The sequence below is a fragment of the Lonsdalea quercina genome, from assembly GCF_900107885.1.
GTDB classification, from domain to species: Bacteria; Pseudomonadota; Gammaproteobacteria; order Enterobacterales; family Enterobacteriaceae; genus Lonsdalea; species Lonsdalea quercina.
This window is the reverse complement of record NZ_FNQS01000007.1, coordinates 173015-230564: the sequence shown is the minus strand read 5'-3', so window position 1 is coordinate 230564 and position 57550 is coordinate 173015. Positions and strand designations below refer to the sequence as shown.

53 protein-coding genes and 5 tRNA genes (2 of these 58 cut by a window edge) are annotated in these 57550 nt (G+C 54.6%); 40 read left to right on the top strand and 18 right to left on the bottom strand.

Annotation, left to right across the window (positions count from 1 at the left end):
* Positions 1–178, top strand: the end of a protein-coding gene (locus BLU64_RS11620; RefSeq protein ID WP_026742082.1) for a DNA-binding protein. Its footprint begins 218 nt before the window's first position; the window shows 178 of its 396 coding nt (coding positions 219–396); the start codon falls outside the window, past its left edge; its stop codon occupies positions 176–178.
* On the opposite strand, the gene ispB is transcribed toward BLU64_RS11620, so the two are convergent.
* Positions 163–1134 carry an octaprenyl diphosphate synthase gene (ispB, locus tag BLU64_RS11615; RefSeq protein WP_074728790.1) on the bottom strand — a complete coding sequence of 324 codons (972 nt, stop codon included), beginning with the start codon at positions 1132–1134 and terminating at the stop codon, positions 163–165. The two genes, BLU64_RS11620 and ispB, sit on opposite strands and share 16 nt — an antisense overlap.
* A gap of 257 nt (positions 1135–1391) precedes the next feature.
* Here ispB and rplU point away from each other — a divergent pair, with 257 nt between their 5' ends.
* From rplU to cgtA, 4 genes are all read left to right on the top strand, one after another.
* Positions 1392–1703 carry a 50S ribosomal protein L21 gene (gene rplU / locus BLU64_RS11610; protein ID WP_026739627.1) on the top strand — a complete coding sequence of 104 codons (312 nt, stop codon included), beginning with the start codon at positions 1392–1394 and terminating at the stop codon, positions 1701–1703.
* 18 nt (positions 1704–1721) lie between these two features.
* On the top strand, positions 1722–1979 hold the full coding sequence (gene rpmA / locus BLU64_RS11605) for a 50S ribosomal protein L27 (protein ID WP_026739628.1): 258 nt from the start codon (positions 1722–1724) through the stop codon (positions 1977–1979).
* Positions 1980–2072: 93 nt separating this feature from the next.
* Entirely contained in the window at positions 2073–3038 is a 966-nt protein-coding gene (locus BLU64_RS11600) for a DMT family transporter (protein WP_026742084.1), read from the top strand.
* 243 nt (positions 3039–3281) lie between these two features.
* Entirely contained in the window at positions 3282–4457 is a 1176-nt protein-coding gene (cgtA, locus tag BLU64_RS11595; RefSeq protein WP_074728789.1) for an Obg family GTPase CgtA, read from the top strand.
* Between the two features lie 101 nt (positions 4458–4558).
* Here cgtA and dacB read toward each other — a convergent pair whose 3' ends face one another.
* Entirely contained in the window at positions 4559–5992 is a 1434-nt protein-coding gene (gene dacB, locus BLU64_RS11590) for a serine-type D-Ala-D-Ala carboxypeptidase (protein ID WP_074728787.1), read from the bottom strand.
* A 268-nt stretch (positions 5993–6260) separates the two neighbouring features.
* Here dacB and greA point away from each other — a divergent pair, with 268 nt between their 5' ends.
* Positions 6261–6737, top strand: a complete 477-nt coding sequence (gene greA, locus BLU64_RS11585; RefSeq protein ID WP_026739632.1) for a transcription elongation factor GreA — start codon at positions 6261–6263, stop codon at positions 6735–6737.
* A 117-nt stretch (positions 6738–6854) separates the two neighbouring features.
* Here the strand turns inward: greA and yhbY are convergent, their stop codons facing one another.
* Complete coding sequence (gene yhbY, locus BLU64_RS11580; protein ID WP_026742088.1) at positions 6855–7148, bottom strand: ribosome assembly RNA-binding protein YhbY; 294 nt, start codon at positions 7146–7148, stop codon at positions 6855–6857.
* A 143-nt stretch (positions 7149–7291) separates the two neighbouring features.
* Between yhbY and rlmE the strand changes: the two genes are divergently transcribed.
* The 17 genes from rlmE to BLU64_RS11500 all read left to right on the top strand — a co-directional run bounded on the left by rlmE (position 7292) and on the right by BLU64_RS11500 (position 25275).
* Positions 7292–7921 carry a 23S rRNA (uridine(2552)-2'-O)-methyltransferase RlmE gene (gene rlmE, locus BLU64_RS11575; protein WP_026739634.1) on the top strand — a complete coding sequence of 210 codons (630 nt, stop codon included), beginning with the start codon at positions 7292–7294 and terminating at the stop codon, positions 7919–7921.
* 47 nt (positions 7922–7968) lie between these two features.
* Positions 7969–9915, top strand: coding sequence for an ATP-dependent zinc metalloprotease FtsH (gene ftsH, locus BLU64_RS11570; RefSeq protein WP_071999749.1), 1947 nt, complete (start codon positions 7969–7971; stop codon positions 9913–9915).
* 126 nt (positions 9916–10041) lie between these two features.
* Entirely contained in the window at positions 10042–10875 is an 834-nt protein-coding gene (folP, locus tag BLU64_RS11565) for a dihydropteroate synthase (RefSeq protein WP_074728785.1), read from the top strand.
* A 3-nt stretch (positions 10876–10878) separates the two neighbouring features.
* Positions 10879–12219, top strand: a complete 1341-nt coding sequence (glmM, locus tag BLU64_RS11560; RefSeq protein ID WP_026742091.1) for a phosphoglucosamine mutase — start codon at positions 10879–10881, stop codon at positions 12217–12219.
* A gap of 300 nt (positions 12220–12519) precedes the next feature.
* Complete coding sequence (secG, locus tag BLU64_RS11555; protein ID WP_026742092.1) at positions 12520–12852, top strand: preprotein translocase subunit SecG; 333 nt, start codon at positions 12520–12522, stop codon at positions 12850–12852.
* A 53-nt stretch (positions 12853–12905) separates the two neighbouring features.
* A tRNA-Leu gene (locus BLU64_RS11550) sits at positions 12906–12993 on the top strand.
* 59 nt (positions 12994–13052) lie between these two features.
* Positions 13053–13129, top strand: a tRNA-Met gene (locus BLU64_RS11545).
* Between the two features lie 214 nt (positions 13130–13343).
* Positions 13344–13796, top strand: a complete 453-nt coding sequence (gene rimP, locus BLU64_RS11540; protein ID WP_026739639.1) for a ribosome maturation factor RimP — start codon at positions 13344–13346, stop codon at positions 13794–13796.
* Between the two features lie 21 nt (positions 13797–13817).
* Positions 13818–15308: a transcription termination factor NusA gene (nusA, locus tag BLU64_RS11535; RefSeq protein ID WP_026742093.1), complete on the top strand. Its 1491-nt coding sequence runs from the start codon at positions 13818–13820 to the stop codon at positions 15306–15308.
* A gap of 25 nt (positions 15309–15333) precedes the next feature.
* Positions 15334–18039: a translation initiation factor IF-2 gene (gene infB / locus BLU64_RS11530; RefSeq protein ID WP_026742094.1), complete on the top strand. Its 2706-nt coding sequence runs from the start codon at positions 15334–15336 to the stop codon at positions 18037–18039.
* Positions 18040–18114: 75 nt separating this feature from the next.
* Positions 18115–18519 (top strand): 30S ribosome-binding factor RbfA, encoded by a 405-nt coding sequence (gene rbfA / locus BLU64_RS11525; RefSeq protein WP_026739642.1) that lies wholly within the window; start codon positions 18115–18117, stop codon positions 18517–18519.
* Positions 18519–19475 carry a tRNA pseudouridine(55) synthase TruB gene (gene truB, locus BLU64_RS11520; protein WP_026742095.1) on the top strand — a complete coding sequence of 319 codons (957 nt, stop codon included), beginning with the start codon at positions 18519–18521 and terminating at the stop codon, positions 19473–19475. Before rbfA ends, truB begins: the two co-directional genes overlap by 1 nt.
* Positions 19476–19587: 112 nt before the next feature.
* Positions 19588–19857: a 30S ribosomal protein S15 gene (rpsO, locus tag BLU64_RS11515; RefSeq protein ID WP_026739644.1), complete on the top strand. Its 270-nt coding sequence runs from the start codon at positions 19588–19590 to the stop codon at positions 19855–19857.
* 263 nt (positions 19858–20120) lie between these two features.
* A complete protein-coding gene (gene pnp / locus BLU64_RS11510; RefSeq protein ID WP_026742096.1) occupies positions 20121–22241 on the top strand; it encodes a polyribonucleotide nucleotidyltransferase in 2121 nt (706 codons plus the stop codon).
* A 127-nt stretch (positions 22242–22368) separates the two neighbouring features.
* Entirely contained in the window at positions 22369–23253 is an 885-nt protein-coding gene (nlpI, locus tag BLU64_RS11505) for a lipoprotein NlpI (RefSeq protein WP_026742097.1), read from the top strand.
* 107 nt (positions 23254–23360) lie between these two features.
* Positions 23361–23435, top strand: coding sequence for a protein YrbN (gene yrbN / locus BLU64_RS17880; RefSeq protein WP_099049240.1), 75 nt, complete (start codon positions 23361–23363; stop codon positions 23433–23435).
* Positions 23428–25275 (top strand): DEAD/DEAH family ATP-dependent RNA helicase, encoded by a 1848-nt coding sequence (locus BLU64_RS11500; RefSeq protein ID WP_074728781.1) that lies wholly within the window; start codon positions 23428–23430, stop codon positions 25273–25275. The genes yrbN and BLU64_RS11500 overlap by 8 nt, the downstream gene beginning before the upstream one ends.
* A gap of 58 nt (positions 25276–25333) precedes the next feature.
* Here BLU64_RS11500 and BLU64_RS11495 read toward each other — a convergent pair whose 3' ends face one another.
* The 3 genes from BLU64_RS11495 to ubiU form a co-directional block, all read right to left on the bottom strand.
* The gene (locus tag BLU64_RS11495; RefSeq protein ID WP_026742099.1) at positions 25334–26356 is read right to left on the bottom strand and encodes a luciferase-like monooxygenase; all 1023 of its coding nucleotides are present in this window, start codon (positions 26354–26356) and stop codon (positions 25334–25336) included.
* A gap of 142 nt (positions 26357–26498) precedes the next feature.
* Positions 26499–27377: a U32 family peptidase gene (locus tag BLU64_RS11490; protein ID WP_074728779.1), complete on the bottom strand. Its 879-nt coding sequence runs from the start codon at positions 27375–27377 to the stop codon at positions 26499–26501.
* 13 nt (positions 27378–27390) lie between these two features.
* Positions 27391–28386 carry a ubiquinone anaerobic biosynthesis protein UbiU gene (ubiU, locus tag BLU64_RS11485; protein WP_026742101.1) on the bottom strand — a complete coding sequence of 332 codons (996 nt, stop codon included), beginning with the start codon at positions 28384–28386 and terminating at the stop codon, positions 27391–27393.
* A 318-nt stretch (positions 28387–28704) separates the two neighbouring features.
* Between ubiU and ubiT the strand changes: the two genes are divergently transcribed.
* The gene (ubiT, locus tag BLU64_RS11480; RefSeq protein WP_026739651.1) at positions 28705–29229 is read left to right on the top strand and encodes a ubiquinone anaerobic biosynthesis accessory factor UbiT; all 525 of its coding nucleotides are present in this window, start codon (positions 28705–28707) and stop codon (positions 29227–29229) included.
* Positions 29223–29726: a GNAT family N-acetyltransferase gene (locus tag BLU64_RS11475; protein WP_026742102.1), complete on the top strand. Its 504-nt coding sequence runs from the start codon at positions 29223–29225 to the stop codon at positions 29724–29726. The genes ubiT and BLU64_RS11475 overlap by 7 nt, the downstream gene beginning before the upstream one ends.
* On the opposite strand, the gene BLU64_RS11470 is transcribed toward BLU64_RS11475, so the two are convergent.
* On the bottom strand, positions 29713–30018 hold the full coding sequence (locus tag BLU64_RS11470; RefSeq protein ID WP_074728810.1) for a GIY-YIG nuclease family protein: 306 nt from the start codon (positions 30016–30018) through the stop codon (positions 29713–29715). The genes BLU64_RS11475 and BLU64_RS11470 overlap by 14 nt on opposite strands.
* A 1149-nt stretch (positions 30019–31167) precedes the next feature.
* On the opposite strand from BLU64_RS11470, the gene deoC reads away from it, so the two are divergent.
* The 4 genes from deoC (at position 31168) to deoD (ending at position 35402) form a co-directional block, all read left to right on the top strand.
* Complete coding sequence (gene deoC, locus BLU64_RS11460) at positions 31168–31947, top strand: deoxyribose-phosphate aldolase (RefSeq protein ID WP_074728777.1); 780 nt, start codon at positions 31168–31170, stop codon at positions 31945–31947.
* Positions 31948–32015: 68 nt separating this feature from the next.
* Entirely contained in the window at positions 32016–33359 is a 1344-nt protein-coding gene (gene deoA, locus BLU64_RS11455) for a thymidine phosphorylase (protein WP_026742106.1), read from the top strand.
* 43 nt (positions 33360–33402) lie between these two features.
* The gene (gene deoB / locus BLU64_RS11450; RefSeq protein WP_026742107.1) at positions 33403–34626 is read left to right on the top strand and encodes a phosphopentomutase; all 1224 of its coding nucleotides are present in this window, start codon (positions 33403–33405) and stop codon (positions 34624–34626) included.
* 56 nt (positions 34627–34682) lie between these two features.
* Entirely contained in the window at positions 34683–35402 is a 720-nt protein-coding gene (deoD, locus tag BLU64_RS11445; RefSeq protein WP_026742108.1) for a purine-nucleoside phosphorylase, read from the top strand.
* Between the two features lie 133 nt (positions 35403–35535).
* On the opposite strand, the gene BLU64_RS11440 is transcribed toward deoD, so the two are convergent.
* The 7 genes from BLU64_RS11440 to BLU64_RS11410 all read right to left on the bottom strand — a co-directional run bounded on the left by BLU64_RS11440 (position 35536) and on the right by BLU64_RS11410 (position 43455).
* Positions 35536–36456: a DMT family transporter gene (locus tag BLU64_RS11440; RefSeq protein ID WP_139171506.1), complete on the bottom strand. Its 921-nt coding sequence runs from the start codon at positions 36454–36456 to the stop codon at positions 35536–35538.
* Between the two features lie 249 nt (positions 36457–36705).
* Positions 36706–38379: an ABC transporter ATP-binding protein/permease gene (locus BLU64_RS11435; RefSeq protein ID WP_074728774.1), complete on the bottom strand. Its 1674-nt coding sequence runs from the start codon at positions 38377–38379 to the stop codon at positions 36706–36708.
* Positions 38380–38415: 36 nt separating this feature from the next.
* Positions 38416–40842 (bottom strand): TonB-dependent siderophore receptor, encoded by a 2427-nt coding sequence (locus BLU64_RS11430; RefSeq protein WP_074728772.1) that lies wholly within the window; start codon positions 40840–40842, stop codon positions 38416–38418.
* A 98-nt stretch (positions 40843–40940) separates the two neighbouring features.
* On the bottom strand, positions 40941–41930 hold the full coding sequence (locus BLU64_RS11425; RefSeq protein WP_074728770.1) for a FecR domain-containing protein: 990 nt from the start codon (positions 41928–41930) through the stop codon (positions 40941–40943).
* Positions 41931–41950: 20 nt separating this feature from the next.
* Positions 41951–42493: a sigma-70 family RNA polymerase sigma factor gene (locus BLU64_RS11420; RefSeq protein WP_074728768.1), complete on the bottom strand. Its 543-nt coding sequence runs from the start codon at positions 42491–42493 to the stop codon at positions 41951–41953.
* A gap of 136 nt (positions 42494–42629) precedes the next feature.
* Positions 42630–43073, bottom strand: a complete 444-nt coding sequence (rimI, locus tag BLU64_RS11415) for a ribosomal protein S18-alanine N-acetyltransferase (RefSeq protein ID WP_026742113.1) — start codon at positions 43071–43073, stop codon at positions 42630–42632.
* Positions 43018–43455, bottom strand: coding sequence for a DNA polymerase III subunit psi (locus tag BLU64_RS11410; RefSeq protein WP_074728766.1), 438 nt, complete (start codon positions 43453–43455; stop codon positions 43018–43020). Before BLU64_RS11410 ends, rimI begins: the two co-directional genes overlap by 56 nt.
* 112 nt (positions 43456–43567) lie before the next feature.
* Here BLU64_RS11410 and rsmC point away from each other — a divergent pair, with 112 nt between their 5' ends.
* The gene (gene rsmC / locus BLU64_RS11405; protein WP_074728764.1) at positions 43568–44608 is read left to right on the top strand and encodes a 16S rRNA (guanine(1207)-N(2))-methyltransferase RsmC; all 1041 of its coding nucleotides are present in this window, start codon (positions 43568–43570) and stop codon (positions 44606–44608) included.
* Between the two features lie 50 nt (positions 44609–44658).
* Here rsmC and BLU64_RS11400 read toward each other — a convergent pair whose 3' ends face one another.
* A complete protein-coding gene (locus tag BLU64_RS11400; RefSeq protein WP_074728762.1) occupies positions 44659–45654 on the bottom strand; it encodes an aldo/keto reductase in 996 nt (331 codons plus the stop codon).
* 116 nt (positions 45655–45770) lie between these two features.
* Between BLU64_RS11400 and BLU64_RS11395 the strand changes: the two genes are divergently transcribed.
* The 4 genes from BLU64_RS11395 to BLU64_RS11380 all read left to right on the top strand — a co-directional run bounded on the left by BLU64_RS11395 (position 45771) and on the right by BLU64_RS11380 (position 47147).
* The gene (locus tag BLU64_RS11395) at positions 45771–46673 is read left to right on the top strand and encodes a LysR family transcriptional regulator (RefSeq protein WP_026742117.1); all 903 of its coding nucleotides are present in this window, start codon (positions 45771–45773) and stop codon (positions 46671–46673) included.
* Positions 46674–46788: 115 nt separating this feature from the next.
* Positions 46789–46875, top strand: a tRNA-Leu gene (locus BLU64_RS11390).
* A 49-nt stretch (positions 46876–46924) separates the two neighbouring features.
* Positions 46925–47011, top strand: a tRNA-Leu gene (locus BLU64_RS11385).
* Positions 47012–47060: 49 nt separating this feature from the next.
* Positions 47061–47147 (top strand) — tRNA-Leu (locus BLU64_RS11380).
* Between the two features lie 78 nt (positions 47148–47225).
* On the opposite strand, the gene BLU64_RS11375 is transcribed toward BLU64_RS11380, so the two are convergent.
* Positions 47226–47510, bottom strand: a complete 285-nt coding sequence (locus BLU64_RS11375; RefSeq protein ID WP_026742118.1) for a DUF1435 domain-containing protein — start codon at positions 47508–47510, stop codon at positions 47226–47228.
* Between the two features lie 528 nt (positions 47511–48038).
* The gene (locus tag BLU64_RS11370; protein WP_074728760.1) at positions 48039–48932 is read right to left on the bottom strand and encodes a LysR family transcriptional regulator; all 894 of its coding nucleotides are present in this window, start codon (positions 48930–48932) and stop codon (positions 48039–48041) included.
* Between the two features lie 147 nt (positions 48933–49079).
* Here BLU64_RS11370 and budA point away from each other — a divergent pair, with 147 nt between their 5' ends.
* The 5 genes from budA to gcvP all read left to right on the top strand — a co-directional run bounded on the left by budA (position 49080) and on the right by gcvP (position 56609).
* Positions 49080–49832 carry an acetolactate decarboxylase gene (budA, locus tag BLU64_RS11365; protein ID WP_410409711.1) on the top strand — a complete coding sequence of 251 codons (753 nt, stop codon included), beginning with the start codon at positions 49080–49082 and terminating at the stop codon, positions 49830–49832.
* Between the two features lie 51 nt (positions 49833–49883).
* Positions 49884–51563 (top strand): acetolactate synthase AlsS, encoded by a 1680-nt coding sequence (gene alsS, locus BLU64_RS11360; protein WP_074728756.1) that lies wholly within the window; start codon positions 49884–49886, stop codon positions 51561–51563.
* Between the two features lie 558 nt (positions 51564–52121).
* The gene (gene gcvT, locus BLU64_RS11355; RefSeq protein ID WP_074728755.1) at positions 52122–53222 is read left to right on the top strand and encodes a glycine cleavage system aminomethyltransferase GcvT; all 1101 of its coding nucleotides are present in this window, start codon (positions 52122–52124) and stop codon (positions 53220–53222) included.
* Between the two features lie 28 nt (positions 53223–53250).
* Positions 53251–53652, top strand: coding sequence for a glycine cleavage system protein GcvH (gene gcvH, locus BLU64_RS11350; protein ID WP_026742123.1), 402 nt, complete (start codon positions 53251–53253; stop codon positions 53650–53652).
* A gap of 83 nt (positions 53653–53735) precedes the next feature.
* Positions 53736–56609, top strand: a complete 2874-nt coding sequence (gcvP, locus tag BLU64_RS11345) for an aminomethyl-transferring glycine dehydrogenase (RefSeq protein WP_074728753.1) — start codon at positions 53736–53738, stop codon at positions 56607–56609.
* A 97-nt stretch (positions 56610–56706) separates the two neighbouring features.
* On the opposite strand, the gene BLU64_RS11340 is transcribed toward gcvP, so the two are convergent.
* On the bottom strand, positions 56707–57420 hold the full coding sequence (locus tag BLU64_RS11340) for a GntR family transcriptional regulator (protein ID WP_081825689.1): 714 nt from the start codon (positions 57418–57420) through the stop codon (positions 56707–56709).
* A 92-nt stretch (positions 57421–57512) separates the two neighbouring features.
* Here BLU64_RS11340 and BLU64_RS11335 point away from each other — a divergent pair, with 92 nt between their 5' ends.
* Positions 57513–57550, top strand: partial view of a DUF2848 domain-containing protein gene (locus BLU64_RS11335; protein WP_074728751.1) — the 5' portion only. Its footprint extends 652 nt past the window's final position; 38 of the gene's 690 nt are visible here — the first part of the coding sequence; it begins with the start codon at positions 57513–57515; the stop codon falls past the right edge of the window.

Here is a 57550-nt window from a genome sequence, read left to right as displayed (position 1 = left end):
GCCGGCAGAGACTGAGTTATTGTCGACGTGGATTCAGGTTTATCACCAATTAACAGGAAGCGAACGCACACAACTGATAAATCACATTCTGCATGAAGGTGCTCTGGCGATGTTGTCTCGACTGGGCGGCTCGCCGCAAGCGAGCGACACCCAAGGGGACGTTCAGAACTCTCGCTGAACGGCCATGTGCGCCAACCCTTCTAAGGCTAGGCGATAAGGGGTTTCTGGCAGACATTGCAGTGCGCTGATGGCTTTGTCTGCTTCTTCTTCCGCTCGCTGGCGTGTATAGCCGAGCGAACCGCACTCCTGCATCGCCGTCAGCACCGGGGCCAGTAAATGACGACCATTGCCTTGTTCAATCGCCTCGCGGATCATAGCGCTTTGCTGTGGGTTACCATGACGCATGGCATGCAGCAGCGGTAGGGTAGGCTTGCCTTCATTCAGGTCGTCGCCGGTGTTTTTGCCCAGAGTTTCGCCGTCAGCGCTGTAATCAAGCAAGTCGTCAATCAGCTGAAATGCGGTTCCCAAATAACGTCCGTAGTCTTTCAACGCTTTCTCTTGCTCTGCGGTCGCGCCAGCCAAAATAGCGGAAGACCGAGAGGCGGCTTCGAATAAGCGTGCCGTTTTGCTGTAGATCACGCGCATATAGCTGTCTTCGGTGATGTTAGGATCGTTACAGTTCATCAGCTGCAGTACCTCGCCTTCCGCGATGACGTTAACCGCATCGGACATCACCGTAAGAACCTGCAACGAACCAAGCCCTGTCATCATCTGAAAAGCGCGTGTATAGATAAAGTCGCCGACTAAGACGCTGGCAGCGTTGCCAAAGGCGGCATTTGCGGTTGCTTTTCCCCGACGCATGTCGGATTCATCGACCACGTCGTCATGCAGGAGGGTAGCGGTGTGGATGAATTCGATTAATGCCGCAACGGTAACGTGCTTGTCGCCCTGGTAGGCTAAAGCTCTGGCAGCCAGAACAGCAATCATCGGCCGAATGCGTTTCCCACCGCCGCTGACAATGTAATGGCCCAACTGATTGATAAGCGCGACATCGGAGGACAGATGTTCCAGGATAATCTTATTAACGGCGGACATATCCTTGGAGCTCAACGCTGTAATTTGTTCTAGATTCATTGTATCTGCCAGCTGATTTCTTCAACGCTATCGCCGTACTGATGTTCTTGATCGGCGTTAAATAAGAAAAGGTTGTGTTGATTGTACTTGAAAAATGACGCAGATAAACGGCAGTTAATGGCTTGTATCCTTTTTCTTCATGTTGCTCGATTCTGCACTTGTCATGCTTCGGATTTTTGCGTAGAATTCGCGCCCTATTGTGAATATTTATAGCGCACTTCCAAAGTCAATAGGGTGCGCGGAAAGCGGAGTTTTATATGTACGCAGTTTTCCAAAGTGGTGGTAAACAACACCGAGTAAGCGAAGGTCAAACCGTTCGCTTGGAAAAGCTGGATATCGCAACTGGTGAAGCCGTTGAGTTTGACCAGGTTCTGATGATCGCTAATGGTGAAGACATCAAAATCGGCGTTCCTTATGTCGATGGCGGTAAAATCAAGGCTGAAGTTGTTGCTCACGGTCGTGGCGAGAAAGTTAAAATCGTTAAGTTCCGTCGCCGTAAACACTACCGTAAACAAGCTGGTCACCGTCAGTGGTTCACTGAGGTGAAAATCACCGGCATCAGCGCTTAAGTTTTAGGAGAGCGAATAATGGCACATAAAAAAGCTGGCGGTTCCACTCGTAACGGCCGTGACTCAGAAAGTAAACGCCTGGGCGTAAAACGTTTCGGCGGTGAATCCGTTCTGGCAGGCAGCATCATCGTCCGTCAGCGTGGTACCAAGTTCCATGCTGGTACTAACGTTGGTTGTGGTAAAGACCACACGCTGTTTGCACTGTCCAACGGTAAAGTTCAGTTCGAAATCAAAGGTCCTAAAAACCGTAAATTTATCAGCATCGTTGCTGAATAATTACAGTTTCTAAGCCTTTTAAAAGCCCTGCACATGTTGCAGGGCTTTTTTCGTTTGGCGATACTGTAAATATCATCCGCTGCGGATAACACTATGAAACAGAATGCTGGCTTGGGGCTCTGCCTGGCTTTAACCACGGCTGTTTGCTGGGGCGCTTTGCCCATCGCCATGAAGCAAGTTTTAAGTGTTATGGATCCATATACCGTTGTTTGGTATCGATTTCTGATGGCTTCGTTCGGGCTTTTTATCCTTCTCTACTTAAGAGGAACGATGCCCCGACTTCGTTTGCTACGGCGTCGGCGTTGGTGGGTATTGCTGCTTATCGCAACGTGCGGGCTGCTGGGCAACTTTGTCCTATTCAGCTCGTCATTAAAGTATCTTAGCCCCACGGCTTCTCAAGTTATCGGCCAACTCTCCCCAGTTGGGATGATGTTTGCCAGCGTTCTCATTCTGAAAGAAAAAATGCGTGTGACTCAGGTGATTGGCGCGATTACGCTATTGAGCGGTTTGTTGATGTTTTTCAACACCAGCCTAATTGAGATTTTTACCCGTCTGAGTGATTACACGTTGGGCGTCCTATTAGGTGTGGGGGCCGCGGCGGTTTGGGTCACTTATGGCGTCGCTCAAAAAGTCCTTCTACGACGACTGTCATCCCAACAGCTCCTGTTTCTGCTCTACGTACTGTGCGTGATTTTTATCACGCCGATAGCAAAACCTGACGTCGTGTTTCAACTGAGTCGTTGGCAACTGGCGTGCCTGGTCTTTTGCGGCGTAAACACAGTTGTAGGATATGGTGCGCTGGCAGAGGCAATGGCACGTTGGCAGGCGGCTCAGGTCAGCGCCATTATTACTCTAACCCCTCTGTTTACATTGATGTTTTCCGATTTATTGGCATTAGGGTGGCCTTTAGTCTTTACACCTCTCTCGCTAAATTTTATCGGTTACATCGGTGCGTTCGTGGTCGTGGCTGGGGCGATGTTTTCAGCGATTGGGCATCGTTTTTTTCCGATAAAACAGCAGTTAAGCGAAGTCCCGGGCATCAATTCAGACGGTAAATGATTCGGCTTGTCGGTCAATCCTCACGGGCCGTGATGACTGTTTATTTTTAATACAGGTGAAATCTTCGCGCTAAGCAGGTACAATCAGCGCCCATTTTACCGTGATGGTTCTGACTGCGTCGTTTTCAGTGACGGATGGCTTCAAAAGCTGCCCTTAATAAAATCAAAGAGTTACGCCAAAGAGAACCAATAACAGTCAAAAAAAGTCAATTATTCTCTATTGGTTTTTTTGCGGAGAGAGTTCATGAAGTTTGTAGATGAAGCCAACATTCTGGTGGTGGCTGGCGATGGTGGTAATGGTTGTGTTAGCTTCCGTCGTGAAAAATATATCCCTAACGGCGGCCCGGATGGTGGGGACGGTGGCGATGGTGGCGACGTTTATCTCGTTGCCGATGAAAACCTGAACACCCTGATCGACTATCGCTTCGAAAAATCGTTTCGCGCAGAACGTGGTCAGAATGGTCAAAGCCGCGACTGTACCGGCAAACGGGGTAAGGATATCACCATCAAAGTTCCTGTCGGGACCCGTATTAAAGATACTGGCACAGGGGAAATTTTGGGGGATATGACCCGTCATCAGCAACGCCTGATGGTAGCGAAAGGGGGATGGCACGGTCTGGGCAACACCCGCTTTAAATCCTCAGTTAACCGGGCGCCTCGTCAAAAAACGAACGGCACGCCGGGTGAAGAACGCGAACTGCTGATGGAGCTGCTGCTGTTGGCCGATGTAGGGATGTTGGGTTTGCCGAACGCGGGTAAATCAACGTTTATTCGTGCTGTGTCTGCGGCTAAACCTAAAGTGGCAGACTATCCGTTTACAACATTGGTTCCGAGCCTGGGTGTTGTGCGTATGGATAGCGAACAAAGCTTCGTCGTCGCTGATATCCCAGGCCTGATTGAAGGGGCCTCCGAAGGCGCAGGTCTGGGTATCCGGTTCCTGAAACATTTGGAACGTTGCCGCGTGCTGCTTCACCTGATTGATCTGGCGCCGATAGACGAGTCCGATCCGATCGAAAACGCGAAAGTCATCATCAACGAACTTCATCAGTACAGTGAAACTCTGGCTGAGAAGCCGCGCTGGCTGGTCTTTAACAAAAGCGATTTGCTGGACAAAGACGAAGCTGAAAAACGCGCACGTGATATCGCGGCCGCGTTGGCGTGGGAAGGTCATTATTATCTGATTTCCGCCGCGAGTCGTGATGGCGTCAATGCGCTCTGTTGGGATGTGATGAGTTTCCTCAAAACTCAGCCGAAAATGCAGGCGGAAGACGAGAAATCGACACCAGAGAAAGTGGAGTTCATGTGGGATGACTATCATCGTGAACAGCTGGAAACGGTGAAAGACGAAGCAGAAGAAGAGTGGGACGATGACTGGGACGAAGAAGACGATGATGGCGTGGAGATTATCTACCAGCATTAAGCCTGACGTTGTTCACGAATAATAAAAGTTTGCTTGTTGTATCAATTACCCTTATCTGCTTATGCAGATAAGGGTGTTTTTTATCTAGGCTTCCACGCGCTTTAATTGTTCTGATAAATATCTTTGTAGAGTCTGCTCTCAAAGCGAACCAGAGGAACACGACGCGTTTTCTCGTCATCTGCGGAGTACCCAGAGAGATACTGTACGAAGGCCATTCTCTGACCGCTGGACGTCGTGATAAAGCCAGCCAGATTGTACACGCCCTGCAATGCTCCCGTTTTTGCTGAAACCTTGCCGTCTACGCCTGCTTCATGTAATCCGCCTCGATAGCGAAGCGTGCCGTCATATCCCGCCAACGGCAGCATCTTGATGTAGTTCAACTCATTATCGTGCTGAGCGATATATTGCAGCACCTGCATCATGGTAGCGGGCGCAAGGAGGTTGTGGCGCGACAAGCCGGAACCATCCACGATGACGCTGTTGCCAAGATCGACGCCTGCTTTCTGCCGTAAGATCTGACGCACCGCATCCGAGCCTGCACGCCAGGTGCCGGGCACATTGAATCGTTCATGCCCGATGGTGCGAAAAACGGTGTCCGCAATCATGTTGTCTGATTTTTTCAGCATGATGGTCAGGAGTTCATGCAGTGAGGCGGACTGCGTCTGTGCCAAAACTGTTCCCGTTATTCCCGGCCGGGTTTGCCTGCGCAGGCTGCCGCCAATACGGACATCCGCTTCCAGCAATTCATCTTTTACGATTGCGCCGGCATAACTGCCGCCATCCTGAATGGCAAATGCCAGGGGGAGGGGGTCTGAACGCTGCGTTAAGCAGCCGGTAAGGGTAAAGCGATTGAGTTCTCCCGGAACAACATCAAGTTCACAATATTGCGCGTCGGGTGAGCCTTTCGCGAGCGTTCTGACTTCGCTAAACATCTGAACGGGGTAATAAGAGGCTACGCGAATGAAAGCATTCTCACCGGCGTTGGGAGCGCTGTAGAGCGATACCGAGAAGCAGTTTCTATCGACGATGGCAGCGGCAGGGGGCGCGCTAAAACACTGTGTCATATCGTTCCACGGCCAGCCGGGTGCTTTGTCATGACTGGCGAATACGGAGGTATCGATTAGCACATCGCCGGTAATTTCGTGGATACCATTTTTTTTCAATCCCTGTACCATGGAACGAATCTGCTGGCGTTTCAACGTTGGATCGCCGCTGAAACGCACAATCAGATTTCCACGCAAAACGCCGTTACTGACGGAGCCTGCGCTTTCCATTGTGGTCGTAAACCGAAAGTCAGGACCGAGCTGGAGCAATGCCGCCAATGCAGTAATGACTTTTTGCGTGCTGGCCGGGAGCGCCATTTGTTGGCTGTGATAATCAAGCGCGGGAGATGGCGCCCCGACTTTCTGCACCACTAACGCCAGATTGGCGCCGTGAGGCAGGTATTGTATATAGTCCTCTACCGGGGCGGCAGCCGAGGCAGTATGCAGAATACAGGTGCAGAGAAGGCCGGTAACAATAGATAAAAAACGCATAATCTCGGTTTAGCACAGGGTAACGTGTGGCAATACTACGGCCCTAAGTAGGCTAAAGTAAACGATGATCCCCATGGAACTCTGGGGTAAAATACGTATCAAAATGCAAAACCGAGCCTGCCCTGGAAAAATTATTTCCGGGCTGGGCCGCTTTTGTTTGAATTGCCAGGGGTACGCTGCAGAAAAAAGACACCCCGTCGCACGTTAATTCTATCGCGTCAGGAAGACGGTGATTTAAGTCCTATGGATTTTTAGAGGTATAGACAATATGAAACAGTTTCCGATGACGTTACGTGGTGCTGAAAAGTTACGCGAAGAACTTGAGTATTTGAAAATGGTTCGCCGACCAGAAATCATTTCGGCGATTGCTGACGCGCGCGAACATGGTGACCTGAAGGAGAATGCGGAATACCACGCAGCCCGTGAGCAGCAGGGGTTCTGCGAAGGCCGCATTCAGGAAATTGAAGCGAAGCTTTCAAACGCTCAGGTGATCGACGTCACTAAAATGGCCGCTAACGGTCGTGTTATTTTCGGCTCCACTGTTACAGTGATGAATGTCGATACAGAAGAAGAACAGACCTATCGCATCGTTGGCGATGATGAGGCTGACTTCAAACAAAACCTTATCTCGGTTAACTCGCCCATCGCGCGCGGCTTAATCGGCAAAGAAGAAGACGATATCGTCGCCATCAACACCCCAGGGGGGCTGGTGGAATATGAGATTTTGAAGGTCGAGTACCTTTGATTGCTCGTGATATCGACAGTATTTGTAAAGAAAAGAAAAAGGCCGCATGCGGCCTTTTCTCTTACCAGAGGTCATGGCACTTTGCAGTCAATGCAAAGTAACCTGAGGTAAAAAATGTTATCGTGGCAATACAATTTTCCGTTCTTTAGCGGCACGATAGAGCACCAAGGTGTGGCCAATGACCTGGACTTTGACGGCTTTGGCTTCGCGCAGGATCGCATCGACGATTAACCCTTTGGTTTCACGATCCTCAGCAGCGATTTTTACTTTGATCAGTTCGTGATGTTCTAAAGCCTGCTCGATCTCAGCCAGTACACCCTCGGTAAGGCCGTTGTTGCCTAACAGGACAACCGGTTTCAACGGATGTGCCAGGCCTTTCAGGTGCTGTTTTTGTTTGTTACTCAGATTCATGGTCTTTTTTGCTTAGGTTGGGATTGAAAACGGGTCATTCTACCGCCATCTCATCATTATCACCATTGTAGAGTGGTTGGTTGGCACCCAATGAGACGTTCGGTACGACAAAAGCGCCTTAATTAAGAATAGTTGGAAAATAGATGGCTAACAAAAAGCGTTCTGCGAGTTCCAGTCGTTGGTTGCAGGAACACTTTAGCGATAAATATGTGCAGCAAGCGCAGAAAAAAGGGCTTCGCTCACGCGCTTGGTTTAAACTTGATGCTATACAACAGAGCGACAAACTGTTTAAACCCGGTATGACCGTGGTGGACCTGGGGGCCGCTCCAGGCGGTTGGTCGCAGTATGTCGTCAGCCAAATCGGCGGCAAAGGTCGGATTATTGCCTGCGATCTTTTACCGATGGATCCTATCGTGGGCGTCGACTTTCTTCAGGGCGACTTTCGCGATGAAATGGTACTGAAAGCGTTGCTCGAAAGGGTTGGCGATCAGAAAGTTCAGGTGGTGATGTCCGACATGGCCCCTAACATGAGCGGTACTCCGGCAGTCGATATTCCGCGTTCCATGTATCTGGTGGAACTTGCGTTGGAGATGTGTCGAGATATCTTGGCTCCGGGCGGCAGTTTCGTCGTTAAAGTATTTCAGGGAGAAGGCTTTGACGAGTATTTGCGTGAAGTACGATCCCTGTTTACGACGGTGAAGACGCGTAAGCCTGAATCCTCCCGGGCCAGGTCCCGCGAGGTGTACATTGTAGCGACAGGGCGTAAACTGTAGTACCCTTACGCTATTTTTTAACACAGTTGTAATATGAGGTTAATCCCTTGAGTGACATGGCGAAAAACCTGATTCTCTGGTTAGTCATCGCAGTCGTGCTGATGTCTGTATTCCAGAGCTTTGGGCCCAGCGAGTCGAATGGCCGTAGGGTGGATTATTCAACCTTTTTAACTGAAGTGAATCAGGATCAGGTCCGTGAAGCACGAATCAATGGGCGTGAGATCACTGTGGTCAAAAAAGACAGCAACCGATACACGACCTATATTCCTGTCAACGATCCCAAGTTGCTGGATAACCTTCTGACTAAAAACGTAAAAGTAGTCGGCGAACCGCCAGAAGAACCGAGCCTGTTGGCTTCGATCTTTATCTCATGGTTCCCGATGCTTCTTTTGATCGGCGTCTGGATTTTCTTCATGCGTCAAATGCAGGGCGGTGGTGGCAAAGGCGCCATGTCGTTCGGCAAAAGCAAAGCACGCATGCTCACCGAAGACCAGATCAAAACGACGTTTGCGGACGTAGCCGGATGTGATGAGGCCAAAGAAGAAGTGGCCGAGCTGGTCGAATATCTGCGTGAGCCTAGCCGTTTCCAAAAGTTGGGCGGTAAAATTCCGAAAGGCGTGCTGATGGTCGGCCCTCCTGGTACCGGTAAAACCTTGCTTGCGAAAGCTATCGCGGGTGAAGCTAAAGTCCCATTCTTCACCATTTCCGGTTCTGATTTTGTCGAAATGTTCGTGGGCGTGGGCGCATCTCGTGTTCGTGACATGTTCGAACAAGCGAAAAAAGCAGCGCCATGCATCATCTTTATCGATGAAATCGATGCTGTCGGTCGCCAGCGTGGCGCTGGTTTGGGTGGCGGTCACGATGAACGTGAGCAGACGCTGAACCAGATGCTAGTGGAAATGGATGGTTTTGAGGGGAATGAAGGTATCATCGTCATTGCTGCAACGAACCGCCCTGACGTGCTGGACCCCGCATTACTGCGTCCAGGTCGTTTTGACCGTCAGGTTGTTGTAGGACTGCCGGATGTCCGTGGTCGTGAGCAGATTCTGAAAGTTCACATGCGTCGCGTACCACTATCACCGGATATTGATGCCTCTGTCATTGCTCGCGGCACGCCGGGGTTCTCCGGCGCCGACTTGGCTAACCTGGTCAATGAAGCAGCATTGTTCGCCGCACGTGGCAGCAAGCGTGTCGTCTCCATGGTCGAGTTTGAGAAAGCCAAAGATAAGATCATGATGGGTGCAGAACGCCGGTCTATGGTGATGACGGAATCTCAAAAAGAGTCGACTGCTTATCACGAAGCGGGTCACGCCATCATCGGACGCCTGGTGCCTGAGCATGATCCCGTTCATAAAGTGACCATTATTCCGCGTGGACGCGCACTGGGCGTGACTTTCTTCCTCCCGGAGGGTGATGCGATTAGCGCCAGTCGTCAGAAGCTGGAAAGTCAGATCTCAACGCTGTACGGCGGTCGTCTGGCTGAAGAAATCATTTATGGTTCTGAGCATGTTTCTACGGGGGCTTCCAATGACATCAAGGTTGCGACCTCTATCGCTCGTAACATGGTGACGCAGTGGGGCTTCTCAGAAAAGCTGGGACCCTTGCTGTATGCGGAAGAAGAAGGGGAAGTTTTCCTCGGTCGCTCCGTGGCGAAAGCGAAACACATGTCGGACGAAACGGCTCGCATCATCGATCAGGAAGTTAAGGCCTTGATCGAACGTAACTATCAACGTGCTCGCGAATTGTTGATGGCGAATATGGATATCCTGCATTCCATGAAGGATGCATTGATGAAATATGAAACCATCGATGCGCCGCAGATCGATGATCTAATGGGGCGCAAGGATGTTCGTCCGCCGGCTGGCTGGGAAGAACCTTCGTCCAACAATAACAACTCTGATGATAGCGGAACGCCTAATGCGCCGACCCCGGTTGATGAACCGGAGAAGCCTGGCACGGGCAATGCTATGTCAGGTCCATTGAGCGACAAGTAAGCGCGGTGTGACAGCGTGTTGTTGAAACTGACACCAGTAGTTTATAAACCCCGGCTTGCCGGGGTTTTTTGCTGATTACGTCCAGGCATAGCGCCATGGGCGGGCTGTGGTTTTGAGGAAGAAGGAATGAAATTGAACGCTCGGGGATCGGTCATTGATCTCTCCTGCCCGCAGGTGATGGGCATCTTGAATGTGACGCCGGATTCGTTTTCCGATGGCGGCCAACACAATACTCTCGATAAAGCGCTGTTTCATGCACAGGATATGGTCATGGCTGGCGCAACGTTCATCGATGTCGGCGGCGAGTCAACACGGCCTGGTGCGGATGAAGTCAGCGTCTCGGAAGAGCTGGACCGCGTAATCCCCGTCGTAGAAGCATTGTCGCAACGCTTTGAGGTATGGATATCCGTCGACACCTCAAAACCGGAAGTGATCGCTGAGGCGGCGGCCGCTGGAGCGCATCTGATCAACGATGTGCGCTCTTTGCAGGAAACGGGCGCGTTGAGTGCCGCCGCCGAGACTCAACTTCCCGTATGCCTAATGCATATGCAAGGATTGCCGCAAACGATGCAACAGGCTCCGCACTACGATGACCTGATGAAGGATGTTGTCACCTTTTTCGAGCATCATCTCAGTCGCTGCACCACTGCAGGAATTCCTCGCGAGCAAATATTGCTCGACCCCGGATTTGGATTCGGCAAAAACCTGCAGCACAACTATAGCTTGCTGGCTCATATGGAAAGCCTGCATCAATTTGGTTTGCCCCTGCTGGTGGGGATGTCCAGAAAATCAATGATTGGCCAACTGCTTAACGTTCCGCCTAAAGAACGTGTTTATGGCAGTGTCGCCTGCGCAGTAATTGCTGCGCTAAAGGGAGCCAGGATCATTCGAGTTCATGACGTAAAAGCAACCGTGGATGCTATGCGTGTTGTTGAAGCTACACTTTCAGCTAAGGAATAAAAGATGACGAGCAGCCGTAAATATTTTGGTACTGACGGTATTCGTGGCAAAGTCGGTGACTCTCCCATTACCCCCGATTTCGTATTAAAGCTGGGCTGGGCGGCCGGGAAGGTTTTGGCTCGACATGGCTCCAGAAAGATCATCATTGGTAAAGACACCCGAATTTCGGGTTATATGCTTGAATCTGCGCTGGAAGCCGGTTTGGCTGCCGCGGGGTTATCGGCGTCCTTCACGGGGCCGATGCCAACGCCCGCCGTAGCCTATTTGACTCGCACCTTCAGGGCGGAAGCTGGCATCGTGATCTCGGCTTCCCATAACCCGTTCTACGATAACGGCATCAAGTTCTTTTCCATCGACGGCACCAAATTGCCTGACGAAGTTGAGGAAGCGATCGAAGCCGAAATGGAAAAGGCAATCACCTGCGTTGAGTCTTCCGAACTCGGTAAAGCGAGCCGAATTGTGGATGCGGCAGGTCGTTACATCGAATTCTGCAAAGGCTCCTTCCCGAGCGAGCTTAACCTTAACGGCCTCAAAATCGTGGTGGACTGTGCCAACGGCGCGACTTATCACATTGCGCCCAGCGTGCTGAGAGAGTTGGGCGCGACGGTGATCACCATTGGTTGTAACCCCAACGGAATGAACATCAATGAAGAGTGTGGTGCAACGGATGTAAGGCAGCTTCAGAGTCGGGTGCTAGCTGAAAAAGCCGATGTGGGCTTGGCCTTTGACGGAGATGGCGATCGTCTGATTATGGTCGACCACCAGGGTAACAAGGTCGATGGCGATCAAATTCTGTACATCATCGCACGCGAAGGCTTACGCCAAGGCCAGCTCCGTGGTGGTGCTGTCGGTACGTTGATGAGCAATATGGGTCTGGAGCTTGCTCTCAAACAGCTTGGCATTCCGTTCGCTAGAGCCAAGGTCGGGGACCGTTATGTGTTAGAACTGATGCAGTCCAAAGGCTGGCGTATTGGCGCTGAAAATTCAGGCCACGTTATCCTGCTGGATAAAACGACCACGGGGGACGGTATTATCGCAGGGTTGCAAGTTTTGACCGCAATGGCCCGCAACCACATGACGTTGCACGATTTGTGTAGCGGCATGAAATTGTTTCCACAGGTGCTGGTCAACGTCCGCTTCGCCGGCCTAGATGATCCGCTGGAAAGCGACGCGGTTAAACAGGCTGCGCTGGATGCGGAGTCACAGCTCGGCGGTCGCGGTCGTGTCCTGTTACGTAAATCGGGCACCGAACCGCTGATCCGAGTCATGGTTGAAGGTGAAGATGAGACTACGGTGACGGCTTTAGCCAATTCGATTGCCGATGCCGTGAAAGCGGTGGGATAACATCTCCTCTAAAATGGAAACGTCATCGGCAAAATTCTAGTGTCCGCTGATGGCGTTAAATTTCTGAAGAATCAGCTAGATAATTAAAGACTTCTCGAACAAGTCAATTCCGTCGCTGTTTTTTTCCCCAATCAATCATTGCGAGCCAAATTAGCCTTGCTTAGACAGAATGCTTTGGTTAGTATTCAAACCCGCTTTATAAGGGATAGCTTTTGTATTCCGACTGCGGATGGCGAGCGGTTAAGCCGCAAGAATTCAGCATCCTCATGAAAAGTTGGGGATAAAGTAATAGGTACATCTATGTACGAAGCGCTTTTAGTTATTTTCCTGCTGGTATCCATTGGTCTGGTTGTGTTGATCATGCTGCAGCAAGGTAAAGGTGCCGATATGGGTGCCTCGTTCGGAGCGGGTGCGTCAGCTACCCTGTTTGGCTCAAACGGCTCAAGCAATTTCATGACCCGTACGACGGCTGTTTTGGCAACGTTGTTCTTTGTCATCAGTCTGATTCTGGGCAATATGAGTTCTAACCACAGCCAAAAAGGCAGTGAATGGGAAAGTTTAAGTCAGCCTGAGCCGGCGCAAACTCAGCAGAACACGGCACCAGCTACGCCGTCGAGCGATATTCCTAAGTAATACAGCGTTATCGGCAACAAAAATTGTTGCCAGTTATAGAAGTAAGAAGTGATGCCGAGGTGGTGGAATTGGTAGACACGCTACCTTGAGGTGGTAGTGCCCAAATTGGGCTTACGGGTTCAAGTCCCGTCCTCGGTACCAATCCTATAGATAACTTGCTTTTTTGCGGTTATCAGCGTAATATTTGCCACGTTTTCGGACGCGGGGTGGAGCAGTCTGGTAGCTCGTCGGGCTCATAACCCGAAGGTCGTCGGTTCAAATCCGGCCCCCGCAACCAATTAACTTTCCTTTAGGTTTTCTTTCAAAGCTGCTCAGTAAGTTTCAATTGATTCCACAGTCGGTTTTGAAAGAATTCTTAATGGTAAGTTATACCGCGGTTATCCGTGGTAATAGGGTCCAGTTGCATAAAGCCCCGTATATCGGGGTTTTTTGTTATCTGACAACAGAATTACTGGGCTATTAAGCCCTTTTTTTATGTCTTGGGGGTGGGCTTGTCCACATTAGAGCAAAAGTTAACAGAGATGATTTCAGCACCCGTTGCAGCATTAGGCTTTGAGCTGGTGGGCATTGAGTTCGTCCGGGGTCGCCAATCGACGCTGCGTATCTATATTGATAGTGACGATGGGATCACTGTTGATGATTGTGCTGATGTCAGCCATCAGGTCAGTGCGGTGTTGGATGTTGAAGATCCGATCACCGTGGCTTATAACCTGGAAGTATCTTCGCCAGGTCTGGATCGTCCTTTATTCACGGCCGAACACTACGTGCGTTTCCTCGGTGAAGAAGTGAGTCTGGTATTGCGTATGGCTGTCCAGAACCGCCGTAAATGGCAAGGAATAATCAAAGCCGTTGAAGGTGAGATGATCACGGTAACGGTGGAAGGCAAAGATGAAGTGTTCGCGCTGAGCAACATCCAGAAAGCGAATCTGGTACCCCACTTTTAAAGTTTGGATGAGGCAACTAGGATGAACAAAGAGATTCTGGCTGTTGTTGAAGCAGTTTCCAATGAGAAAGCTGTTCCGCGTGAAAAGATTTTCGAAGCATTGGAAATCGCACTGGCAACGGCAACCAAGAAAAAATACGAGCAGGAAATTGACGTCCGTGTCTGCATCGACCGCAAAACCGGCGATTTTGACACCTACCGCCGTTGGGTAGCCGTCAATGAAGTGACGCAGCCCACCCGTGAAATTACGCTGGAAGCAGCGCAATTCGAAGACCCAAGCATTGAGCTGGGCGGCTATGTCGAAGACCAGATCGAATCTGTGACTTTCGACCGCATCACCACCCAAACCGCCAAGCAGGTTATCGTACAGAAAGTGCGTGAAGCTGAACGTGCCATGGTGGTCGATCAGTTCCGCGAGCAAGAAGGTGAAATCGTTACCGGCGTTGTTAAGAAAGTCACCCGCGATAACATCTCTCTGGATCTCGGCAGCAACGCCGAAGCGGTGATTGGCCGTGAAGATATGCTCCCGCGTGAAAACTTCCGCCCTGGCGACCGTATTCGCGGCGTACTGTATGCGGTTCGCCCTGAAGCGCGTGGTGCTCAGCTATTCGTCAGTCGTTCTCGTTCTGAAATGCTGATTGAACTGTTCCGCATTGAAGTACCGGAAATCGGCGAAGAAGTCATCGAAATCAAAGCTGCGGCCCGCGATCCAGGTTCACGCGCTAAAATAGCCGTTAAGACTAACGACAAACGCATCGACCCCGTCGGCGCTTGTGTGGGTATGCGCGGCGCGCGCGTTCAAGCCGTTTCCAGTGAACTGGGTGGTGAGCGTATCGATATCGTCCTGTGGGATGACAATCCTGCTCAGTTCGTCATCAACGCCATGGCGCCCGCAGATGTTGCCTCTATCGTGGTAGATGAAGACAATCACACCATGGACATTGCCGTAGAGTCAGGAAACCTGGCTCAGGCTATCGGCCGTAACGGTCAGAACGTTCGCCTGGCATCACAGCTCAGCGGCTGGGAACTGAACGTGATGACGATTGAAGACCTGCAGGCCAAACATCAGGCCGAAGCGCATGCGGCGATTGATGTCTTTACTAAGCATCTAAGCATCGACGAAGAATTCGCCATTGTTCTAGTGGAAGAAGGCTTCTCCACCTTAGAAGAGCTGGCCTATGTGCCGATCAAAGAACTGCTTGAGATTGACGGGCTGGATGAAGAAACGATTGAAGCGCTGCGTGACCGTGCGAAGGCAGCGTTGACAACATTGGCGCTGGCTCGCGAGGAAAGCCTTGGTGACGGTCAGCCAGCCGATGATTTGCTAAACCTGCCTGGTTTGTCCCGTGAGCTGGCGTTTGCTCTGGCTGCACGCGGCGTATGTACGCTGGAAGATCTTGCTGAGCAGGGTGTCGATGACCTGACAGATATTGAAGAGCTTGATGAGAAGCAAGCCGGTGAGCTGATTATGGCCGCGCGTAATATCTGTTGGTTTGGCGACAACAACGAATAACGAACTGTAGCAGGAAAGGAACAGCATGACAGATGTAACCGTAAAATCGCTGGCCGCAGAGATTCAGACTCCGGTTGACCGCCTGATACAGCAGTTTGCTGATGCCGGTATAACCAAGTCCGCATCAGACTCTGTGACCCAGCACGAGAAAGAAAGCTTGCTGGCGCACCTGAACCGTGAACGCGGCAGTGCGCCGGGAAAACTGACGCTGCAGCGCAAAACGCGCAGCACATTGAATGTTCCAAGCACCGGTGGTAAGAGTAAAGCGGTACAGATCGAAGTCCGCAAGAAACGTACTTATGTAAAACGCGATTCTGTGGAAGGTCAGCAGACCTCCGAAGAAGAGTTGGCGCGGCGTGAAGCGGAAGAACAGGCACAACGTGCTGCAGAAGAGCAGACTAAACGCGAGGCGGAAGAAAAAGCCCAGCGCGAAGCGGCTGAAAAAGCGAAGCGTGCCGCTGAAGATCAAGCCAGACGTGAGGCCGCCGACAAGGCTAAGCGCGACGGAGCGGAAAAAGAAAAAGTGACCAATCAACAAAACAACACCATGACCAAACCAGCTCAGGCTGAGAAAGCGCGTCGCGAAGCCGAAGCAGCTGAACTCAAGCGAAAAGCGGAAGAAGCGGCACGCCAGAAGGTTGAAGAAGAAGCCCGTCGCGTGGCAGAAGAAGCTCGCCGCATGGCTGAGGAAAACGCCGGTCGTTGGGAAAATCAGAAAGACGAAACCGAAACTTCTGACTATCACGTAACCACATCGCATCACGCACGTGAAGCCGAAGATGAAAACGATCGCAAGGTCGAAGGCGAACGTCGTGCTCGCACTCGCGGCGGCAAAGCGACCAAGCAGAAGAAAGGCAACCGCCTGTCTGAATCTAAAGCCGATCGCGAAGAGGCTCGCGCTGTCACTCGCGGCGGTAAAGGCAAACGTAAACCAAGCACTCTGCAGCAGAGCTTCAACAAGCCTGCCCAGGCGGTTAACCGCGATGTAGTGATTGGCGAAACCGTGACGGTGGCTGAACTCGCGAACAAGATGGCCGTTAAAGGCTCTCAGGTCATCAAAACGATGATGCGTCTGGGCGCAATGGCGACTATCAACCAGGTTATCGATCAGGAAACGGCTCAGCTCGTGGCGGAAGAAATGGGTCACAAAGTGATCTTGCGTCGTGAAAATGAGCTGGAAGAAGCGCTGATGAGCGATCGTGATACCGGTGCTGCTGCTGAACCGCGCGCGCCTGTCGTCACTATCATGGGTCACGTTGACCATGGTAAAACCTCTCTGCTCGACTATATCCGTTCTACCAAAGTCGCTTCCGGCGAAGCGGGTGGCATTACCCAGCACATCGGTGCCTACCACGTAGAAACCGACAATGGCATGATCACGTTCCTGGATACCCCGGGACACGCCGCGTTTACCGCAATGCGCGCACGTGGTGCTCAGGCGACAGATATCGTCGTTCTGGTGGTTGCCGCAGATGATGGCGTGATGCCGCAGACTATCGAAGCTATTCAGCATGCTAAAGCCGCCAAAGTGCCGGTTGTCGTTGCTGTAAACAAAATCGATAAGCTGGAAGCCGACCCGGATCGCGTTAAAACCGAACTGTCTCAGCACGGCATCATGCCGGAAGATTGGGGCGGTGAAAGCCAGTTCGTACACGTGTCCGCCAAATCGGGTACGGGTATTGATGAACTACTGGATGCTATCTTGCTGCAGTCGGAAGTCCTGGAGCTGAAGGCCATCCGTAACGGCATGGCAAGCGGAGCGGTAATCGAATCCTTCCTGGATAAAGGCCGTGGTCCGGTTGCGACTGTCCTGGTCCGTGAAGGTACCTTGAACAAAGGTGATATCGTCCTGTGTGGCTTCGAGTACGGCCGTGTGCGTGCGATGCGTGACGAGTTGGGGCGTGAAGTCGCCTCTGCTGGCCCCTCTATTCCCGTCGAAATCCTGGGCCTGTCCGGCGTGCCGGCAGCAGGTGACGAAGCCACTGTCGTTCGCGACGAGAAGAAAGCACGTGAAGTTGCGCTGTATCGTCAGGGTAAATTCCGCGAAGTTAAACTGGCTCGCCAGCAGAAATCTAAACTGGAAAACATGTTTGCTAACATGAGCGAAGGCGAAGTTTCTGAACTGAACATCGTGTTGAAGTCCGACGTACAGGGTTCTTGCGAAGCGATTTCCGACTCTCTGATGAAGCTGTCCACCGATGAAGTAAAAGTCAAAATTGTCGGCTCTGGCGTGGGTGGGATTACTGAAACGGACGCTACGCTGGCCGCGGCATCCAACGCTATCCTGTTGGGCTTCAACGTGCGTGCAGACGCTTCCGCTCGCCGAGTCGTCGAAGCAGAAAGTCTGGATCTGCGCTATTACTCAGTCATCTATGACCTGATTGATGAAGTGAAGCAGGCGATGAGCGGTATGCTGGCGCCTGAGTACAAGCAGGAAATCATTGGTCTGGCTGAAGTTCGCGACGTGTTCAAATCACCGAAATTTGGCGCAATCGCAGGCTGTATGGTGACCGAGGGCGTGGTTAAACGTCATAACCCGATCCGTGTACTGCGTGATAACGTCGTTATCTACGAAGGCGAGCTGGAATCCCTGCGTCGCTTCAAAGATGACGTCAACGAAGTTCGTAACGGCATGGAATGTGGTATCGGCGTTAAGAACTACAACGATGTTCGTTCTGGCGACATGATTGAAGTATTTGAAATTATAGAGATTAAGCGCTCTATTGCGTAATGCTTTCATCGCCGCACCATTCTACTTTTCCAATGAGGGGGCCTTGTGCCCCCTCATTTTTCCGTGAGGTTTATCATGGCAAAAGAATATAGCCGCACACAGCGTGTGGCGCAGGAAATGCAAAAAGAGATCGCCATTATTCTTCAGCGCGAAGTGAAAGATCCTCGCGTGGGTATGGCGACCGTCTCCGGGGTTGAAATGTCCCGCGACCTGGCTTACGCCAAAGTTTTCGTGACCTTTCTGAACGATAACGAGCCAGAGCAGGTGAAAACCGGCATCAAAGCGTTGCAAGACGCTTCCGGATTTATTCGCGTACTGCTGGGTAAAGCGATGCGCCTGCGCGTGGTGCCTGAGCTGACCTTCTCCTACGACAACTCGTTGGTTGAAGGTATGCGGATGTCGAATCTGGTGACCAATGTCGTTAGAAAAGATGCCGAGCGTCGCTCTTCTTCCTCTTCGGATGAAGATCGGGAGGACTGATGGGGCGTCCTCGTCGTCGCGGCCGGGACGTTCATGGCGTTCTGCTGCTGGATAAACAGCAGGGAACATCGTCTAACGATGTGCTGCAAAAAGTTAAACGTCTCTTCAATGCCAACAAGGCCGGACATACTGGCGCACTGGATCCGCTCGCGACGGGTATGCTGCCGATTTGTCTGGGTGAAGCGACCAAGTTTTCCCAATATTTGCTGGACTCGGACAAACGTTATCGCGTCATTGCTCGGTTGGGCCAGCGGACTGATACGTCGGATGCCGATGGTAACGTCGTCGAAGAGCGTCCCGTTACGTTCACCCCCGAAGCGTTGGCGCAGGCGTTGGATGCATTTCGCGGTACGACCCCACAGGTCCCGTCCATGTTTTCTGCACTGAAATATCAGGGGCGCCCGCTATACGAATATGCCCGTCAGGGTCAGACCGTTCCACGCGAAGCGCGTGAAATTACGGTCTATGAGCTGCAGCAGATTCGTTGGGAAGGGGACGAGCTGGAACTGGAGATCCATTGTTCGAAAGGCACCTATATCCGTACTATCATTGACGATCTGGGTGAAAAACTCGGTTGTGGCGCTCATGTAATTTATCTGCGCCGTCTGCAGGTGGCAACTTATCCGATAGAACGTATGGTCACGTTGGCACAGCTGCAAGTATTGGCCGAGCGTGCCGCTGAAGAAGAGCAGCCAGTCGGCGCGCTGCTTGATCCCTTACTTCTGCCGATGGACAGCGCTGTTCAGGAATTTCCTGAGGTTAATCTGCCGGAAGTCGTTGCCGGATACCTGAAATTGGGACAGGCGGTACGTGCCGCCAACGCCCCGGATTCGGGGATGGTACGCATCACAGAAGGCGACGCGCGGAAGTTTATTGGTATGGGCGTTATCGACGATGAAGGCCGCGTTGCACCTCGCCGTCTGGTGGTCGAATACCCCGAGTCTGAGGTCGTTTGACCGCCTTGCTATCCCCTTATACTGCGGGTAGAATAGCGCGGCTCAAGTACCGGGTCGCTGAATTAGAGATCGGCACCCTTTTTATCTTATATAATATTATTGGAGTTCTACTATGTCTCTAAGCGTTGAAGCTAAAGCAAAAATCGTTGCAGATTTCGGTCGTGATGCTAACGACAGCGGTTCTACCGAAGTTCAGGTTGCACTGTTGACTGCGCAGATCAACCACCTGCAGGGCCACTTTGCTGAGCACAAAAAAGATCACCACAGCCGTCGTGGTCTGCTGCGCATGGTCTCTCAGCGTCGTAAGCTGCTGGACTACCTGAAGCGTAAAGAAGTAGCGCGCTACACCAGCCTGATTGAGCGTCTGGGTCTGCGTCGCTAATCCGACGAGTTTCAGTAGAAAGGGGCCTATTATGGCCCCTTTCTTCTAGGATGCGTTGCTGAAACAGAGTAATGTATTGTTGAAGTGAAAAATGGTCCGTTATTACAGCTATTCGCGCGGCTAATGAGAGACTTTATTCTGCTGGAGAGCAGATTGAAGATTGTCATTAGTCGCGAGGATGTAGTGACTGGATCGGGTGTAAACTGGTCTGTGGCGTCCGAGATAAGTGGCGCGGCAACCCTTCGTGATACAAGGATATAATTTTGCTAAATCCGATCATTCGTAAATTCCAATATGGTCAGCATACCGTCACTATCGAAACCGGTATGATGGCTCGTCAGGCTACTGCTGCCGTTATGGTTAGCATGGACGACACCGCAGTATTCGTTACCGTTGTTGGTGCTAAACAGCCTAAACCGGGTCAGGGATTCTTCCCGCTGACCGTCAACTATCAGGAGCGTACATACGCTGCTGGCCGTTTCCCGGGTGGTTTCTTCCGTCGTGAAGGCCGTCCGAGCGAAGGCGAAACGTTGATTTCTCGCCTGATCGACCGTCCTATTCGTCCTCTGTTCCCGGAAGGTTTCCTGAATGAAGTTCAGGTTATCGCTACCGTTGTTTCTGTGAACCCGCAGGTAAACCCGGACATCGTCGCTATGATCGGTGCGTCTGCTGCGCTGAGCCTATCCGGCATTCCGTTCAACGGCCCAATCGGCTGCGCTCGCGTCGGTTACATCAACGACCAGTACGTGCTGAACCCGACCACTGATGAGCTGAAAGAAAGCCGTCTGGATCTGGTTGTCGCCGGTACCGAAGGTGCTGTGCTGATGGTGGAATCAGAAGCTGACCTGCTGAGCGAAGATCAGATGCTCGGCGCGGTTGTGTTCGGTCACGAACAGCAGCAGGTTGTGATCGAGAATATCAATTCTCTGGTCGCTGAAGCTGGCAAGCCGAAATGGGAATGGCATGCGCCAGAAGTGAATGAAACGCTGTACAGCCGTGTTAAAGCGCTGTCCGAATCCCGTCTCGGTGACGCTTACCGCATCACCGAGAAGCAGGAGCGTTACGCTCAAGTCGATGTCATCAAAGCGGATGTCGTTGCCACGCTGCTGGCCGAAGATGAAACGCTGGATGAAGGTGAAATCAGCGACATCCTGGGTAGTATTGAGAAGAATGTTGTTCGTAGCCGTGTTCTGAGCGGCGAGCCGCGTATCGATGGTCGTGAAAAAGACATGATCCGTGGTCTGGACGTTCGCACTGGCGTTCTGCCGCGTACGCACGGTTCCGCACTGTTCACCCGCGGTGAAACTCAGGCGCTGGTGACAGCCACTCTGGGTACCGAACGTGACGCGCAGACGATTGACGAACTGACCGGCGAGCGCACTGACCGCTTCCTGCTACACTATAACTTCCCTCCTTACTCTGTGGGTGAAACAGGTATGGTCGGATCGCCGAAGCGTCGTGAAATTGGTCACGGTCGTCTGGCGAAACGCGGCGTGTTGGCCGTTATGCCGAAGGCGAGCGAATTCCCGTACACCGTACGTGTGGTTTCTGAAATCACAGAATCCAATGGTTCTTCATCCATGGCTTCCGTATGTGGTGCTTCTCTGGCGCTCATGGATGCAGGCGTGCCGATCAAAGCGGCTGTTGCCGGTATCGCGATGGGCCTGGTGAAAGAAGGCGAGAACTTCGTCGTACTGTCTGACATTCTGGGTGATGAAGACCACCTGGGCGACATGGACTTCAAAGTCGCGGGTAGCCGTGATGGCGTCACCGCGCTGCAGATGGACATCAAGATCGAAGGCATTACCCGCGAAATCATGCAGGTGGCGCTGAACCAGGCTAAAGGTGCGCGTTTGCACATCCTGGGCGTGATGGAAGAAGCGATCAGTACGCCGCGTGGCGATATCTCTGAATTCGCACCGCGTATCCATACCATCAAAATCAGCACTGATAAGATCAAAGATGTGATTGGTAAAGGCGGCTCAGTCATCCGTGCTCTGACCGAAGAAACCGGCACGACGATCGAAATCGAAGATGATGGTACGGTGAAGATTGCTTCTACCGACGGTGAAAAAGCTAAACACGCGATTCGCCGTATCGAAGAGATCACGGCTGAAATCGAAGTCGGCCGCATCTATCAGGGTAAGGTAACCCGCATCGTTGACTTCGGCGCGTTTGTAGCCATCGGCGGCGGTAAAGAAGGTCTGGTTCACATCTCTCAGATCGCCGACAAGCGTGTTGAGAAAGTAACTGATTATCTGGAGATGGGTCAGGAAGTTCCCGTTAAGGTATTGGAAGTCGACCGTCAGGGTCGTGTCCGCCTGAGCATGAAGGAAGCGACTCCTCAGTCTCAGGAACCTGCGGTAGCCCCCGACGTAGAATAACGGATAATCATTTAGCAGCTCCTTACCGAGTTAGGGAGCTGCGTGTATGATGGGGATCGGATATCCTTATAGATACCGTCGCGGGACAGGATGTTCATCCTTTGTTTGTCTTCTTCGGGAGTGGGTAATGAAGCCTTTCTTGCGCTGGTGTTATGTCGCGGCAGCACTCATGCTTGCAGGATGCAGTAGCATGGATTGGCGCAAAAATACCGTTTTGGCGGTCCCGTTGCAGCCCACGCTGCAGCAGGAAGTCATTCTGGCTCGTATGGAGCAAATCCTGGCCAGTCGAGCGCTTACTCCTGATGAACGAGCACAGCTGTTATATGAGCGCGGAGTGCTGTATGATAGCTTAGGGTTACGGGCATTGGCGCGGAATGATTTTTCACAAGCGCTTTCTATCCGTCCCGACATCCCAGAGGTCTTCAATTATCTGGGGATTTACTTAACGCAGGCAGGCAATTTTGATGCTGCCTATGAAGCGTTTGATTCTGTACTAGAGCTTGATCCAACTTATAATTATGTGCGTCTCAATAGGGGGATCGCCTTGTACTACGGCGGTCGGTACCAATTGGCGCAGGATGATCTGCTAGCGTTTTATCGAGACGATCCCAATGATCCTTTCCGTTCCCTGTGGCTGTATCTGGTCGAGAGAGAAATCGATCCTGATAAGGCCATAAGCGCATTAAGAACGCGCTACGAGGGAGCAAAGAAAGGTGTGTGGGGATGGACTATTGTCGAATTCTACCTGGGCGATATCAGTGAAAAGACACTGATGCAGCGCTTGCAGGAAGAAGCAAAGGATAACACTTCGCTCGCTGAGCATCTCAGTGAAACTGACTTCTATTTAGGTAAGCACTACCTAAGTCTGGGGGACAAGGACACCGCTTCGGCGCTGTTCAAGCTGACGGTGGCTAACAATGTTCATAACTTTGTTGAGCACCGCTATGCATTGTTGGAATTGGCGCAGTTAGGCCAAGAGCAAGACGACCTATCAGGATCGGACCAGCAATAGCTGACGAACAATACTCAGCCTGGAATCAAAATGATTTCTATCGCCTTTACTGGTGAGGGCTTTTTTGTTCGCTTTTTAATCCAATTTGAGCCGGTTCACACTTTTCAATGAAAATGACTGAAAATTTTCTCGACGAGTTATGTAGACTGGCCGCCATCTACGAGGCACGTGTACATGACTAAGCTTGAAACCTCTTTTGCCGATTTGGGGCTGTCTGCTCCGATTATTAATGCCCTGACCGATCTGGGCTACGAAAAGCCTTCGCCGATCCAGGCGGAATGTATTCCTCACCTGCTGAATGGCCGTGATGTGCTGGGTATGGCACAGACAGGCAGCGGTAAAACCGCCGCATTTGCGGTGCCGTTACTGAATAACCTGAAACCTGAATTGAAAGCACCGCAGATTCTGGTGCTGGCGCCGACCCGTGAGCTGGCGGTTCAGGTATCTGAAGCTTGTAATGATTTCGCTAAACACATGCATGGCGTCAACGTGGTTGCCCTGTACGGCGGCCAGCGTTATGACGTACAGCTGCGCGCTTTGCGTCAGGGACCCCAGATCGTGGTCGGTACACCGGGCCGTCTGCTTGACCACCTGAAACGTGGCACGCTGGACCTGTCCAATCTGAGCGGTTTGGTTCTGGATGAAGCCGATGAAATGCTGCGTATGGGCTTCATCGAAGACGTAGAAAACATCATGGCGCAGATCCCGGCTGAACATCAGACCGCGCTGTTCTCCGCGACGATGCCGGAAGCGATTCGTCGTATTACTCGTCGTTTCATGAAAGATCCACAGGAAGTCCGTATTCAGTCAAGTCTGACGACGCGTCCGGATATCAGCCAGAGCTACTGGATGGTGCACGGCGTTCGTAAAAACGAAGCGCTGATCCGTTTCCTTGAAGCGGAAGATTTCGATGCGGCGATTATTTTCGTACGTACTAAAAACGCGACGCTGGAAGTAGCTGAAGCGCTGGAGCGCAGTGGTTACAACAGCGCAGCGCTTAACGGCGACATGAACCAGGCTCTGCGTGAACAAACGCTGGAGCGTCTGAAGAACGGTCGTTTGGATATCCTGATTGCAACTGACGTTGCTGCACGTGGTCTGGATGTTGACCGCATCAGCCTGGTCGTCAACTACGATATCCCGATGGATGCGGAATCTTATGTTCACCGTATCGGCCGTACCGGTCGTGCGGGACGCGCCGGTCGTGCGATCCTGTTCGTTGATAACCGCGAACGTCGCCTGCTGCGTAACGTCGAACGCACTATGAAGCTGACTATTCCTGAAGTGGAACTACCGAACGCGGAACTGCTGGGCGAACGCCGTCTGGCCAAGTTTGCCGCCAAGGTTCAGGTCCAGTTGGAAAGCAGCGATCTGGATATGTACCGCGCGCTGCTGGCTAAACTACAGCCGCAGGAAGAGCTGGATATGGAAACGTTGGCTGCCGCACTGCTGAAGATGGCGCAGGGCGAACGTCCGCTGATTTTGCCGCCGGATCCGGTATTTGATCGCCGTCCGCGTCGTGAAATGCGCGATCGTGACGACCGCTTCGACCGTCGCCGTGAAGGGGGACGTGATGGTGAACGTCCGCAGCGCCGTGAACGTCGTGATGTTGGCGATATGGAACTGTATCGCATTGAAGTTGGCCGTGATGATGGCGTTGAAGTTCGTCACATCGTGGGCGCGATTGCGAATGAAGGCGACATCAGCAGCCGTTACATCGGTAACATCAAACTGTTCGGTACTCATTCCACGATTGAGCTTCCGAAAGGGATGCCTGGCGATCTGCTGTCACACTTCACTCGTACGCGTATTCTCAACAAACCGTTGAACATGCAGCTTCTGGGCGATGCTCAGCCGCACGAGCGTCGTGAAGGTGGGCGTGGTGGCCGTTCATTCGGCGATCGTCCTACCGGTGGTCGTCCCGCTAATGGCGGTCGTGGTCGCTCCTTCAGCGGCGAACGTCGTGAAGGCGGTGGTGAACGTCGCGGTAACCGTGCACCTCGTCAGCCGTCCAATTCCTAATCACTTTGGACTAACGTGGTAACACGCATCAAGCCAGCCTTCGGGCTGGCTTTTTTTGTCAGTCGATTCTTGCTTCTCTAATCACTTCCTGCTGTAACTTCCCCACAATCTCGAATGAACGCAGTCTGGCCTCATGGTCGAAAATTGAGGCGTTGATCATTAGCTCATCCGCCTGAGTTTGCCGCAACAGCATCTGTAATCCATGACGTACCTGCGAGCGATCACCCACGATGGAAAGTCGTAGTGTCTGTTCAACCGAGAGTTGTTCGGCTGGTGTCCAGATGTCATTCATCTCTTGTACCGGCGCGGGCAGCGGCCCCGGCATGCCACGGCGTAAATTGATGAATTGTTGCTGCTGCGACGTGAACAAGAAACGCGCGTGGGAGATGCTCTCTGCGGCGATGACATTAACGCAAACCATCGCATAGGGCTGAGACTGCTGCGCCGAAGGTTGAAATTTATCGCGATAGAGTTGCAGTGCCTGAATGAGCATATCCGGCGCAAAATGGGCGGCGAAAGCATACGGAAGTCCCAGCGCAGCGGCGAGCTGCGCGCTGTACAGACTGGAGCCAAGAAGCCAGATCGGTACGTTAAGACCCTGACCCGGAATGGCCCGCACCGCCTGATCCGGCTGTGCAGGCGCCAGATAACGCTGTAACTCCTGAACATCCGCGGGGAAATCATCCTCTTCGCCGTTTAAATGCCGGCGCAGCGCTATCATGGTGCGACGGTCGCTGCCCGGCGCGCGTCCCAGCCCCAGGTCGATACGTCCCGGATAGAGTGATTCCAGCGTTCCGAACTGCTCGGCGATGACCAGCGGCGCGTGGTTGGGCAGCATAACGCCGCCGGAGCCTAGTCGGATATGTTCGGTACCTGCCGCGAGATAGCCGAGCAGAACGGAGGTGGCTGCGCTGGCGATACCGGTCATATTGTGATGCTCGGCGAGCCAGTAGCGATGATACCCCCATTGCTCAGCATGTCTGACCAAATCCAGAGAGCGGTGAAAGGCGTCGCGCGGGGTTGCCCCAGCAGGAATGGGGGCCAGATCCAGTACGGAAAAAGTGACGGGCTGTTGTGACATAGGCTTGGCTCACCGGATTGAGGGTCAACCCGTTAGCAGGCTAACCGCAGAATAGTATTATTGGATAATCATAGTACGCAATATTCAGCGGCAGTAGCGGATGAGGTGTGCGGATGCCCAAAGTGTAGGGCATCCGGAAAGATCAATCTACCAGCTCCAGGCCGGGCAGGCGGCGCCAGTAGCCGTTGCACTCCTTCTCTTGATGAAGCGACAGCGGCTGTGTGCCGTGTTCGTTGGCGCGGAACTGCTCCAGTACATCCAGCGTTTCTAGCCCCAGCGGCGAGAGCCGGATGATATCCACGAGGCCCTCCATCGAGGTCAGCTCGTTGCCGAGGTTGTAGCAATATCCGCTCTGGGTCTGAATACCATTGAGCACGAATACTTGCTGATTTTCTTGCGACATCACCTTACGCCCCTGTGGATAATGAATGCAGCAGGTTTCACACTCATCCTTGGGCCGATTTTCGGAGCGCGCGGTAAAACAGCGGGCGGAGTAGGCCAGCGGCAGATGACCATAGCTCAGCACCTCGACGTCGAATTTATCGCGGAAGCCGAGTTCGTCGCACTGATTGAGTAAATGTTGTAGCCAGTCGCGCGATAGCTCTACCGGCATACACCAGCGAACCATCCCTTGTTTGTGCAACAGTCGCAACGTATAAGCGTTGTAGCAGTTCAATGCATGCCCGGCGACGAACGGCAGACGATGCTCCTCCGCCATGTTGACGGCGCCGAGATCGTTGGCCTCAAGCAGAAAGTCGCCGTTTTCGACATAACGCTTGAGTTCATTCAACTCTGAGGGTGCTTGCAGCAACGCCAGTGTGGAAATGACCACCTGTTTGCCGCTGGCGGAAACCTGACGGGCGACCTCCAGCCAGTCATTGACCTTCATGCCTCGGCGTTTGCTGCAAACGGTCTCCCCGAGATAGACGATATCCGCGCTGCTGGACATGGCCGCCTGATAAAAGGCCTCAATATCTGCTTTGGGCCAATAGTAAAGGATGGCTCCCAATGCATACTTCATAGTGTTCTCCTGACTACTGCCATTCACGGTGATAAGCGCCCAGCGTGGTTTGAGTCCCTTCGGCTACGGCGCCCAGGGCGTCCATCCATTCAGGGTTGGGGGCATAGCATTCTGGCGATGCCTTGCAGCGGTCGATTGCTTCACGCCACACCCGCGTGACTTGGCTGACATAGGCTGGACTGCGCTGGCGGCCTTCGATTTTCACTGAGGCGATATTCGCAGCCATCAGCTCCGGCAGCAGTGAGAGCGTATTCAGGCTGGTCGGTTCTTCCAGCGCGTGGTAGCGTTTGCCGTCCACCAGATAACGCCCTTTGCACAGCGTGGGATAACCGGCATTTTCGTGATCCTGATAACGGTCGATCAGCACGTTGTTCAGACGAGATTCCATTCCTTTGTCGGTCTGCTGCCAACGGACGAAACGCGCCGGAGAGCAGGCGCCTACGGTGTTGGGCGACTCGCCGGTCAGATAAGAGGAGAGGTAGCAGCGTCCTTCCGCCATGATGCACAGGCTGCCGAAGGCGAAGACTTCCAGCGGCACCGGGCTGGTGCGAGCAAGCTGTTTGACTTGATGAATTGACAGCACGCGCGGCAGGACGACGCGCGCCACGTCGAAGTGTTTTTGATAAAAACGGATAGCCTGTTCGTTCGTTGCCGAAGCCTGCACAGAAACGTGGCGTTCGATATGCGGATAGCGTTCCGCGGCGTATTCCAACGTCGCCAGGTCAGCCAGGATCAGGACGTCGGCGCCGGCGTCTGCGGCGCTATCCACGGCGCGTTGCCAGCGTTGGAAACCGTCTGGATGGGCGAAGGTATTGATGGCGATATGCAGTTTGCGCTTATGCTGATGCACGTAACTACGAGCTTCCTGCAGTTTTTTATCGTTAAAGTTTAGTCCGGCGAAATGTCGTGCGTTGGTATCATCTTTTAGCCCGATGTACACCGCGTCTGCACCATTATCAATAGCGGCTTTTAGCGCCGGCAAGTTACCGGCAGGGCAAAGCAGTTCCATACCTATTCCTTCACTCATCAAGGCCTTCGTTATATTTAAACGGAGGCGATCAATGATGTTGTCTGATTGATGAAGCAGGTTATCAGTCAATTAAAAATTCTGACTAAAAGGCATCTTAGTTAACCCGCTGTGGCAACACTTTGATTTAAACCAGTATATAGTGTGATGAAATTAATATAGCAGACGCGCGTATTTCGTGATTTGAGCGATAACCGGCTACATTGTTGATGTAAGCCGCTGTCGCGAGTTTGCAATGTGGCAAAATGATGCAAGAGTATCGTGTCGTCTGTATCGCTTTAGCTTTAGAGGAGTACGCCAGTGCTGGAACAACTACGGGCGCAAATTGTGCGTCAGGGGCCGGGATTTTTGGGCAAACCGTTAGCGTTAACGCCCTTTTCCGTGCAGCGCCGGATATTGGAGCAACTGCTCAAGTGGCAGTTCCGTCAGGCGCTGGAAGATGGCGATCTGGAATTTTTGGAAGATCGCTGGTTGCAGATTGAAGTCCGGGACATGGGACTGCGTTGGTTTATGACGCAGCGCGAGGGGCGCCTGCTGGTGAGTCGCAACGAAATCGCGGAAGTGACTTTCAGCGCCGATGCCAACGATCTGATTCTGATCGCGGCGCGTAAAGAAGATCCCGATACGCTGTTTTTTCAACGTCGTCTGCGTATCGAAGGGGATACGGAGCTGGGCCTCTACGTGAAGAATCTGATGGATGCCGTTGAGCTGGAAAGCATGCCGACTCCACTGCGTGTTGCGCTGCTGCAGTTGGCGGACTTTGTCGAGTCGGGACTGCGGGAGGGCGCGGATCAGGCTCCGGCACATGCGCCGGCGTCATGCTAATCCGTGTTGAAATTCCCGTCGATGCGCCGGGGATCGATCGCCTGCTACGACGGTCATTTCCGACCCCGGCAGAAGCTGAACGGGTGCAAGCGCTGCGTGAAAGCGCTCAGCTGACGCTGGGCATGGTGGCGACGGATGACGAAGGCGGCGTGGTGGCTTATGCCGCGTTTAGTCCGGTCAGTATTGAAGGGGAAGATCTTCAGTGGGTCGGACTGGCGCCGCTGGCGGTCGATGAGCGCCTGAGAAAGGAAGGGTTAGGCGAGCAACTGGTGTATGGCGGTCTGGATTCGCTCAATGAATTCGGTTACACCGCGGTGGTTGTTTTCGGCGACCCGGCTTACTTCTCCCGTTTTGGCTTTGTCGCGGCGTCGGAACATCAGCTCAGCTGCTGCCGGAAAGATCCCACATCCACCTTTCAGATCTACCCGTTGGCGGACAATCATTTCCAGGGTGTTAGTGGGAAAGTGGAGTTCGCCCATCCGTTCAATTGCGTTTAAATTCGGCTAAAAAGCGGGCGACAGACTCAGGCTGGTCGTGAACCAGCCGCTCTTTCTGCGTTTTACTCAGCTGTTTAATGCGATATTCCCACCGCAGCGCGACAGATCGGTCGCTCGCCTTACACCAATACACTAATGAGAGTTCGCCCTTGCCGCGTAGCGAACGGGCGCCTTTGCCCGCCTGATGCTGAGCCAAACGCCGCGCGGTATCGGTGGTGATGCCGGTATACAGCATGCCGCCGGCGGTACGCAGCATATAGACAAACCAGTCTGGTGATGGGGAATCCTGCATCGTCGTGGCTTTCTCGTTCAAAGATAAACTCATCGTCTATTTTACGGTGTTCTGCGTCTAAAGGTGAATGCTTGTCGCTATGTGGGTCACGGATCATGATGAATTGCCAATAAAGTTCATGATGGCAGAAACGTCATCGTTTATTTATTGCCGCGACATCGGCGTTTTTACATTAATTTCATGACAGATAAAATGAAATTTCATGATCATTTTAGGAATGTTCAATAAAACATAGACAGAGTCATCAATATTTTGAAGATATAAAGTAAATCAGGCGGGGGGTGAATATTTTCTGTCTGTACCAGTGAAAACATAAATGTTATTGAGGGTTTCCAATGAATACTTTTCTTCACCGCGTTATCCTGACTTTGTCATTTTCTTGAACAGCGCGATCAAGATATAAGCTTTTGTCACTGGGGATAAGAAGAGGCGCTGCGCCAAAGTTTTATGCGGCGTCATCCGAAGCGGTATAAAGCGTTCTCTGGTCTGGAATGGATGAAGAGGCCGCATGGGCCTCTCTATCTTATTAGTCAATCAAGAGCAGGGGAGGCACTCATCAGCAATGCAGCACATTGCCGAGTCATCCTTGGGTTTATTAATCACTAGCCCACTTTTGGCCGCTATAACGGGACCAGCGACGGTGGAAAGCAGCAATAAACCACAAATAGAGAGAGCGATTTTTTTCACGAATAACATCCTTATTGAAATATCCCGGAAAATGGAGCGACTATTAAATACTGTTAATCTGAAGGGGTGTCAAGATTTATGACCGGCGATTCCAGGGTTCATAAACCCCCGGTCTCTTGGTATTTATGTCATCGCGCGTGTGGATAGAAATGTGGTCTAAATAGGTCATGTTCCCGGTGGAGGTAAATCATCCGGAAAAAGGTGTGGATAACCCCCCTAATAAGACCTTTGACACGCGTTTTTTGTTGCGCAAACAGAGATAGCGAGTCTTCGTTTTGTGGCTTATTGTTATTTCTGGGAAGCGTCAGCACAAATTATTCACGTTACTGTGGTCCAATAGCGGCAGTAGCAAAGCTTCCTTTTTTATCGGTGATGCGATGTTTGATCTCTTTCTGTAGGTAAACATTACAGGGGGGACGAGAGGCTTGAAGATCACCGTCGACTTTCAATTGGAGTGGCGACATGACTGAAATAACCGCTGCCGCGCAGCGCGCACTAGGGCTAATGGATCTGACGACCCTGAACGACGACGACACGGACGAAAAGGTCAGCGATCTCTGTCGGCAGGCTAACAGCCCTGCCGGTCACACGGCGGCAATCTGTATTTACCCCCGTTTTATTCCGCTGGCGCGCAAGGCGCTGCGTGAACAGGGCACGCCGGAGATCCGTATCGCGACGGTGACCAATTTTCCCCACGGCAACGATGATGTGGCGATAGCGCTGGCGGAAACCCGCGCCGCGATTGCCTACGGCGCCGATGAAGTCGATGTGGTATTTCCTTACCGCGCGATGCTGGCTGGTGAAACGCGGCGCGGTTTCGATGTGGTGCAAGCCTGTAAGCAGGCGTGCGTAGAACGTCAGGTACTGCTCAAGGTCATTATCGAAACCGGTGAGCTTAAAGAGGACGCGTTCATTCGGCAGGCCAGCGAAATCGCAATTAACGCGGGGGCCGACTTCATCAAAACGTCGACCGGCAAAGTGCCTGTCAACGCCACCTTGCACAGCGCGGAGATCATGCTGAACGTGATCAAAGACATGCACGTCGGCGATCGGGTGGGATTCAAAGCGGCTGGCGGCGTGCGCACCGCCGAAGAGGCGGCACGCTATTTGCAGCTGGCAGATAGCATTATGGGCGCGGGATGGGCGGACGCGCGGCACTTCCGCTTCGGGGCTTCCGGACTGTTAAGCAGCTTGCTGAACACGTTGGGGCGCGGCACTGAAACCGCACGTGGCGATTATTAACTATCGCCGCCGGCGGTACCTCTGTCAGTACAGAAGAGAGTGCGACAGAGCAGGTTGGAGGCGTTACCTTGTTGCTAATCCCTGAAATTATTCGTAAGAAACGTGACGGACACCCGCTCAGCGAGGACGAGATCCGCCATTTCGTTAACGGTATTCGCGACAATACCGTGTCGGAGGGGCAGATTGCGGCGCTGGCGATGACGATCTATTTCCATGATATGACCATGGATGAACGTGTGGCGCTGACGCTGGCGATGCGCGATTCCGGCACTGTGTTGGACTGGCGATCCCTCCATCTGAACGGACCGCTGGTGGACAAACATTCCACCGGCGGCGTGGGAGACGTCACCTCGCTGATGCTGGGGCCGATGGTGGCCGCCTGCGGCGGCTATGTGCCGATGATTTCGGGCAGGGGACTAGGGCATACCGGCGGTACGCTCGACAAGCTGGAGTCCATTCCTGGTCTGGATATCTACCCCGACGATGATCGCTTTCGCGAGATGATTCAGCAGGTGGGGGTCGCAATCATCGGGCAAACCCATTCGTTGGCGCCTGCGGACCGGCGCTTCTACGCCACGCGCGACACGACCGCCACCGTTGATACGATCCCGCTCATCACCGCCTCTATCCTGGCGAAAAAACTGGCGGAAGGACTGGATGCGCTGGTGATGGATGTCAAGGTCGGCTCAGGAGCTTTCATGCCGACCTACTCGGCATCAGAACAGCTGGCGCAGGCTATCGTCGGCGTCGCCAATCACGCCGGGTGCCGAACCAGCGCGCTGTTGACCGATATGAATCAGGTGCTGGCATCCAGCGCCGGAAATGCGCTTGAAGTGAGGGAAGCCGTGCGCTTCCTCACCGGCGCGCAGCGAAATCCTCGACTGTTCGACGTCACGATGGCGCTGTGCGAAGAGATGCTGGTGACGGGGAATCTGGCCGCTTCGCCGCAAGATGCCCGGCGTCAGCTCATGGCCGTGCTGGAAAGCGGCCGGGCGGCGGAGGTCTTCGGCCGCATGGTCTCCGCACAAGGGGGACCGAGCGATTTCGTTGAGCGCTATGAGCGCTACCTGCAACCTGCCACGCTGAGTAAACCCGTTTTCGCCGAACGCGAGGGCGTGATCGCCTCTATGGACACCCGCGCCATAGGTATGGCAGTGGTCTCCCTGGGTGGTGGTCGCCTGCGGCCAGATGATACTATTGACCACAGCGTGGGATTGAGCGACATGATTAGCCTGGGCGAACCGGTGGATTCTCAGCGTCCACTGGCCATAATTCATGCCAATACCGAAGTGCAATGGCAGCAGGCCGCACAGCGAATTCAGGCGGCGGTGACGGTAAGCGACCGAGCATCGGAGGCGCATCCGATGGTTTATCGCCGGGTGAACATCTCAGATGTCGACGCCGCTGAATAGTGGGTGGCGCATGGCCCCAGAAAAGAACGCAGGAGAGAGTGAAATGAAACGTGCATTTATCATGGTGCTGGATTCGTTTGGCATCGGCAGCGCCGCCGACGCCGAGCGGTTCGGAGACGTCGGCTCGGATACGCTGGGCCACATCGCGCAGGCCTGTGCGGAAGGCCGCGCCGAGCAAGGACGTCAGGGACCGCTGTCTTTACCGAATCTGAGCCGCTTGGGGTTGGGCAAGGCGGCGGAAGCATCAACCGGTCGTTTCCCGGCCGGCCTGGATGCGCAAGCGGACATCATTGGGGCTTATGCCCACGCCAGCGAAATCTCCTCGGGAAAAGATACGCCGTCGGGTCATTGGGAAATCGCGGGCGTCCCGGTCCTGTTTGACTGGGGCTATTTTCACGACACGCAGAACAGTTTTCCTCAGCCGCTGCTGGACCTGCTGGTTGAGCGCGCCAACCTGCCCGGTTATCTCGGCAACTGCCACTCCTCCGGAACGGTGATTCTGGATGAGCTGGGTGAAGAGCACATGAAGACCGGCAAGCCGATTTTCTACACCTCGGCGGATTCGGTATTCCAAATCGCCTGCCATGAAGAAACTTACGGGTTGGACAACCTGTACGCGTTATGCGAAATCGCGCGTGAAGCGTTGACCGAGGGCGGCTACAACATTGGTCGCGTGATTGCGCGCCCGTTCGTGGGGGATAAAGCGGGCAACTTCCAGCGGACGGGGAACCGTCACGACCTGGCTGTCGAGCCGCCGGCGCCCACCGTGCTGAAAAAGCTGGTGGAGGAGAAAAACGGCCACGTCGTCTCGGTCGGCAAGATCGCCGATATTTACGCCCACGTCGGCATCACCAAAAAGGTCAAAGCCACCGGTCTGGACGCGCTGTTTGATGCAACGCTGAAAGAAATGGATGCCGCTGGCGACGAGACGATCGTGTTTACCAACTTTGTCGACTTCGACTCCTCCTACGGCCATCGCCGCGACGTGTCAGGCTATGCCGCGGCGCTGGAGCTGTTCGACCGCCGGTTGCCTGAGCTGATGGATAAGGTCGGCGAAGGCGATATTCTGATCCTGACGGCGGACCACGGTTGCGATCCGACCTGGCCAGGCACGGATCACACGCGTGAACACGTACCGGTACTGATTTATGGTCCGCAGGTTCAGCCGGGATCGCGCGGTCATCGCACGACCTTCGCGGATATCGGGCAGACGGTGGCAAGCTATTTCGGCGTGTCGCCGATGGACTATGGAACCTCAATGCTGTGAGCCAGTAGGCTGACGGAATAACCACTATTTATGCTGATGAAAAAGGAACAATAAGGATGGCTACGCCTCACATTAATGCTGAAATGGGTGATTTTGCGGACGTGGTATTGATGCCGGGCGATCCGTTGCGCGCAAAATACATCGCCGACACCTTTTTGGAAGACGTGGTGGAAGTGAATAACGTGCGCGGCATGTTGGGCTTCACCGGCACCTATAAAGGCCGCCGTATCTCGGTAATGGGACACGGCATGGGTATCCCGTCTTGCTCCATCTACGCGAAAGAACTGATCACCGAGTTCGGCGTGGAAAAAATTATCCGCATCGGCTCCTGCGGCGCGGTCAGCGAAAACGTGAAGGTTCGCGATGTGGTGATCGGCATGGGCGCCTGCACCGACTCCAAAGTGAACCGCATGCGTTTCAAGGATCACGACTTCGCGGCGATTGCCGACTACGATCTGCTGCGTCACGCGGTAGACGCGGCCAACACCCGCGGCGTTAAAGTACGCGTGGGCAACCTGTTCTCCGCGGACCTGTTCTACACGCCGGACCCGCAGATGTTCGACGTGATGGAAAAATACGGCGTACTGGGCGTGGAAATGGAAGCGGCGGGCATCTACGGTGTTGCCGCTGAATTCGGCGCCAAGGCGCTGGCGATCTGCACCGTGTCCGACCATATTCGGACTCAGGAAGTCACCACGGCGGAAGAGCGTCAGACCACGTTCAATGAGATGATCGAAATCGCGCTCGAATCCGTTCTGCTGGGCGACAAAGACTAATTTTGTCGTCTTGAAATGGGACCGGCTTTCGCCGACCCCCATTCCCTTCAGGCGCTCCGTTTCGGCGGGGCGCCTGTGTTTTAGCCAGCACTCCCCGCCTTATCCTTCCTCCCACTCTGTTTTTCTGACCTGATTAACGCGCTATCGAGTGGCGGCTCGCCAGCGTGATGCCTGCGAAAATGGTGGCGATCCCCATCAGATGATAAAGATGGATTTGTTCGCCCAGAAACAGGACCGACAGGGCCACGCCGAACACGGGAATCAGATGGATGGTCAGCCCGGCTCGCGCCGCGCCGACGAGTGTTACGCCGCGACCAAACAGCAAGTAGGCGACAAAAGACGGAAAGATCCCCAGATAGAGCACGGCTGACAGCGTAATGCGATCCCAAACCGCGCTCGCGCCGCTGTGGCTCTCCCACAGCCAGAGGGGAAATATAACGATTAGCGAAATAATCACCTGTACGCCCAGCAGCCCCAGACGGCTGACTTCGGGCGGGATTTTTTTCAGCCACAGCGTATAAAACGAGAAGCTGGCCATCGCGCCCAGCAGCATCAGGTCGCCGGACGAAAAGGACAAAGACAGCAGACCGGCCAGTTCGCCGTGGAAAATAATGGTCAGCACGCCGCAGAATGAAATCAGCAGACCTGCCGCCTGCGAGAGCCTGAGCGGCTGACCGTAAAACAGACCGGCAAACAGCATGATTAACACCGGAATACAGGAGTTGAGCAGCAGCGCATTCGTGCCGGAAGTGTGATGCAGTCCGACATAGGTCAGCAGACTGAAGAAAACGATCCCGCTGAGGGATATGGCGACGATACGGAGAGGAAACGCCCGGTAACGCTCGGCATCGCGGCGGATATATTTCCATGCAAAGGGCAGGATGCAGATCAGCGCGATCAGCCAGCGCACCAGAGTCAGCGTCACCGGTGGGATCTCGTTGCGCACCGCGCGTCCGATGATGAAGTTGCCAGCCCACAGCAGCGGCGGGAGGGTCAGAATAAAAAAGACGATCAGCCGCGATGGCTGAGCGCCCACAGAAGGGGACTGAGACATAGCTTCGTTTCCTGGAGAAAAGCTGCCGGGCATGCGCTAACGGCAAGCGTGCATAAGTGCTGGGCTGGACCGCAAAATGCACGATCTGTCCCTGGCGAAGCCGGATGATTTAACTGCCGATTATGAAAGCCCGCACGCAAAAAATCTATCATCGCGTGCGTTTGCATGCTGGTTCGAGGTGGTTATCGCGTAGAGGCTGACTCTGCCGCTGACAGCCGGACAGCGGAATCGCTATCCGGCTTCGCCAGATTACGGCTGGGACGCAGGTTGGAGATGGATCTGAGTTTCGAACAGCGGATTCAGCACCGACTGATGCGTGACGGAGAGCACGATGGTGCCCGGCAAATGTCGCCGCAGCCGTTTCATCACCTCTATCGCGGTCTCTTCATCCAACTGGCTGGTCGCCTCATCCAGACACAGCAGCGTCGGTTTCATCAGGATCGCCCGGATGAGCGAAAGCCGCTGTTGCTCGCCGCCGGACAGCCGTTGCGCCCAAGGCTCATCGGCATCCAGCTCTGTGCTCAGATGCCCCAGATGCATATCGATCAGCGCTTCCTGCAACACCGCATCGCTGAACTCTTTTGTTTGCGGATAGGTCAAAGCCTGCCGCAGCGTACCCTGCGGCAGATAGGGCTTCTGCGGCAGAAACAGCACGCGCCCAGCCGGCAGATACCAGCGTCCGGTCGTATAAGGCCATAGTCCCGCGAGCGCCCGCAGCAGCGTGGTTTTGCCGATCCCGCTGGCGCCTTGCAGGCTACACCACTCGCCCGGTTTCACCCGTGCGGAGCAGGGGGCGAGCAGCGCCCGACCCTGCGGCCGCAGCACGGTCAGTTGGTGAATTTGCAGTGCTTCGCCCTGCGGCGTGCGCGTGGTCGCTGGCGGCAGCGCCTCCAACCGCTGTTGCAGCTGCCAGAGACGTTCGATCGTGGCAGACCACCGCGCCAACTGGCGATAACTGTCAACGAACCAGCCGAAAGCGTCCAGCACGTAGCCGAAGGCGGTTTTGGCCTGCATGATCGCGCCTAACGAGACCTTGTGGGCGAGATACAGCGGAAGCACCGCGAAAACCGGCACGATCAGGCTGAAACGAAAATAGCTGACCGTGAAGCTTTCCAATCGAAACTCTTGCCCCATCAGACGGTAGCCGGTGGCGAGCACGGCGCGGAAGCGGTCGCGCAGCCGCCTGTTTTCGATTTCATCGCCCTGATAAAAAGCGATTTGTTCGCTGTGGCTGTTGACCCGGATCAGGCTGGCGCGATAGTCGGCCTCGACTTTCTGCATCTGATGGTTGGTGCGATGCAGGGGAAAGCCCAGTGCGTGGGTAAGAATGCTGCCGACCAGGGCGTAGATCAAAGCAATCCACACCAGATAACCGTGGATCGTGACGGTATGCCCGCCGATCGTGAACGTCTGTACCCCGGAGATGCCCCACAGGATGGCGATAAAGGACAGCAGGCCGACCACGTTTTTCAGCAGCGACAGCAGCAGTTCCAGACTTTGCTCGCACAGCAGGCGGATATCTTCGGCAATACGCTGGTCCGGGTTATCCGGCGTGCCGGCGGGATCCTGTTGCAGCCGATAATGCGCATGATCCCGTAGCCACTGTGTTTCATAGTGCTGGGTCATCATGTCGCGCCAGCGCAAGATCAGCGCTTTTTTCAGCCAGTTGCCGCTGATAATCACCAGGACGAACAGCGCGGTATACCCAAGATAGCGCCAAATCAGATCGGCGACCGAGGCGTGCTGGAAGAAGTCCGCCAGCGCATCGTAAAAGTCCTTGCTCCAGTTGTTGTAAAGCACGCTGATGCCGACGACGGACAGCGTCAGCGCCACCACGACCAGCAACAGCAGCCACAGCACTATCGCCTGCGCCGATAACCACAACGGCGCGACCAGTTGATAAAAACGTTTAAGCGTCTGCATGGCGTAACACGTTAAAAGAGTGAGTCATCAACGTCATTAGAAGTCCCACTTCGCCGTCAGCATAAAGTTACGCGGATCGCCGTAGTAGTTATTCCCGTTGATGATGCGGTTATTCAGGGTCCGGTAATACTCTTTATTCGTCAGGTTGTTGCCCACCAGATTAAAGCTGAGGTGTTTGTTGTACTGATAGCTGACGTTGGCGTTGTACAGCGTGTAGCCGCCCTGATGGATATCGTAGTTGGAGCTGGTGTCGGTTTGCGCGGTCATCCCAACGCCGACACTCCATTGGTTTAGCCTGCCCGGTAGCGTGTAGCTGCTGTACAGTTTGAACATGTGCTGGGGCGTATAGCGGTTGTAGGTCTGTCCTTTTTCGCCCTCTTCGCCTTCCAGATATTTGGTGTTGGTCAGCGTGTAGCCTGCGAAAAGCTGCCAACCTTCCGCCAGCTTGCCTGAGGCTTCCAGTTCTACCCCTTGGCTGCGTACTTTGCCTTGTGAACGATAGCAGTATTCGCTGGTGAGGCAGTTGGTGTCCTCCACGGCCCGATTGGCTTGAATAATGCGATAGAGCGCGACGGAGGTATTCAGATCACCATCGAAGAACTCACCCTTAATTCCCGTTTCGTAGTTTTTCCCTGTCACCGCAGGCAGCATGTTGCCAGAGCGATCAATATCTTCCTGGGGTTTAAAGATATCGCTATAACTGGCATACCAGGTGTAATGATCGCTGAAGTCCCACAGCAGCCCGCCGAAGGGGATCAGTTTGTCGCGCACTTTGTAACCGCTGCTGTGATTGGTGACGTCAGTAGTACGATTCGTGGAGTACATGTCATAGCTGTAGGCGCTATAGCGGCTGCCCAGAATGAGCTTCCAGCGATCCGCCAGCTCCAGTCGGGTCGTGGCGAACAGCGCGCGTTGGTAGAGGTTATAACGGTAGCGATTGGTGTAGTCCGGCCATTCCGGCTCGGCCAGTTCGCTGGCGTTCCAGTGGTAAATATCTACCGCGTCGTTTTTGATGATTCGGCCGTAGAGGTTGTCAAAGTTCTCTTTCTGATACTCGCCGCCGACCACCAGTTCGTGGGAACGGCCCAGCAATTCGAAAGGCCCTTTCAGGCTGAGGTTATAGCTCCACTGGTCGGATTGATTATCGCGCTGAAGCGCGTTATTGAGTTTCGGCGTTACGCTGCCGTAAACCCCGATGGTTTTACTTTTTGCTTCGGCGTGTGTGTAATTCAGCGTGCTTTTCAGCGCCCAGTCATTTTCGAATTGATGCTCAAATTCGATGAAGGGATTGATTTTATCAAACTCGATGCGGTTCCAGCTCGCGCCGAGGAACGTCGAGTGTGGAAGGCCGAGACTGCTGCCATCGCTGCTCATTGGGATGCCGTACAGATCGGGAACCGTATGGGTTTTCTGCCAATTAACCCCGGTCGTCAGCGTGGTATCCGGGGTGATATCCCAGGCTAGCGTCCCATACAGCACGCTGCGGTCGCTATCGACATAATCTACCGAGCTTTGCTTGTCCTGATAAACGCCGACGAAGCGCCCGCGCACGGAAGCATCATCGTTCAGGGGGCCGGAGACGTCGACCTCGTTGCGGTAATTGTCCCAGGAACCCGCGCCAGCGCTGACGTAGCCCTGAAAGTTGTAAGTGGGTTTTTTACGCACCAGATTAACGGTGCCGCCCGGTTCTCCATTGCCTTGCGTCAGGCCGGAGGCACCGCGCAGGACCTCGACGTGATCGTAGATTGCCAAATCGGGCGACTCGGAAGACGCCTCGGAGTAGCCCATGCCGGACACGCTATTCTGAGAAGAGGAGTTCGCGCCATCCTCTTTGATGTTGTCCATCGTGAAGCCGCGTGACTGAAATTGCACCTGATAGGAACTATTGTTCACCACGTTAACGCCAGTGGTCTGACTCATCGCTTCATCCAGCGAGGTCATGTGCTGCTGGTTCATCCGAGTGCGGCTAACGACGCTGACCGACTGGGGGGTTTCTCTTGGCGAAAGGGCCAGTTCCGTCGCCGTGCTCATGCTGCGAGTGGTATAGGAACCGGTGCCTTCCGTCATTCCCTGATGGTTCACCTGCGCCACCACCACTAATTCGTCCTCTGTCGGCGCCTTTTGCAGCAGGAAGCTGCCGTCCGCCTGTTTCACCGCCTGCAAACCGTGGCTTTGCAGCAACGTTGCCAGAGCGCTCTCCACGTCATAATCGCCGTTTAGCGCTTTGCCGTTCAGACCCTGGGTCAGCGCCGCATCGGCCGCGAGGTCGATGCCGGACTGGCGCGCTAACTGATTAAGCTGTTCGCTTAGCGAACCCGCGGCAATGGCATAGTGCTGCACGGCGGCGTTTTCCGCCGCGCTGGCAGGCGCAGTAGGTAGAATGATAACCGGTGAGCCCAGAACAAAAAGACGGGCGGCCAGAGCCAACGGCCGGAGAGCGCGAGGTGGTGCGGTGAATAACATAGGAATAGCCTTTAATACCCAGAGTCAAAAGAAATAAAGCCTGTTTTTATACTGAATCGAACGAGCGGTGAAAAAGGGAACCAAAACGGAAGCCATCGCTACACTTTTTTTTCGATCGTCACCCACCAGGAAAAACGTCGATGAATGCGGATCGGCAGCGCCCGGGACATCATATCCAGCGCCTTGTCGGTGTTGTCCAGCGGGAAGGTTCCCACCAGCCGGAGCGCGGCGATATCCGGATCGCAGGAGAGATAACCGCGTCTGTAGCGGGACAGACGGGCGATCACCTCGCCAAGCGGGGTATTGTCCGCGCTTAATTTACCCCGACGCCAGTCGGCGTCGGCGCTGTCCAAGCGATCGAGCGTACCCAAACCGTCGGCGGTGAAACGCCATTGCTGACCGGCGTTGACGCGGCGCGTGACGCTGTCCTGTCGGGGCGTGACGGCGACGATGCCGTCGTAGACGTTGAGCCGCGTGCTTTCGTCCTGTTGGCTGACGCTGAAGCGCGTGCCCAGCGCCTGCATCCTGCCTTGCTCGCTGACCACCACAAAAGGCCGCAGGGGGTCAGGCGCGGTGGCGATGAATATCTGTCCGGCGCGCAGAAACAACTGCCGCTCCGTTGTCGTATAGCGAATATCCATGGCGCTGGCGGTATCCAGCCAGATACGCGAACCATCGGTCAGCGTCATGGGTTTAATCTCACCGGTCACGGTGCGATTGTCGGCGGTCATCGCCAGCAGCGACTCGCGCAGCGGGGTATAGCGATAACCCATCCAGGACAGCAGCCCGCCGGACGTTAGCAACGCCGTCAGCTTCAGCGCCCGGCGGCGGCTGACGCGCGGCGAGCGCAGGAGAGCCTCCGCGCTCGGCTGATGCAGTTCGCCCCGCAGCGGCTGAAAGCGCTGGCTAATCGTCTGCACGTAGATCCAGGCTTCCCGATGTTCGACGCTTTCATCCAGCCACCTCTGCCAGCGTTGGCGCAGCTCACTGTGCTCCCCGTCGTCCTCCAACAATTGCGCATACCAGTCCGCCGCCTCTTGCAGAGACTCGAAACCGGGCTTGGGTGGCGGGGAAGGGGAGAAAGGCATGGGAGATCGACCTGACTGACTCAGCTGCGCCGGGTCGGCGGCGTGGCGTCGGTATCTGTTTCGAGAAGAATGCAGTGCAGCATGGCCTGCGCCATATACTTTTTCACCATACGCTCAGACACGTGCAGGACGGAGGCGATCTGCGCGTAGGTCTTCCCCTGAATTTGCGACATCACGAATGCCGAACGTGTTTTTTCAGGGAGATGACGCAGCATGCTGTCCACTTGAAACAGCGTTTCCAGCACGATGGAGTGCTGTTCGGCCGACAGGGAGGCATCCGTCGCATGGTGCTGCAACGACTCCAGCCAAGCCTGCTCCAGCGCTTTGCGTCGCCAGAGATCGACGCACATCCCCTGCGCCATGACGCTTAAATAAGCGCGGGTACCGTGGTGACTGTCGAACTCGCGGGGTTTCATCAGTAACTGCAGAAAGACTTCCTGCGCCAGATCGGCTGCGTCGCACAGGTTTCCCAGGCGTTTGCGCAGCAGGCTCTGCAGCCAACCGTGATGCTGCTGGTAGAGCTGACAAAAATCGGGCGAGGTCGGTACGTTAACCGCAGACATAATGAATATCGAGTTCCTTCAGTCCCTGAATGTAAAAAAGAGGTCGGCATTCTAATTGAGAATAATTTGCATTTCAATTTTTATGCCAAGTTGGGAAGAATTCGCTACTTGCCTGCCAGAGCGTGTCTGACAGGGATTATCCCAGCGGCAGGGCCATAATGATGGCGTCTTCACGACCTTCCTTCGTGGGATAGTAATTCCGCCTGATGGAGACCTCATTAAAACCCAAAAACTGATACAACGCGATAGCCTGTTGATTTGACGCGCGGACTTCGAGCCACAGCGTCAGAGTGCCGCGTTGCTCCAGCTCGGCGATCAGGTGTTCCATGAGCGCCCGGCCGTAGCCGCGACGTTGATGTTCGGGATGGACCGCAATATTGAACAGCGTGGCTTCATCCAGCACGATCTGCGTGATCGCAAAGGCGACCATCTGCTCGTCATGGCTCAGTTTCAGGTTGAAGTAGCGTTCGCCTTGGTTGCTGAGAAAGGTCTTCTCCGTCCACGGAAAGGCGTGGCTCAGGCGCTCAATCTGAAAGGCGGTCGTCAGATCGGCGGAGGTCAGGGTAGAGATCGTGTTCATATTGACAAATTTGCCGCCACAGCGCGCGCTTGGCGTCCGGGTTATGGTCAAGCTCGGACAACGCCGGGCTGGTAAGCTGCACGCCTTGCGACGGCTGCATGGGGGGGGCGCCCAGCCACCAGGCCGGGCAATCGCGGGTGTCCGGCAACATTTCTACCTGCTGCGGCAGCAGGCTGTAGATCTGTTCGGGGGTTAATTGCAGACTTCTGAGTACATCCTGCAATAGCGGATCATCGGTCGCAGGGAGCGGATCGGCGACGATCAGCAGACGAACCGTCGATGGCAGACTGATGGCGATTTCGCCTTGCAGCGCGGCGGGGCGGCGCAATGTCCACTGCGTAATGCCCAATTGCTGTAGCAGCCTGTCCCGATGTGATGTCATGCCTTACCTTGTCCGGAGCGCGAGTATGCGCCGCTATGCTAGCAAACCCATCGAACATGCGGCAACAAACCTCTATAATCGTCGCTCAGTTAATTGAGGAGTTTGAAGCCTGATGTCCGCATTTACCCCCGCCAGTGAAGTGATACTGCGTCACAGCGATGATTTTTCCACCCGCCGGGTGCTGTTTGCCGGTGATTTGCAAGATACCTTGCCCGCCCAGTTTGAGGCGGAAGACGTCCGCGTGCACACGATGCAGTACCACCACTGGCAGCAGCTAAACCGGACGATGGGCGAGGCGGCGCATTTCGCCCTGCTGGCCGACGCTGACACGGTGGCGGGCTGCGACACCCTGATTTACTACTGGCCGAAAAGCAAGCAGGAAGCCCAGTTCCAACTGTCCAACCTGCTATCGCTGCTGCCTGTCGGCTGCGATATCTTCGTGGTGGGCGAGAACCGTTGCGGCGTACGCAGCGCGGAAACGCTGCTGGCGGACGTCACTGCGCTGGCCAAAATCGACAGCGCGCGTCGCTGTGGTTTGTATCACGGTCGTCTGGAACAGACGCCGACCTTCGAGTTGGAACGCTGGTGGCATGAATATGATGTGGACGGCGTACCGGTACGTACGCTGCCGGGCGTGTTCAGCCGCGATGGGCTGGATAACGGTAGCCAGCTGCTGCTTGGCACGTTGGAACCGCATTCGAAAGGTAAAGTGCTGGATATCGCCTGCGGCGCGGGCGTTCTGGCTGTGGCATTTGCTCAGCGCGCGCCGAAAATCCGTCTGACGCTGAGCGATGTGAACGCCGCTGCGCTGGAAGCCAGCCGGGCGACGCTGGCGCGTAACGAGCTGGAAGGCGCCGTCATCGCCAGCAACGTCTACTCGGATGTCGCCGGTCGTTTCGACATGATCATTTCCAACCCGCCCTTCCATGACGGGATGCAAACCAGTCTGCACGCGGCGGAAGCGCTGATCCGCGGCGCGGCGGCGCATCTGAACATCGGCGGCAAGCTGCGTATTGTCGCTAACGCCTTCCTGCCTTATCCGGCGCTGCTGGATGAGACGTTCGGCAGCCACGAAGTGCTGGCGCAGAATGGCCGTTTCCGAGTGTATCAGGCGATTATGGGACGCGGCGCTAAAACCAAGTCGCGCGCCTAAATGTGCATGATCCCCTGCGGCGGCAGGCCGCAGGGGATCGCGTAGAGGGGCTAGTCGTTATCGATGGTGTTCATGCCTTCGACGCCATAGCGCTCGCCCGCAGCGGCCTGTCGCGGAAACAGGCTGTCGATGGCTGACAGCTCCGCAGCAGTCAATATCACATCCAACGCGCCGATGTTCTCTTCCAGATAACGGCGTCGTTTGGTGCCGGGGATCGGCACGATGTGTTCCCCTTGCGCCAACACCCAGGCCAGCGCCAGCTGTGCGGACGTCACCCCTTTCTCCTTCGCCAACGCCTCCACATGTTCGACCAGACGCAGATTTCTGGTGAAATTATCGCCGTGAAAACGCGGGTTTTTGAGACGGAAGTCGTCGTCAGACAGCGTGTCGAGATCCCGGATCGCGCCGGTCAGAAAACCGCGGCCCAACGGACTGTAGGGAACGAAACCGACCCCCAGCCTGCGGCAGGTCGGCAGGATTTGTGTTTCCACATCCCGTGTCCATAGCGAATATTCGCTTTGCAGCGCGGTGATGGGATGAACGCGGTGCGCACGCTCCAGCGTGGCGGCGGAAGCCTCGCTTAATCCGAGAAAACGAATCTTGCCCTCTTTCACGAGGTCGGCCATCGCACCGACGGTGTCTTCAATCGGCACCGTCGGGTCGACCCGGTGCTGATAGTAAAGATCAATGGTCTCTACCCCAAGTCGTTTCAGGCTGCCTTCCACCGACTGCCGCACATACTCCGGTCTGCCGCAGATACCACGCTCATCCAGATTGGCGGTATCGCGGACGATCCCGAATTTGGTCGCCAGAAAGACACGATCGCGTTTGCCCTTGATCGCTGTTCCCACCAGTTGCTCATTGGTATACGGACCGTACATGTCGGCGGTATCCAGCAGAGTGATACCCCGTTCGAGCGCGCGGTGTAGGGTGGCAAGGGATTCGTTGGCGTCCTGATGGGTGGAATAGAAATCGCTCATACCCATACAGCCCAGTCCCAGAGCGGAAACCTGCGGCCCCCGGGGCCCTAATGTTCTCTGTTGCATGCTGATGTCCTCGATAGGTGATGGGAATGCCAGTGTGGTTGTTTGCTCGATAAAGATAAATCACACGTTTTATGCAACACTGTTTGTAAATCACAAACAATCCTGCGGACGGGTTCATGGATCACATACAGGCGATGCGCGTGTTCGTCCGCATCGTGGAAACGGAAAACTTCAGTCGAACGGCCGAAGGGCTAGGGCTTCCGCGAGCTACGGTTAGCCAGACGCTGAAACGGCTGGAGCTGCGGCTGGGCGTCAGGTTGGCGGAACGGACGACGCGTCAGGTTCGCATCACGGATGAAGGGCGGCTTTACTATCAGCGCTGCACGCAGCTGTTATCCGCTTTCGATGAAAGCGACGCCATGTTCACCCGGCAGCAACAGCAACCCAGCGGACAGGTGCGTATCGACATGCCGCACTCGATGGCCCGTGAACTCGTTATTCCCGCGCTGCCAGCGTTTTATCGCCAGTATCCGCGCATCCGGTTGGTGCTAAGCGCCAACGACGCGGCGATTAACGTCCAGCGCGAGGGCGTAGACTGCGTGGTGCGGGCATGGCAGTTGGAGGATGATTCGCTCTCCGCCCGGCAATTGCCGTCGTTGCCGCAGCTCTCCTGCGCCTCTGCTGGGTATTGCGCTGAGCACGGGTTACCATCTTCTCTGGCCGAGCTGGCGGGTCATCGGATGGTCGGCTATTTTTCTTTGCGCAACCTGCACCGCTATCCCCTTGAGTTCGTTCAGGATGGACAGTTGCTCACGCAGAGCCTGCCCACATGGGTGGACGTCAGCGGCGTAGATGCGTATATCGCCGCCGCGCAGGCCGGGCTGGGTATGATTCAGGGGCCGCGCAGGAGTCTCAGACCGTTGATTGAACGGGGAGAACTGGTGGAGATCCTGCCAGATATGCCGCCTCCGCCCATGCCGCTTTACATCATGTTTCCCGCCGGACGTTTCCTGGCTCCGCGTATTCAGGTTGTCGTGGACTGGTTACACGCGTGTATTGCGCCTGCCCCGGTCGATTAAATGCCGATTTTTACAGCGAACCCTCACGAGGAGGGGAAATAATCATTGACCTCGGCCGTAAAATCTCTAGAATTCGCCTCCGTGGTGACATTGCGTGACGTTATGTCCCTGGTTTGCGAAGGTGGCGGAATTGGTAGACGCGCTAGCTTCAGGTGTTAGTGTCTTAACGGGCGTGAGGGTTCAAGTCCCTCTCTTCGCACCACGCTGGTGATGCAGATCGCGCAGTACTGAATACGTAGAAAATCTCATGTGCGAAGGTGGCGGAATTGGTAGACGCGCTAGCTTCAGGTGTTAGTGTCTTAACGGACGTGAGGGTTCAAGTCCCTCTCTTCGCACCACGCTGGTGATGCAGATCGCGCAGTACTGAATACGTAGAAAATCTCATGTGCGAAGGTGGCGGAATTGGTAGACGCGCTAGCTTCAGGTGTTAGTGTCTTAACGGACGTGAGGGTTCAAGTCCCTCTCTTCGCACCACGTATTACTCCCGGCTTTATCCTCCCGATTACCCCCCCTAACTTTTTCCTTATTTTTATCTATGCCATAGCCTTATCGCTAGATGCCGCGCAGCGTCACGGATAGCGCCGTCAGTCCGCCTGCCAGCGCAATACAGGACGGCAGCAGCAGATAGTGGCGCAGCCGCTGATGAAACAGCATTCCCAGCGTCACCAGCATGGCCAGCGTCACGATGTATCTCAGAGAGTGCAGGTCGATACCCGGCAGCAACAGCAGGGGCATCAACGTCACGGGAACCAGAGTCCCCCAGGCGCTGGAAAGCGGTTTGCCGAAGTACCAGGTGATTCCCCATAGCCCACAGGCGGCAATCATCGCGGTCAACATAGTCTCTTACCATGACGATAATGATAATTACTATCATATAGAAAACCTTGCTGAATACAACTTCTGCCGGACAGCGTCATAACTCACTTATGACGGCGACCTGACTATTCGCATCAAAGGAGATGGGCGGAGATCGGACAAAGAGCAATAGAATTATGGGATAATCGCGAACCTTAAGGGTTGGATGTGAAAACAGTTAAATGAAATAATCATCACTTGATTTAACTATTTTTTGCGCTTTCTGATCGATAGCTTTCCGCCTGGTGTAACGCGTTTTTCGCTAAACGCGCACGGTGAATGAAAAGGAAGCCAACGGTTCAGGCGCTTATGTACGAAACTATCGCATGTCTCCTTTTCCTTTATTCCGTGACTGCATCGCGCCCTGCGATGAGCTGAGAATCTGCTACTGGGGCAGCACGTTCCGTCATCGTCGGCTACGATTTCTGACGTATCGACGTGCAAAAGAGGGCGAGCCTGAATCTCTGACTCGCCTTGATATCGCCTGACCGGTTTCACCTACCGAGTTCGCTACTTTTCCTGTTCGTGGCCGTGCAGCAATTGCACCATATTGTGCAGGGTGGCTGACGTATCGTGCTTGCGCCAAATTACCGCAATCTGCGTGTTGAGATGGGGCGTGTCGATTTCGTGATACGTCACATTTCCGGTCTGAATGCAGGACAGGGACTCCGGAATGAACGTAATGCCGAAGCCGGAAGCGACCATGCTGATCGTCGCCGTGATATGCGGCGCCAGTGGGTTGATTTTGGGTTGGTAACCCGCGAGATAGCAGGCGCGAATGATCATGTCGTGCAAACTGGGGCAGAGTTCTCGCGGGAAAATAATTAGCGGTTCAGACTCCATCTGGCTGAGATGCACTTCCTGCTGATCGCTGAGGGGATGACTATCTGGCAACACCAGCCGCATATCCTCTTCTACCAGGATTTCACCGTCGAACTCGTCGCCAATATCACAGGGCAGGCGCACAAAGGCGATATCCGTGCTGCGATTGCGCAGGCTCTCCAAAATCTCATTGATATGCTCTTCCTGCGGCTGCATCTGCACGCTCGGAAAGCGCTGGCGGAAAAGCCGCAACATTTTCAGCACCAGCGGGTGGAAGGTCACCGCGCAAGAAAACCCCACATTAATGGCGCCACTCTCTCCGCGAGCGATACAACGCACCCTCTCCATGGCGGCGTCGGTCAGTTCGAGTATCTGCTTGGCATCCTGGTAAAAGGCTTCTCCCGCTTCGGTCATCTCCACGCCGCGCGTCATTCGCTTCAGCAACGGGGTGCCAATTTCACGTTCGAGCTTTTGTATTTGTTGGCTAAGCGGAGGTTGCGATATCCCTAGTGATTCAGCTGCGCGGGTAAAGTGCCGCGTGGATGCAACGGCGACGAAATAGCGCAGATAACGTAACTCCATATATTTTAGATCTCCAAATAGTCACGTTTTTATATTGGAACTTTGAATCTCACGGGAGCAATATTCAAGGGAAACATTAATTAAATTTATGTCGTACCTCGTCGGAAGAGAAGGGATATGAAAGATTCCAACTGCGTTGACCCCTGTATGGCAGAGCTTGCCAACTTCGTCCATCAGCATCAAAAACACCACCCAGAGTGTCAGATCTATCAAACCTCATTGATGAGCGGGTTGATAAATGGCGTGTACGAAGGCAGTACAACCATGGCGGATCTGCTTGAACATGGTGATTTCGGATTAGGCACGTTTAACGATCTTGATGGAGAGCTGGTTGCAATGGAAAGCCGTATTTTCCAATTGCGCTCCGATGGCAGCGCTCGCGCCGCCAAGCCCGATCAGAAAACGCCTTTTGCCGTAATGACCTTCTTCCGTCCGACTGAAAAGATGCAGTTTGACCATGCGCTCAGTCGTGAGGACCTTCATCAGCGTATTGATGATTTTGTTGCAACAGACAATCTTTTTTGTGCTTTACGAATCGATGGCTCCTTCAGCTACGTCGAGACTCGTACGGTACCTCGCCAGGAACGACCTTATAAACCGATGCTGGAAGCTATTGCCCAGCAACCGACTTTCCGTTTCGACAACTGCAAGGGCAACGTAATCGGTTTTCGTAGCCCTAATTATGTTCAAGGGATCAATGTCGCCGGCTATCACGAGCATTTTATCACTGATAGCCGACAAGGCGGCGGACATATCCTTGATTACCGCCTGGAGAACGGCATGCTGCAATTTGGCACCATCGCCAAATTAGTCATCGACCTGCCTCTGGATCAGGATTTTCTGCGAGCCAACTTGTCCCATGAAGATCTCGATAGCCTCATCCACTCTGTGGAAAGCTAAAGTTCATCAAGGTACTGAAAAGAAAGCACAAAAATGCATAGGAAAAATGTTATGGAAAATAAGGATGGTCAACAGCACTGGGCTTGCGGTGCGGATCTGATCGTAAAACATCTGGAGCAGGAAGGGGTCAAATACGTCTTCGGTATTCCTGGCGCTAAAGTCGACCGCGTTTTTGATTCACTTGTGGACTCATCGATCCAGACCATCCCCGTACGTCACGAAGCCAATGGGGCTTTCATGGCATCGGCAATCGGCCGTCTGACGGGGAAAGCGGGCGTTACGATGGTGACTTCCGGTCCTGGCTGCTCCAACCTGGTGACGGGTCTGGCGACGGCGACCTCGGAAGGCGACCCGATTGTTGCGCTGGGGGGGGCCGTGAAACGCGCCGACAGACTAAAACTGACTCACCAGAGCCTGGATACTGTCAGCCTGTTCAAGCCGGTCACCAAGTTCAGCGCGGAAATTCCTGTTTCCTCCGCTATTTCTGAAGTGCTGGCTAATGCGTTCCGCGCCGCCGAGTTCGGTCGTCCGGGCGCTTCGTTTATTAGTCTGCCGGAAGACATTGTCAACGATCCGGTGACAAGCCCTGTGCTGGCCGCGACAAACCTGCCTACGCTGAATAGCGCGCCTCTGGCGGACGTCAAACGCGTTGCGCAAATGATCGAAAAGGCAAAAAACCCGATTTTGCTGCTAGGTCTGATGGCCAGCCAGCCGAAAAATGCCGATGCGCTGCGCCGCCTGCTACACCGCAGCCAACTGCCGGTCACCAGCACCTATCAGGCTGCCGGCGTTATCGATCAGCAGCACTTTGACCATTTTGCCGGCCGTGTCGGTCTGTTCAATAACCAGGCAGGCGACAAACTGTTGCAGCAAGCCGACCTGATCATCACCGTCGGTTATAGCCCGGTCGAATATGCGCCGGCGCTGTGGAACACCGGCAATGCGACGCTGGTGCATATCGATGTGCTGCCATCCGAACTGGAATGCGACTACCGTCCGGACCTGGAGCTGGTGGGGGACATCTGCATCACCATCGATATGCTGAACGAGCAGCTGAATTCGCCGATTAGCTTGTCTTCCGACGCCGTCGCTATTTTGGAAGAGCGTCGCGAACTGCGTCATCAACTGGCGACCCATGCCATCAACATGAACGGCTTCGCTATCCATCCGTTGCGTCTGGTTCGTGCGATGCAGGATCTGGTGAACAAAGATGTCACGCTGTGTGTCGATATGGGCAGCTTCCATATCTGGCTTGCGCGTTACCTGTACAGCTTCCGCGCACGCCAAGTGCTAATGACCAACGGTCAGCAGACCATGGGTGTGGCGCTGCCCTGGGCGATTGCGGCCGCGTTGGTGAATCCGAACCAGAAAGTGCTGTCGGTATCTGGCGACGGTGGCTTCATGCAGTCCAGTATGGAACTGGAAACGGCGGTTCGTCTGAACTGTAATGTCCTGCATATCATCTGGGTGGATAATGCCTACAACATGGTTGAAATCCAGGAACAGAAGAAATACAACCGCGGATCTTGCGTCAAGTTCGGACCGATTGATTTCAAAGTGTATGCGGAAGCCTTCGGCGCGAAAGGCTTCGCGGTTGAGTCGTCTGAAGAGCTGATTCCAAAACTGCATCAGGCGATGGACGTCGACGGACCTGCGGTGATCGCAATTCCGGTGGACTACTCCGACAACCACTATCTGATGGAAAACGTCAACATCGCGCATCTGATCTAAGTCAGTCGCGTTCGTTGCGGGCGGCACATCACGGTCATGACGGACCGGCGGTGCGCCGCCTTTTTATTTGCCTGTCGCCACTCACTTCTTCCCCCTTATTCACGATCGCGTTCGGGCGTTCTCATTCTGGATGGCAATAAAGCGTGATAGGGATCGCATCGCGATTGATAGCGAATAGAAACTCCGTCGCCTGACCACTCTGCACCGCCTCATTCTTGCCTGAAATAATCTAATTTTACCTACTTTTTCGCATTAGATTACCTAATGCGTTTTGTTTCTGTGGTGTGTTGAGAAATAGGGAGTATGCGGGGGTTTTTATCATTTTTAAGTATTAAGCCGAATATCTTCGCTTATATCTGCTGATTAATGCCTTTTTAATAGCGAAAAAAGTGGATGTGGTGGAAGGGTAATCACACTTTTATTAGGCGTTATTATATAGATTTACTTATGGCAGGGCGTGTGGTTAAGAACCCACATCGGTGGTAAGTTCAAAGGCAGAGATCACGTTTGCGTTGGACGCATCCGCTGTAACCAGCACGGTTAACGTAGAGGGAAAAGATGGCAAAGCAAACCCCGCTGTATGAACAACATTTGGCCGACGGCGCCAAAATGGTGGATTTTCATGGCTGGATGATGCCGCTGCACTACGGCTCACAGCTGGAGGAACATCACGCGGTGCGCAAGAGCGCCGGAATGTTCGATGTTTCGCACATGACTATCGTCGATTTGCATGGCGCTCGCGTACGCGAGTTTTTACGCCATCTGCTGGCGAACGACGTGGCCCGGCTGAAGCAGCCCGGTAAAGCGCTCTACACCGCCATGCTGACTCCCTCCGCCGGCGTGATAGACGATTTAATCGTCTACTTTCTCAAGGAAGACTTTTTCCGGATGGTGGTCAACTCGGCCACTCGCGAAAAAGATCTGGCCTGGATAGAAGAGCAGGCGAAACCTTTCATGGTGCAAATTCAGGAGCGTGACGATCTGGCGCTGATCGCGATCCAGGGGCCGCTGGCGCAGGAAAAGGTACAGCGATTGCTGACGTCGCAGCAGCGCAAAGATACGGCCGGCATGAAGCCGTTTTTCGGCGTACAGAGCGGCGACTGGTTTATCGCCACCACCGGGTATACCGGCGAGGCCGGCTATGAAATCGCGCTGCCGAAAGCACACGCGGTCGGCCTGTGGCAACAGCTGCTGGCGGAGGGCGTTCAGCCTGCGGGGCTGGGGGCGCGCGATACTCTGCGTCTCGAATCCGGCATGAATTTGTATGGACAGGATATGGATGAAGGCGTTTCTCCCCTGGCGGCGAATATGGGGTGGACGATCGTCTGGGAGCCGGAAGATCGTCAGTTTATCGGGCGTGAAGCTTTGGAGCGTCAACGAGCCCACGGCACCGAGCAACTGGTCGGGCTGGTCATGACGGAAAAAGGCGTATTGCGCAACGGCTTGCCGGTGCATTTCACCGATGCCAGCGGCGCGGTGCGCGAAGGCGTGATCACCAGCGGCTCGTTCTCGCCCACTTTGGGCGTCAGCATCGCGTTGGCTCGCGTCCCGCAAGGCATCGGCGAACAGGCGGTGGTGCGTATCCGCCAGCGCGAAGTCCCCGTCCGGGTGACGAAGCCTAATTTTGTCCGTGCAGGAAAAGCCCTGATAGAGATTTAACCGTTTTGTCTAAAAGGAGAAAGTGGCAATGAGCAATGTACCGGCGGAATTGAAATATACCTCGTCCCATGAATGGGTCGCGGCGGACGAAGGCGGCACCTATCGTGTTGGGATCACCGAGCACGCGCAGGCGCTGCTGGGCGACATGGTATTTATCGACTTGCCCGATGTGGGCAGCCAGTTCAACGCCGGGGGCGAATGCGCCGTGGCGGAGTCGGTCAAGGCCGCATCGGATGTCTACACTCCATTGAGCGGCGAAGTGGTTGAGGTCAACGGCGAGCTGGAAGGCGCACCGGAACAGGTCAACAGCGATCCCTACGGCAGCGGATGGTTATTTCGTATTAAGTCCGGCGATGGCGCAGAGTGGGACAATCTATTGGATGCCGCCGCTTATCAGACGCTGCTGGATGAAGAAGACGACGGGCACTAATCGTCGTTGGCGCCCGGACGGGTGATCTTTCGGGGCGCCGCAGGCGGCGCTCGCTTGATGTGGTTTGATGCAGGAATGTCGTAATGACCCAGACTCTCAGTCAACTTGAATACCCTAGCGCTTTCGTGGAACGCCATATCGGTCCCACCGCCGCGCAGCAGCAGGATATGCTGGCGTCGGTCGGCGCAGAATCGCTGGATCGACTGATTCAGCAGATCATCCCGCCGGATATCCAGTTGCCCAGTCCCCCCGCCGTCGGGGATGCCGTCACGGAACATCAGGCGCTGGCGGAGCTGAAGGCGATCGCCAGCCGTAATCAGATCTACAAAAGTTATATCGGCATGGGTTACTACGGCGTACAGATGCCGCCGGTGATCCTGCGGAACGTGCTGGAAAATCCGGGATGGTACACCGCTTACACGCCTTATCAACCCGAAGTGTCTCAGGGACGGCTCGAAGCCTTGCTCAATTTCCAGCAGGTAACCCAGGATCTGACTGGACTGCCGGTGGCGTCCGCTTCGCTGCTGGACGAGGCGACTGCGGCGGCGGAAGCGATGGCGATGGCCAAACGCGTCAGCAAGCTGAAGCAAGCCCACCGTTTCTTCGTCGCGAACGACGTGCACCCCCAAACGCTGGATGTCATGCGGACGCGCGCCGCGACCTTCGGCTTTGACATCGTGACCGGAGATCCGCAGGACGCGCTTGAGGATGACGGCATCTTCGGCGTTCTGGTGCAGCAGCTGGGTACGACCGGCGAACTGCACGACTATCGGACGCTGCTGAGCGAGCTGCGCCAACGCAAAGTGATCACCTGCGTTGCGGCGGATTTGCTGGCGCTGGTACTGCTCGAAGCGCCTGGCGCTCAGGGGGCCGACATCGTCTTTGGCTCCGCGCAGCGCTTCGGCGTGCCAATGGGATACGGCGGCCCGCATGCGGCATTTTTCGCCAGTCGCGAAGAGTACAAACGCGCGACGCCGGGCCGCATTATCGGCGTCTCTCGCGATGCCGCGGGCAACACAGCGCTGCGTATGGCGATGCAGACTCGCGAACAGCACATTCGCCGTGAAAAGGCCAACTCCAACATTTGCACATCCCAGGTATTGTTAGCGAATTTGGCGGGCATGTATGCGGTGTACCACGGCCCGGAAGGGCTTAAACGCATCGCCCGACGCATTCACCGCCTTACCGATATTTTGGCCGCCGGGCTGCGGCAGCGCGGCGCCACCTTATGGCATACCCGCTGGTTCGATACGCTGACCGTCTCGGTCGCGGATAAGGCAACGACGCTGAGCCGGGCGTTAAGTTTTGGCGTAAATCTGCGCGGCGATCTGGACGGCGCGGTCGGGATCTCGCTGGATGAAACCACGACGCGCGATGATATACAGGCGCTGTTCGCGATCCTGCTGGGGGACGAGCACGGTCTGGATATCGATGCGCTGGATCGCGAGGTCAGCGCGCGATCGGACTCGTTGCCTGCCGCGCTGCTGCGGAAGGACGACATCCTGACGCACCCGGTGTTTAACCGCTATCACAGTGAAACCGAGATGATGCGCTATCTGCATCGTCTGGAGAGACAGGATTTGGCGCTCAATCAGGCCATGATCCCGCTAGGCTCCTGCACCATGAAACTCAACGCGGCGGCGGAAATGCTGCCGATCACCTGGCCCGAATTTGCCGAGTTGCACCCGTTTTGCCCGCCCGTGCAAGCGCAGGGTTACCGCCAGATGATCGCTATGCTGAGCGAGTGGCTGGTGCTGCTGACCGGCTATGACGCCGTCTGCATGCAGCCGAATTCCGGTGCGCAGGGCGAATATGCCGGTCTGCTGACCATCCGTCGGTATCATGAAAGCCGCAATCAGCCGCAGCGCCAAATCTGCCTGATCCCCAGCTCCGCGCACGGCACCAACCCGGCTTCCGCGCACATGGCGGGCATGGAGGTGGTCGTTGTCGCCTGCGACAAGCAGGGCAACATCGACCTGCACGATCTGCGGGAGAAAGCGGCTCAGGCCGGAGAGCGGCTGGCCTGCATCATGGTGACCTATCCGTCGACGCATGGCGTCTACGAAGAGACCATCCGTGAAGTATGTCAGGTTGTGCACCAGTACGGCGGCCAGGTCTATCTTGACGGGGCCAATATGAACGCGCAGGTGGGCATCACCTCGCCCGGTTTTATCGGTGCAGACGTGTCTCACCTCAACCTGCACAAAACCTTCTGTATCCCTCACGGCGGCGGCGGTCCGGGGATGGGGCCGATAGGGGTGAAGGCGCATCTGGCGCCGTTTGTGCCGGGGCATCAGGTCGTAAAAATCGCTGACGTGCTGACCGCGCAGGGCGCCGTATCCGCCGCGCCGTTCGGCAGCGCCTCGATCCTGCCTATCAGCTGGATGTACATCCGCATGATGGGCGCTGAAGGGCTGAAACAGGCCAGCCAGATCGCCATTCTTAACGCCAACTACGTGGCGGCGCGGCTACAGTCGGCGTTCCCGGTGCTCTACAGCGGCCTCGGTGGCCGGGTTGCGCACGAATGCATTCTGGACATCCGACCCTTGAAGGAAATCAGCGGGATCGGCGAACTGGATATCGCCAAACGGCTGATCGACTATGGTTTTCATGCGCCAACGATGTCGTTCCCGGTCGCGGGGACGTTGATGATTGAACCTACGGAGTCGGAAAGTCAGATAGAGCTGGATCGCTTTATCGACGCGATGCTGGCGATACGTGAAGAGATCGACCGCGTAGCGCGCGGGGAGTGGCCGCTGGACGATAACCCGCTGGTCAACGCGCCGCATATCCAAACCGAGTTGGTTACCGAATGGTCCCACCCTTACGGGCGTGATCTGGCGGTGTTCCCGGCGGGCGCCGCGAACAAGTTCTGGCCGACTGTGAAACGACTGGACGACGTGTACGGCGACCGCAACCTGTTTTGCTCATGCGTCCCTATCAGCGACGACGTCTGACGGCGTCTCGCTTTCGCGGCTCAGGGGCTGAATTGGAGGGAAGGACGGGGACTTGCCGTAAGGTCAGTCCCCGTCCTGTTTTGAGCGGCCCGCGCGACTAAAAGGTATGCAACAGCGCGTGGCGGAACGACAGGATGTGCGCTTCCATCGCAGCTTCCGCTGCTGCTACATCCTGCCTCTTGAGCGCCTCTATCACGGCGCGATGCTCTTCAACCACTTCCTGCATGTGCCTTTCTTTGGACAAGGTGCTGGCCCAAAAACGCTGCGCTCTGGCGTGCAGGACGCTGAGCATGTCCGTCAAGGTGCTGTTGCCGGCAATCTGCGCCAGCATCTGATGGAATGCGTAGTCCAGCGTCATCATTTGTATTCGGTCACGGGCCTGACAGGCGGCGTCGATCTGCTGATTCAGTTCGCTTAGTTCGGTAATCTGCACCGCCGTAGCGCGCTGGCAGGCAAGCCGGATGCACAGGTTTTCGTTCGCAAGCCGGACCTCGATCAGTTCCAGCGCATCGTTGATCGAAAGGGGAGACACCACCACGCCCTTGCGTGGGATCACCTGTAGCAATCCCTCATTCGCCAGGCGATGAATGGCCTGGTTGACGGGGGTCCTGCCCATATCTAGCTCATTCATGACCTGTGCCGTGTTCACATACTCGCCGGGTTTATAGCTCAGAGTGACCAGCAACTGTTTGAATCGCCGATAGGCCAGTTCGTTCTGCGAGAGTCCGGCCTCTTCCGCTGTCGGCAAGACCCGACGTTGTTCATCGACGTGCTTCACGTATCGCTCCTGCAATGAAAAGTCTTTCACCATAGTACACAGAACATGGCACGAAAATCGCTTATTCCCTGATTGAAAACCGTGTGAAATTTCACAGTTATTTTTAGTGTGGGGTGAGCAACGTCATGAAACTGATCTTCAATGTGCTGGAAAAATCAGCAGA

Bases quoted from the DNA above. Each gene is read 5' to 3' on its own strand.
- nlpI (WP_026742097.1), top strand. From the start codon at position 22,369: ATGAAGCCTTTCTTGCGCTGGTGTTATGTCGCGGCAGCACTCATGCTT.
- BLU64_RS11490 (WP_074728779.1), bottom strand. From the start codon at position 27,377: ATGAAGTATGCATTGGGAGCCATCCTTTACTATTGGCCCAAAGCAGAT.
- BLU64_RS11370 (WP_074728760.1), bottom strand. From the start codon at position 48,932: ATGGAGTTACGTTATCTGCGCTATTTCGTCGCCGTTGCATCCACGCGG.
- BLU64_RS11420 (WP_074728768.1), bottom strand. From the start codon at position 42,493: ATGTCTGCGGTTAACGTACCGACCTCGCCCGATTTTTGTCAGCTCTAC.
- BLU64_RS11425 (WP_074728770.1), bottom strand. From the start codon at position 41,930: ATGCCTTTCTCCCCTTCCCCGCCACCCAAGCCCGGTTTCGAGTCTCTG.
- gcvH (WP_026742123.1), top strand. From the start codon at position 53,251: ATGAGCAATGTACCGGCGGAATTGAAATATACCTCGTCCCATGAATGG.
- gcvT (WP_074728755.1), top strand. From the start codon at position 52,122: ATGGCAAAGCAAACCCCGCTGTATGAACAACATTTGGCCGACGGCGCC.
- BLU64_RS11600 (WP_026742084.1), top strand. From the start codon at position 2,073: ATGAAACAGAATGCTGGCTTGGGGCTCTGCCTGGCTTTAACCACGGCT.
- rbfA (WP_026739642.1), top strand. From the start codon at position 18,115: ATGGCAAAAGAATATAGCCGCACACAGCGTGTGGCGCAGGAAATGCAA.
- nusA (WP_026742093.1), top strand. From the start codon at position 13,818: ATGAACAAAGAGATTCTGGCTGTTGTTGAAGCAGTTTCCAATGAGAAA.
- rimI (WP_026742113.1), bottom strand. From the start codon at position 43,073: ATGAACACGATCTCTACCCTGACCTCCGCCGATCTGACGACCGCCTTT.
- deoD (WP_026742108.1), top strand. From the start codon at position 34,683: ATGGCTACGCCTCACATTAATGCTGAAATGGGTGATTTTGCGGACGTG.
- ispB (WP_074728790.1), bottom strand. From the start codon at position 1,134: ATGAATCTAGAACAAATTACAGCGTTGAGCTCCAAGGATATGTCCGCC.
- BLU64_RS11470 (WP_074728810.1), bottom strand. From the start codon at position 30,018: ATGCAGGATTCCCCATCACCAGACTGGTTTGTCTATATGCTGCGTACC.
- budA (WP_410409711.1), top strand. From the start codon at position 49,080: ATGGCAGAGCTTGCCAACTTCGTCCATCAGCATCAAAAACACCACCCA.
- rplU (WP_026739627.1), top strand. From the start codon at position 1,392: ATGTACGCAGTTTTCCAAAGTGGTGGTAAACAACACCGAGTAAGCGAA.
- rlmE (WP_026739634.1), top strand. From the start codon at position 7,292: ATGGCTAACAAAAAGCGTTCTGCGAGTTCCAGTCGTTGGTTGCAGGAA.
- BLU64_RS11500 (WP_074728781.1), top strand. From the start codon at position 23,428: ATGACTAAGCTTGAAACCTCTTTTGCCGATTTGGGGCTGTCTGCTCCG.
- dacB (WP_074728787.1), bottom strand. From the start codon at position 5,992: ATGCGTTTTTTATCTATTGTTACCGGCCTTCTCTGCACCTGTATTCTG.
- deoC (WP_074728777.1), top strand. From the start codon at position 31,168: ATGACTGAAATAACCGCTGCCGCGCAGCGCGCACTAGGGCTAATGGAT.
- BLU64_RS11410 (WP_074728766.1), bottom strand. From the start codon at position 43,455: ATGACATCACATCGGGACAGGCTGCTACAGCAATTGGGCATTACGCAG.
- ubiU (WP_026742101.1), bottom strand. From the start codon at position 28,386: ATGGAACTGCTTTGCCCTGCCGGTAACTTGCCGGCGCTAAAAGCCGCT.
- infB (WP_026742094.1), top strand. From the start codon at position 15,334: ATGACAGATGTAACCGTAAAATCGCTGGCCGCAGAGATTCAGACTCCG.
- cgtA (WP_074728789.1), top strand. From the start codon at position 3,282: ATGAAGTTTGTAGATGAAGCCAACATTCTGGTGGTGGCTGGCGATGGT.
- BLU64_RS11495 (WP_026742099.1), bottom strand. From the start codon at position 26,356: ATGTCACAACAGCCCGTCACTTTTTCCGTACTGGATCTGGCCCCCATT.
- rpsO (WP_026739644.1), top strand. From the start codon at position 19,588: ATGTCTCTAAGCGTTGAAGCTAAAGCAAAAATCGTTGCAGATTTCGGT.
- folP (WP_074728785.1), top strand. From the start codon at position 10,042: ATGAAATTGAACGCTCGGGGATCGGTCATTGATCTCTCCTGCCCGCAG.
- BLU64_RS11440 (WP_139171506.1), bottom strand. From the start codon at position 36,456: ATGTCTCAGTCCCCTTCTGTGGGCGCTCAGCCATCGCGGCTGATCGTC.
- gcvP (WP_074728753.1), top strand. From the start codon at position 53,736: ATGACCCAGACTCTCAGTCAACTTGAATACCCTAGCGCTTTCGTGGAA.
- BLU64_RS11435 (WP_074728774.1), bottom strand. From the start codon at position 38,379: ATGCAGACGCTTAAACGTTTTTATCAACTGGTCGCGCCGTTGTGGTTA.
- truB (WP_026742095.1), top strand. From the start codon at position 18,519: ATGGGGCGTCCTCGTCGTCGCGGCCGGGACGTTCATGGCGTTCTGCTG.
- rsmC (WP_074728764.1), top strand. From the start codon at position 43,568: ATGTCCGCATTTACCCCCGCCAGTGAAGTGATACTGCGTCACAGCGAT.
- greA (WP_026739632.1), top strand. From the start codon at position 6,261: ATGAAACAGTTTCCGATGACGTTACGTGGTGCTGAAAAGTTACGCGAA.
- BLU64_RS11475 (WP_026742102.1), top strand. From the start codon at position 29,223: ATGCTAATCCGTGTTGAAATTCCCGTCGATGCGCCGGGGATCGATCGC.
- deoB (WP_026742107.1), top strand. From the start codon at position 33,403: ATGAAACGTGCATTTATCATGGTGCTGGATTCGTTTGGCATCGGCAGC.
- rpmA (WP_026739628.1), top strand. From the start codon at position 1,722: ATGGCACATAAAAAAGCTGGCGGTTCCACTCGTAACGGCCGTGACTCA.
- yhbY (WP_026742088.1), bottom strand. From the start codon at position 7,148: ATGAATCTGAGTAACAAACAAAAACAGCACCTGAAAGGCCTGGCACAT.
- secG (WP_026742092.1), top strand. From the start codon at position 12,520: ATGTACGAAGCGCTTTTAGTTATTTTCCTGCTGGTATCCATTGGTCTG.
- BLU64_RS11340 (WP_081825689.1), bottom strand. From the start codon at position 57,420: ATGGTGAAAGACTTTTCATTGCAGGAGCGATACGTGAAGCACGTCGAT.
- glmM (WP_026742091.1), top strand. From the start codon at position 10,879: ATGACGAGCAGCCGTAAATATTTTGGTACTGACGGTATTCGTGGCAAA.
- BLU64_RS11375 (WP_026742118.1), bottom strand. From the start codon at position 47,510: ATGTTGACCGCGATGATTGCCGCCTGTGGGCTATGGGGAATCACCTGG.
- BLU64_RS11395 (WP_026742117.1), top strand. From the start codon at position 45,771: ATGGATCACATACAGGCGATGCGCGTGTTCGTCCGCATCGTGGAAACG.
- BLU64_RS11430 (WP_074728772.1), bottom strand. From the start codon at position 40,842: ATGTTATTCACCGCACCACCTCGCGCTCTCCGGCCGTTGGCTCTGGCC.
- BLU64_RS11400 (WP_074728762.1), bottom strand. From the start codon at position 45,654: ATGCAACAGAGAACATTAGGGCCCCGGGGGCCGCAGGTTTCCGCTCTG.
- alsS (WP_074728756.1), top strand. From the start codon at position 49,884: ATGGAAAATAAGGATGGTCAACAGCACTGGGCTTGCGGTGCGGATCTG.